This window comes from Aquabacterium soli (genome assembly GCF_003933735.1).
GTDB lineage: Bacteria > Pseudomonadota > Gammaproteobacteria > Burkholderiales > Burkholderiaceae_C > Aquabacterium > Aquabacterium soli.
The window spans coordinates 1-47,067 of the sequence record NZ_RSED01000028.1; the positions used below are offsets into that span (position 1 = coordinate 1).

Sequence of the window (47,067 nt, forward strand, 5' to 3'; positions counted from 1 at the left end):
GGAATTTGCCCTACAGAACGCCTGAAAAGCCGGGCCAATCGGGCCCAGAGAAAAGCCTGGAGAAGGCCCGCCGTTTAGCTGGTGTGACGTCGTGTCACAGCGTCACTGAGGCTTGGCTGCCTGCGTGGTGGTCACGGGGCCGATGCCCGACACCTGGATGATGGCTTCTTCGCCCTTGGCGCCGTCGTAGTGCACCTGGCCACCCTTGTGGATCACGTAGCTGCCGGCGGGGATGGGCACGGTGTTGTTGTCCGGGTCGAACTTGTCGCCGGTGCCCACCCACCAGGTGCCGGAAAGCACCACGAAGAAGCGGTCGGTGCCATGGAAATGCGGCCGGCTGAAGTTGCCGGGCAGCCATTTGATGCGCACCACATACGGCCCCGGCTTGGTCGGATCGCCGAACAGCACGGCCTGCTCGTTGGTGCCCGCGGCATTGCGCACCCACTTGATGTCTTTCGGTGCCTTGAATTCCACCGCGCGGGGGTCGAGTTCGGCCGCATGGGCCGTTCCGAGTGTGCAGGCCAGGGCCCCGAACGCGGCCACCAGGTGTCTGGACAGAATCTGCATCGTCTTGCCTCCTGCTGATGTCAGGCTTGCATTGAAGCGGATGCTGCGGGCTGTCCATGCGATTTATCCGCATGTCCATGTGTCCACGAGTCTTTGGCATATTCATATTCGGATTGCCGATTTGTGAGGCGCCATGGCCAGCTCGACGCGGTGGTGGTGCGCTCAGGCACCGAAAGAGATGAGCGACGCGACACCACCGCCAGCAAGACCGTGGTCACCCGTGACGACCTCAACCGGTATGGCGACACGTCCGTGGCCGATGTGCTCGGCCGTGTGCCCGGCGTGACGATGAGCGGTTCCCGCAGCAGGGGCACCGAGGTCCGCATGGGTGGCCTGGACGTCGCCGCCGGGAGAGTCCGTGCGGGCGCGCCGGGTGACGATCGGGTGGGACGTCCGCTACGAGGGGCAGAACCTCACGCCACGCCTGAACTGGTTCATCACGGACCGCGACACCCTGGTGTTCGAGGATCTGAGCACCCTTGAGACGCTTCGCCTCACGCGGGAACATTCACATGGCGGAAGGAGGGCGGTTTCTTAATGGATTCCCAATATCGATATGCGATAACATTCCAAGACCATGGAACGTACCACCCGGCAGCGCGAAGCCTTGCGCAACGTCATCGAAGATGCCCAGCGCCCTTTGTCTCCTCAGGAGATCCTCGACGGTGCACAGGCGGTCGTTCCGGGCATCGGCATCGCCACGGTGTACCGAAACATCAAGCTGCTGCTCGACGCCGGCGAGATCGAGGTGGTGACCCTGCCGGGCGAGAATCCTCGCTACGAGCCAGCCCACCGGGCGCACCACCACCACCACCACTTCCAGTGCGATGCTTGCCGTCGGGTGTTCGATGTCCACGAATGCCCAGGCGATCTCAAAGGCCTGGCCCCCAAAGGCTTTCGCGTCCATCGGCACGAGTTGACCCTGTACGGCCTGTGCAAGGAATGCATCGCGCTCAAGCGCAGCGCCGTGGCCAGCGCCTAGCCTCCTCCTGCAAGGATCCACAGAACACATTCGATGCTTCCTTGGTCATTATTGGTAATGACTTCTCATTATCTTGAATATCCTGCAGAATGCCGTGACCGTTCAGACGGCGTGCGCATGCACTTCCGCAGGCACACAACCAGGAGATGATCTTGAAGATGATGAAAAGAACCGTGGCGCTGGCGGCGCTGGCTGCGTTGACCGTGCAGGCTCACGCGGCCGAGGGGGCCCGCTGGGGTGAGGGCATCGGGTTCTACATTGGGGTGGACAGCCTGCCCACGGTGGCCTCGGGCACGTTCGCGGGGCTGGCCAATCCCAACGCCGGACGCCTGACCCTGCTGTTTGATCACGGCGACCACTTTCACGGCATCGGTGCCTACAGCTACAGCGGCTCGGTGTCTGCTCCCGTGATCGACCCGACAAACACGAACAACCGCATCCCCGAAACCTATGCCCGTACCGATGCCGACAACCAGGCACTGGCGCTCACCGCCGGCACCGGGGCCTTTGCAGGCAAGCTGGTCAGCGCGGTCCAGGCGGCCGGTGTGAACCACGAATACGGGCATCTTGGTGCGGCGTCCATCCAGTCATTGGCGGGCCTGGGAGAGCAGGCCGACGCGCTGTATGGGTCGAGCGGTGCGCGCTGGAGCCAGGCCTATGATGGCGTGCTGGTGGGCTTGAAGCTCGAATCGATCTCCGCCGGCCTGAAGGTGGCGGCCCAGGGCGATCTGGACTTGTTCGACACCTCCAACGTGGCGGTGCTGGGCGATGGCCATTCGCTGAGCTTCCTGCCCACCTTCTACGTCGACTCGACGGCCGCCGCCGGCACCTATACCGCACAGTTCTCACTGGTGAACCTGGGCAGCAACCAGGCGGTGCTGGATGGCGGCACGTTCTACATCGACTTCGCCGTGGCACCGGCCGTGCCCGAGCCCGGCACCTGGGCGATGATGGCCGCAGGCCTGGCCACGCTGGGCGTGGTGGCCCGGCGCCGCAAGGCGGGCTGACATCGCGAAGGCCGTCTGGCCTGCGCCATCCAACCCGTGAGGCGGGCGGCCTTCAATGCGGGTTGCTGGGCGCTATGAAGTGGATGCGTTGCACCCCCAGTTCGTCCGTCGCGGTCAACTGGGCGTGCAGCCACGTAGCCCCCCAGCCTTGCCTGCCAGGCAGGGTCCACGCCAGTCGGCCATGGCTGGCGGGGTCGATGTGGGCGCGTCGCCGCAGCGTTTCAGCCCCCCCGGCCGAGGCCAGGTCCGTGCGTTGCAGGCTCAGGTCTGCCCTGAGCCACCGCACGCCCGAGGCGGTGCGCCATGGCCAGTCGATGATCCAGGCACCACCGCTGTCCGCCATCACTCGGGCGATCAGGGGCTGGCTGGCGGGCTGTGCCGCCAGGGCGAAGCGGGCGAATGCACTGACACCTGGGTCTGCCGCATGGCGCGGTGGCTCGGGTGGCAGCACTGCTGTCTCGGAGCCGATCACCGCGCCCTGGGTGTCCAGCAGCTCGAACACCAGTGAACTGCCGCTGCGCATGCCTGACCAGGCTGCCATGCAGTCGGCTGCTTCGGTGTCGTCGGGGCACCAGCCCCAGGGCAGACCGGCCCATCCGGTGTCTTCGTCGGTCGCCAGCGTCCAGTGTTCGACAGCAGGGCCGTTGACCGTGTAGCCTGGGGCGACCAGATCGATCCCGCCACTGGGCAGTGCGCCGCCGCGAACGCGCACGCGGGCCACATGGGGTGAAATCTCCCGCGCGTCCACCTCGAACACCAGGTATCGCCGAGAGGTCGAACTGGGTGAGCCCACAAGACGGCTGTGCACGGCGGCCGCGCTGCGCTGCTCAGCCAGTGTGCCCATGGCTGAGCGGTAGACGCCCAGCGTGCCGAATGCCATTTCGGCTGGATCCCCGAACTCCAGCGCGCCGCCACCGGGCAGGCCTGCCAAGCCACCGGGTGTGCTGCACCATTGCCCCGAGAGCTGGGCTCGCACGTCACCGGCGCAGTGGGCACCGTGCACCGAGCGAAGGGTGTCCTGAGTGGCCTGCCCGGGACCCAGCACGATCGCATGCCGAACCTTGACGGAAGCCTTCGCACCATTGCCTTGAAGGCGCCAACCGGACGCATCCCTGATCATGCGCATGGACTCGGTTCGTGATCCCAACACACCCCGCGCCTGGACGCGGAAGCGCACCCAGGCGTGGTCGGCATCGGGCTGCTGGAGCAACTGCACGTCAGAGAAGCGCGCACCCACCAGGCTGTACCCGCCATCGTCTGGCGCATCCTGGCGTTGCAGCACCACGCGGGCGTACGCTGCGGCATCCAGTCCTGCGTGCAGGAAGTCTGGCGCCAGGTAGGCGGCCAGTTCGGCAGATGAAGGCAGTGCGCCGCTGTACTCGGCGCTCAGGGCGCTCAGCAATGACTGGAGTTGCACCGTGGTGGTGGCCAGTTCCTGCTGCAGATCGCTGGCGGGGCGTGCCGATGCGGGCAAGGCGCTGGCTGCAGGAGACACCGGATCGAAGAAGCGGCTGGAGGCTGGCCCGGCCCTCCATGCCACCTGCCACCCGCCCTGTGCTGGCTCGACGTGGATCAAGGACAGGGCCGCATCCAGACCGGCTTGGTCGGTGTCGAAGGCAGTGCTTCTCAGATCGACGTTGTCAGGCACTGCAGTGGCGTTCAGCACAGGCTGCACGAGGGATTGAACCCTGGCTTCGGCATCGCGCAATGCCCGCCGCGTCACACGCTGCCATGAGATCTCATGGCGGGCCAGGGCAGATTGGGGCGCGGTGCCCAGCACATCCGCGGCGATCAGCTCTGTCAAGGGCGTGAGGTGCAGGGCACGCTTGCCAGCCAGGGCCTCTTCGGCACTTTGCAGGTTGTGCAGAATCAGGGGCTCACCGGCCACGGTGGTCACCAGTTGCAGCAACAGCGGCTTTGCCGAAGATGGGCCAGGCAGATCGATTCGGAAACGCCCGTCCATGCCCGTGATGGCGCTGGCCAGGGGGCCGGTGTCGTCGTAGACCGTCACGCGGGCGCCTGCCAACGGCTGACCGATTGCGGCAAGGCCGGTGACGGCACCTGGTGCGCAGGCGCTGCAGGCCGGCGCATCTGCATCGCCCGCCTGGGCATCGATCACCCTGGTCTGGCCGCCACCGTCACCGCCGCCGCAGGCGGCCAGAAAGGCGAGGGCCGCACAGGCCGCCAGGCCGACGCGGAAACGCATGATGGGTGTCACAGGGAGACCTCCACACCCAGCTGGACGAGGCGCCCTGGTTCAGGTGCATAGCTGCGCAGGAACGACGTGCTGTTGCGCACCTGCTGGTTGGTGATGTTGCGGGCCAGCAGGAACCAGCTCAGACGCTGCCCGTCGGCCATCCGTGTGGTGTGCCGCAGCGATCCATGCAGTTGGAACCAGCCGTCCGTGGCGGTTTCCTGATCGCCGGGGCGTTGCTGGGGCATGCCTCTCAAAGCATGCAGTTCGGCCATCGTCGCCTGCCAGTTCGCTTCCAGGCGCAGCCCGAAACGCTGCGGCGGCAGGCGGGGCAGGGCTGCCCCGCTGGTCAGCCTGCCGCGGACCGCATCCGATGTGAGCGCGACCCGACCGTGCAGGGCGGGGCTTTCGCGGATGGCCCAACGCCAGGGGTGCGAGAGCTCCAGCTCGTATCCTTGCAATTCGGCTGGCGCCTGCTCGTACTGAGTCACGGGCAGGCACAGATCCAGGCGCGCGCATTCAAAGCGCACCCCGCCGCTGTCGGTGTTGTAGAAGCGACCGGTGCTGCGCTGGTAGATGTAGTTGCTGCTGGCGTAACGGTACGCGTTGACCTCCACCGTGAAGCCCCCCAGCGGTTGCGACACGCCCAGGTCCCAGCCTCGCAAGGTCTCCACGCCCATCGACTCGCGGCCCAGGTCGTAGGTGCGCGTGGCCATGTGGGGGCCGTCGGCGTACAGCTCCTGGATATCGGGTGCCCTGCTCACCATCCACCGCGTGAGGGTCACATGGCCTTCGCCGACGTCCCGGCGCACCGAAGCCGACCAACTGCCGGGGCGCAGCCGGCGCTCGGGTGGCTGCTTGATGACATCGCTGCCATCGCGAGACAGACCATATTCAGCAGGCCGGTAGCTCACGTACTCGATGCGGGCGCCGATGTCGAACTGCCATGGCCCTTGGCGCCAACCCTGCACGGTGAACAGCGCGGCCTGGCTGGCAGCGGTCCGTGGTGCGAAAGCCTCCCGGCCGAGTGCTGAGAAGGCCCGCTCCGTGACGTGCATGCCGATGGTGCCCGTGGCCTGGCCATGGCGCGGCGAAGGCAGCAGAGCCTGCATTAGCGTGTGCTCAAGCTCTACCTTGAACTCGTTGACCTTGTTGCGGAAGGTGGTGGCCGCCTGTCCGCCCTCAAGCTCGTCATGGCGGTAGTCGGTGTGCGCCGAGCGCCACTTGATTTTCTTGAGAACCTCGCTTGACAGCTCCAGCTCGCCGCGAAGGTCCAGCCGCTGCTGTTGGGCATCGATCCGCACGCGCTCATCGGCCGCGGCGGTGCTGGTGTCTGCTCCATGGCTGTGCGAGTGTCCTCCGGGCGGAATGCCGTAGTTCTGCTGCAAGGTCGACAGCGACAGGCCCAGCCAGCCCGTCTCGCCCAGCCAACTGGCCCCGACGGCACCACCGCTGCTGCGCGCATCGGTATTAAGTACGCGGCCCCAGGTGTTGCGGGTAGGAGGCAGGGCAAACTGCTGCGTGATGGCCGCTTCGTCCTGGGCCCAGCCTGGCACCTTCGTGGTGAACTGCTCACGCCCGTGCACATCGATGTGCCAAGCCACGCTGCCCGGCCATCGACCATCGATCTTGACCACGGCGCTGCGCCCTTCGGTGCCGCCGCGCAGATCACCGCGGAACTGGGTGCGCCGGGGCAGCGTCATCGGTATGCGGCCATCTTCGATCTCGACTGCGCCGCCCATGGCGCCACCGCCGAAGCGGATGGCCGACGGGCCTTTCCACACGGTGATGCTGTCTGCGAGCAGCGGTTCGGCCATCACGGCATGGTCAGCGCTGATGTTCGATGCATCGTTGGTACCGGCGCCTCCCACCAGGGTGCGCACGCGTGACCCGCCCAGGCCGCGGATCACGGGCAGCCCCACGTTCGAGCCGAAGCTCGCATTCGCCACCCCCAACTCATCCTGCAACGTGGCGCCCAGTGTGGCGGCGGCCCGGTTGCGCAACATCGGGCCCTTCAGTGTGAAGGTGGGCTCCTGCATGTCAACCACGGCCTGTTCTCTGGTCGACTGAACCGACACATCGGGCAGTGCCGTCACGCCCGAAATGGGGCTCCCGGCAGGCGCGGTCGCATCTTGCGAGCGGGCACTTTGACCCGCCATGAGCGTGATGCACAGCAGGCTGGCCCCTCGCTTCGTGAAGACATGTCGCATGTTTTGCCATAAGATGATGATGAGACATCATTATCAACTAAGATGGCGTGATGTCTTGATCGATGGCGACCCTGTGCATGGGTGCGCCACTTCAACACAGTCGACACTCGGAGCAACCCAACATGAGATCAAGCACTCTTTCCAATGTCATCGGTGGCGGCCTGCTGGCCTTGGTCACCGCCTTCAGCGCGCCCGCCTGGGCCGAGCCGCTGCACGATGGCGACATCGAGATAGGCGTTGCCCATGGCGTCCTGCAGACGCTGGGCGCAGGGCACACCCACGGCCTCGATGGCTATGGCATCTTCGAAGGCAACCTGGGAGATCTCGCTGGCGGCCTGTACAGCACCGATGACCCAGGCTATGACAGCGCCGTCGGCTCTCTGGCGGCTGGCGCCGAGATCTTCTACACCGCGCTGGGCACGCTGAGTTTCTGGAACGGCACCGCCTGGTCGGCCTCTGCCGTGCCTGCCAACGTCACGCTGCGCGTGAACGGCAATCTGGGCGAAGAGTCGTTCTGGACGGCATCCGGCATCACAGGCGACGTCTCCGGCCTGATCGGTCAGGCAGGCTCCAATGGCAAGCTCCATGAGCACCTGGACCTGACCGCCGTGGGATCGGGACGCACGGCCGTCGGTGCTTACCTGATCCAGTTGCAACTGAGCGCCAATGGCTATGCCTCGTCGAGCCCCTTCTACATTGCGCTCAACCGCGGATTGTCCGAGGCCGATTTCGAAACTGCTGTGCATGCGCTCACCATGCCGGTTCCAGAGCCCTCCACCTGGCTGATGTCGCTGGCTGGCCTGGGGGCCGTGGCCATGGTCAGGCGCCAGCGCCAGGCCAAGGCCCCGGCCAAGGCTTGAGGACCTGATGGCGATGCGCGCCCGGCTGCTGGCAGGATGTATTGGCCTGTGCTCTGCCCAGGCCCTCGCGGTGCACTTCGATGTCGAACTCCGTACCGTGCCGGGCCCCGTGGCGGGGGCGCGCATCACCACCGACTTCCATGGTGATCTGGACTTGGCGGGCCTCCTGCCCATCGATGGTGAAACCGGCAACAAGATCTATCCGGCCTATTTTGGCGACCTGGAAGGCGGCCCCTACCTGACCGATGACCCGGGGTTTCAGGCCTTTGCAGGCACCTTCACGCCAGGCGAGATCATCTCCTTCCGTGCGTTGGGCACCCTGCGCTGGTGGAACCCGGCCACCGGGCGCTGGGGGCCGGCGCCCCAGGGCGTGGAGGTGGCGTTGTTCGGCAACATCCCGCCGGAGGTCGAGTTCGGCCATGACACCGATCCCGCCACCTGGGCCGAGCAGTACGCCTTCTATGCCGGCGGCACGCGCTTCAGTGCCGCCGGCATCAGTGGCCCGCTGGCTGCTGTGATCGACGACGCCAAGGCTCAGGGCCGCTTTCATGCGCATCTGGACTGGAAGATCACGGCACCGGCCGGTGCCGTGCCCACGGTGGGCGCCTACATGGTGACCTTGCAGTTCTGGTCTTCAGCCCAGTCGATGGGGCAACTGAAGTACCAGGCCTCGGTGCCTGTGCAGGTGATTTTCGAGCGCGGGATCTCCGAGGACCAGATGCGGGCGGCCATCCAGGCCCGCATCCAGGCCACCCCGCCGGCCGCGGGCTCTCCGACGCGCGTGCCCCGCGCGCCCTGGGCTTCGCCGCTGAGGTGAGCCCACAAGGCTCAAAGACCTGAAGGTTCCGGGCGCCGATGGTGCTTTTGCGCATACATCTGCGCATCGGCCTGCTCGATGAGCGTGGCCGCGTCGGACTGCTCGTTGCCATGTGCCAGGCCAAAACTGATGCCCACCGTTGCCGACGAACCATCGGGCAGCACGAAGGGCTCTGCGATGGCCTGGGTGACCCTGCCCAGCACCTCATGCGCCTCGTCGGGCGTGGCCAGTTGGGTGAGCACGATGATGAACTCGTCGCCCCCCAGCCGCGCCACGGTGTCGTGCTCGCGCACACAACCCAGCAGCCGTTTGCCCACCTCTCGCAGCAGGAAGTCGCCGGCGTTGTGGCCATGCACGTCGTTCACCTGCTTGAAGCCGTTCAGGTCACCGAAACACACGGCGATGTGCTCGCCCGAGCGCCTGGCGCTGGCCAGCGCCAGGCCCAGGCGGTCCATCAGCAGCATGCGGTTGGGCAGGCCCGTGAGCGCGTCATGGAAGGCCAGGGTTTCCACCTCGGCCTGGTACTTCTTCATGGCAGAGATGTCCAGCATCATCCACAGTGATTCGCCCGTGGCGGTGTCGAGTGGCGCGCCGCTCATGTCCACCCAGATGCGCTGCCCACTGCGCGAGATCAGCTGGATCTGCGTGCGGTAGGTCCGGCCGGCGGCGAGCGCCTCGTAGGCCTCGGTGCCCAGCCGGTCGTAGGTGTCGTCGCGTGGGTACATCTGGCGGGTGGTCTTGCCTTCCAGTTCGCCCGGCGCGTAGCCGAGCATCTGCTCAAGGGCCTTGTTGGCCCAGGTGATGCGCCGGTTTTTCAGCTTCACCATGGCGACCATTTCGTTGTCCAGCATCAGGTGCTGCTGACGGTTGACGGCCTGCAGTGCCATGCGGGTGCGGTGCAGCTCGGTGACATCGAAGATGACGGTGCGGCTGCGCAGGAAGCTGCCATCGTCGCCATGCAGGGCCGTGGCCGAGACACTGATGCGTCGACGCTGGCCATCGTGGGCGATGAGGTCGAACTCTTCAGGCCCGAAGCAGCCTTGCTGCATGAAGAGGGGGTAGGCGTCGGAGAAACGCTGCCGGCCTTCTTCTGTGAAGAAATCCCGCGGGCCCCGCTGGCCGATGAGTTCTTCGCGCGTGGCACCGAACAGCCTGAGGGACATCTCGTTGATCTGCACGAACTGGCCGGCGGCGTCCAGCGAGTAGTAACCGCAGGGCGAATTGTCGTAGAGGTCGCTGAGCGTCTGGTTGGCCTGCGACAGACGGCGTTCGTGCTCTTCCTGGGCACGGCGCGCCGTGATGTCCTCCACGATGGCCACGATGTTCTCGGGCTGGCCGTGCTGGTCGCGCACCAGGGTGGTGGTCAGGTGGCCCCACGCGATGCTGCCGTCAGGGCGGATGTAGCGCTTTTCCAGCGTGTAGTGCTCGAACTGCCCATCCATCAGTTGGGCGAGCAGCGCCATGTCTGTCGCCAGGTCATCCGGGTGGGTGATGTCCTGGAAGGTGAGGCAGGAGAGCTCTTCGGCCGAGCGGCCGAAGATGGCGCACAGGGCCGGGTTCATGCGGACCCAGGTGCCATCGAGCGACACGATGGCGATGCCCACACCGGCCCTCTCGAACGCCGCCTGGTACAGCCGGTCGCGCGTGAGCAGATCCTGGAGCCGGAAGGGCGCCGAAGACGCTGTGTCGTACGAGGGACGCGGGGCTGGAGGCATGTCTGATTTTCCGGGATGCAGGAGCACATCCGCGCGTCATCATCGTGTGCCTGAACGGCGCCTGTTGTCCAGAAATACTCACTTTTCGGGTTTGTCGTCGGACGACCGGAGGATCTGAAGTGCCTCGGTGGCCGCCTGGATCCAGTACGACTCGTAGCGGATGCCGCAGGTCAGAACCAGACGCCTCAGGGCGACCTCCCTGGAGGGAGCCTGGCCCGCGTAGTGGCGAGCCTCGTACTTGCGGTAGGTTTCGAGCCGTTCGGTGTGCAGTTCGAGCCGGCGCTCGATCTCCTGGTCCAGCTTGGTGGGGCCCACGGCCGCCTCCGCCCAGAGCCGCACCATCAGGTCGTCGCGCAGGAAGGGCGGGTCTTCCTGCTGGGATGTCCAGCGCTTGAGCTCCTTGCGGCCCGCGGGCAGGATCTTGTAGGCGCGCTTGCGCCCACGCGTGGTTTCTTCAGGCAGGGACTCGATCCACCCGGCGGTTTCAAGCCGGGCCAGTTCGCGGTAGATCTGCTGGTGCGTGGCGCGCCAGAAATAGCCGATGGTCTTGTCGAAGCGCGCCGCCAGGTCGGAGCCCGAGCTGGGCCGCTCGACCAGCGCCGTGAGGAGGGCATGGGGCAGAGACATGCGCGCAGATTACACCATGCAGGCGCAAAGACAATGGGTTGCGCAACTGGTTGCATAGTCGGGCATCTTGCCCTAGCATCCTCGTCAGTGCCACTGGTTGCATGGTCATGCGCCGGTGTCCGCCGTCCCCCCCCATAGATCTCTCTTGCCGAGCCTGTCCATGAGCGCCTATCCCCACTTGCTTGAGCCCCTGAACCTGGGTTTCACCACCTTGCGCAACCGCGTCCTGATGGGCTCGATGCACGTCGGCCTGGAAGAGGCCAAGGACGGCTTCGAGCGCATGGCGGCTTTCTACGCCGAACGCGCCCGGGGCGGCGTGGGGCTGATGGTGACCGGGGGCATCGCGCCCAACGACGATGGCCGGCCCTATCCGGGCGGCGCCCGCCTGGCCACGGAAGAAGAGGCCGCCAAGCACCGGATCGTGACCGATGCGGTGCATGCCGCAGGCGGCAAGATCGCGATGCAGATCCTGCACTTCGGGCGCTATGCCTACCACCCCGGCCTGGTGGCGCCCAGCCCGGTCAAGGCGCCGATCTCGCCCGCGACCCCGCGTGAGCTGTCCACCGCCGAGGTGTGGCAGACGGTGGAGGACTACGCCCATTGCGCGGCCATGGCCCAGAAGGCGGGTTACGACGGTGTCGAGGTGATGGGATCCGAGGGCTACCTGATCAACGAGTTCACGGCCAGTCGCACCAACCACCGCACCGATGAATGGGGCGGCTCGTACGAGAACCGCATGCGCTTCCCGGTGGAGATCGTCAAGCGCGTGCGCGAGCGGGTGGGCACGGACTTCATCATCATCTACCGCCTGTCCATGCTGGACCTGGTCGATGGCGGCTCGTCGTTCGACGAGGTGGTGCAACTGGCCCAGGCCATCGAGGCAGCGGGGGCCACCATCATCAACACCGGCATCGGCTGGCACGAGGCGCGCATCCCCACCATTGCCACCAGCGTGCCACGCGGGGCCTACACCTGGGTGACGCGCAAGATGAAGGGCAAGGTCGGCATCCCGCTGATCACCACCAACCGCATCAACACGCCCGAGGTGGCCGAGCAGGTGCTGGCCCAGGGCGATGCCGACATGGTGTCGATGGCGCGCCCCTTCCTGGCCGACCCGGATTTCGTCAACAAGGCCGCCGCTGGCCAGGCCGACGCCATCAACACCTGCATCGGCTGCAACCAGGCCTGCCTGGACCACACCTTCAGCGGCAAGATCACCTCCTGCCTGGTCAACCCGCGGGCCTGCCACGAAACCATCCTGAAGATCGAGCCCACCACCGCGAAAAAGCGCGTGGCCGTGGTGGGGGCCGGCCCCGCCGGCCTGGCCGCCTCGACCACCGCAGCACGGCGTGGCCATGACGTGACCCTGTTCGAGGCCGATGCCGATGTGGGCGGCCAGTTCAACATCGCCAAGCAGATCCCCGGCAAGGAAGAGTTCTACGAAACCCTGCGCTACTTCCGCAACGAGATCAAGGCCTCGGGCGTGCAGGCCCGCTTCAACACCCGCGTCACCGCCGACGCTCTGATCCAGGAAGGCTTCGACGAGGTCATCCTGGCCACGGGCGTGGCCCCACGCACCCCGGCCATCGACGGCATCGACCACCCCAAGGTGCTGAGCTACCTGGACGTGCTGCGCGACAAGAAGCCCGTGGGCAAGACCGTGGCCGTGATCGGCGCCGGCGGCATCGGCTTCGACGTGGCCGAGTACCTCACGCACGAAGGAGAGAGCCCCTCGCTCGACCTGGCCAAGTTCAATGAAGAGTGGGGCATCGACCCGACCTACGCCGACCGGGGCGGCATCAAGCAGCCNCGAGTACCTCACGCACGAAGGAGAGAGCCCCTCGCTCGACCTGGCCAAGTTCAATGAAGAGTGGGGCATCGACCCGACCTACGCCGACCGGGGCGGCATCAAGCAGCCCCACCTGCCCAAGCCTCCGCGCCAGGTGTTCCTGCTGCAGCGCAAGACCAGCAAGGTGGGCGACGGCCTGGGCAAGACCACCGGCTGGATCCACCGCACCTCGCTGAAGAACCGCAACGTCGAGATGATCGCGGGCGCCTCGTACACCAAGGTGGACGATGCCGGCCTGCACATCGAGGTGGGCGGCAAGGACCTGGTGCTGCCCGTGGACAACGTGGTCATCTGTGCCGGGCAGGATCCTTTCCGCGCGCTGCAGGCCGCGCTGGAAGCCGCGGGCCAGAAGGTAACGCTGATCGGCGGTGCCGATGTGGCCGCCGAGCTGGATGCCAAGCGCGCCATCAAGCAGGGCACGGAAGTGGCCTGCGCCATTTGACCTCCGCCCATTGATCGACTGACAGGAGACCCCATGCAATTCGAGACCATCCGCACGCAGCTCGACGGCCACGTGGCCACGCTCACCCTCAACCGGCCAGAGAAGGCCAACGCCATGAACTGGCAGATGTGGCAGGACATCCGCAGTGCCATGCAGTGGGCCGATGCCACACCCGAGGTGCGGGCCGTGGTGCTGCGCGGGGAGGGCAAGCATTTCACGTCCGGCATCGACCTGAACATGATGCTGGGCCTGCAGGAGCGCATCAAGGACGACTGCAGCGGCCGCAGCCGCGAGAAGCTGCGCGCCCTGATCCTGGAACTGCAGGACACGCTCACCAGCCTCGAGAAGTGCCGCAAGCCCGTGCTGGCCGCCATCCATGGCGGTTGCGTCGGCGGCGGTATCGACCTGATCACCTGCACCGACATGCGCTACGCCTCGGCAGACGCCTACTTCACCGTCAAGGAGATCGACATCGGCATGGTGGCCGATGTGGGCACCTTGCAGCGCCTGCCCAAGCTGGTGGGCAACCAGGGCTTGGTGCGCGAACTGGCCTTCACGGGCCGCAAGGTCGATGCGCAGGAGGCCCAGGCCATCGGCCTGGTCAACAAGGTGTTCGACTCCAAGGAAGCCCTGTTCAGCGGCGTGCACGAAATGGCCGAGCTGGTGGCGGCCAAGTCGCCGCTCAGCGTGCGGGGCATCAAGGAGATGCTGAACTACAGCCGCGACCACACGGTGGCCGATGGCTTGAACTACATTGCCACCTGGAACGCCGCGATGCTGATGTCGCACGACCTGAACACGGCGATGATGGCCAGCATGGCCAAGCAGACGCCGGTGTTCAAGGACTGACCTTTCCAGGAGGACCGCATGACCGCTCCCAGCTTCGACATCGTCGTCTTCGGCGCCACCAGCTTTGTCGGGCAGATCTTGACGAAGTACCTGGCCGAGTACCTGGCGGACCAGCGCGAGCCGGTGCGCTGGGCCATCGCCGGCCGCTCGGCGGCCAAGCTCGACGAAGTCAAGCGGTCTCTGGGGGCGGTGGGCCAGTCGCTGCCGGTGATCGTGGCCGATGCCTCTGATGAGGCCCAGTTGCGCGCCATGTGCGCCCAGACGCGCGTGGTGGTGTCCACCGTGGGGCCCTATGCGCTGTATGGCGAGCCTCTGGTCAAGGTCTGCGCGGAAACCGGGGTGGACTATTGCGACCTCACCGGCGAAGCCCAGTGGATACGCCGGATGATCGCCAAGTACGAAGAGGCGGCGAAACAGTCGGGCGCGCGCATCGTGCACTGTTGCGGCTTCGACTCCGTGCCATCGGACATGGGGGTGTACTTCCTGCAGCAGCAGTTCCGCCAGCAGTGGCAGGTGCCTGCCACCGAGGTCAAGATGCGCGTGCGCAGCATGAAGGGCGGGGCCTCGGGCGGCACCGTGGCCAGCATGGTCAACCTGGTCAGCGAAGCCACCAAGGACCCGGCCTTGCGCAAGGAGCTGCGCAATCCCTACTCGCTGTGCCCTGAGGCGCATGGCTTCACCTCTCGCCAGAAGCCTGTCAGCAGCGCGCTGTACGACCAGGACTTCGACGCCTGGGTGGCGCCCTTCGTGATGGCCGCCATCAATGAGCGCGTGGTGTTCCGCTCCAACGCGCTCTCAGGCATGGCGTATGGCGCCGACTTCACCTACAACGAAGGCATGCTGACGGGCACCGGTGCCAAGGGACGGCTGGGCGCGCTGGCCGTGGTGGGCGGACTGGGTGGTTTCATGCTGGGCGTGGTGTTCAAGCCCACGCGGGCCCTGCTGGAGCGATTCGTGCTGCCCAAGCCCGGTGAGGGGCCCAGCCCGCAGCAGCAGTTGACAGGCCGCTACGACATCCGGTTCTTTGGGCGATCGGCCCAAGGGCAGACCCTGCGGGTGAAGGTCACGGGGGACCGTGACCCGGGCTATGGCTCGACCAGCAAGATGCTGGGCCAGGCAGCCTTGAGTTTGGCGCTGGACCACGTTCAAGACGGTGCCAAGGTGGGCCGGGGTGGCGGCTTCTGGACGCCCGCAACCATGTTCGATGAGCGGTACATCGGGCGCTTGACCAAGCATGCGGGCCTGGCATTCCAGGTCTGCTGATCAATCACGCGACATGAGCGCCACGATGGACAGCCTGCCCGGAAGAGGTGCCCTCCAGCCTTCGATCAAGCTGACCAGCGCACCCCCGCCAGCAGAGGCGGCTCACATCGAAGGCATTGCCCATTACAGGGCTGATCAGTTCGAACAGGCACTGGCCAGCTTCAACCGCGCGATCTCACTTCAGCCGACGTTCGCAGGCGCGTACAACAGCCGCGGCTTCGTTCTGCAAGACCTGGGTCGCCTTGAAGAGGCCTTGGCTGACTTTGCCCGGGCGGTAGAGCTGGGGCCGGAGCTGGCCATGTTCCGTCTGAACCTGGGCATGTTGCAACTCAAGCTGGGCCAGTTCGAGGCCGGCTGGGCCAACTACGAGGCCAGGTGGACTGGGGCGGCGGAGTACCAGGCCGGACAACTCAAGAAGCCCGGGTGCCCGCTGCCCGTGTGGGAGGGCGCGTCTGTCACTGCACCAGCCCAGGACAAACAGCGCTCCATCCTGGTCATCACGGAACAGGGTTTCGGCGACACGTTCCAGTTCACGCGCTACCTGCCCATGTTGGCCAGGCGCTTCAGGAAGGTGGGCTTTGCCTGCTCGGACCCGACCCGGCGCCTGGTCGATTGGTCGTTCGGTGACGATGTGGTGAGCTTCACCCGCCTGCCGGCGCCTGCGGGGTGGGATGTCCAGTGCGCCCTGATGTCCTTGCCCAAGGCGTTCGGCTGCCGGCTCGACAACGTTCCCAGCGACGTCCCCTACCTGCGAGCCCCCTCGGTGGCCCGCCTGTACTGGAAGGAGCGTCTGGAGGCGGCCGCGCCCAACAGGCTGCGTGTCGGCCTCGCGTGGGCTGGGCGGCCCCAGCATCACCGTGATGCACGGCGCAGCCTGAAGTTGGGCCAGCTGTTGCCGCTGCTGGCGGACAGGCGGGTGGCCTGGGTCAGCCTTCAGAAGTGGGCGCCGGAAGATGTGCGCCCCGATGTGCCCAAGGGCGTGGCCTGGCTGGACTGGACGGATGAGCTCGGCGATTTCGCGGACTCCGCCGCGTTGGTGTCCGAGCTGGACCTGATCATCTCCGTGGACTCGGCGCTGGTCCACCTGGCGGGCGGCCTGGGCAAGCCGGTCTGGATGCTGGACCGTTTCGACAACGAGTGGCGATGGCTTTCTGGGCGGGAAGACAGCCCCTGGTATCCGCAGATGCGCATCCTCAGACAATCCACGTTTGGCGATTGGGCGCCCGTGATCGATCTGGCGGCGCGGGCATTGGAAGGGCTTGCGAATCCCCGCGCGAACGCCTTGCCTGCCTCGGAACCAGAAGCCCTCAGCGCCAACAGCCAGAAGGTGCCGCATGCCCAGGCTCAGTCGCAGTCCTTGAGCATCGACCAGGCCATGCAGCGAGCTGCTCAACTGCAAAGCGCGGGGCGCCTGCAGGACGCCGAACGGGTCATCCGGACCATCCTGCAGGCCAAGCCTGAACATGCCCATGCCTTGCATCTGTTGGGCCTGTTGGCCTACCAGGCCGGGCAACCCGCAAAGGCGGTCGATGTGATTCAACGGGCCATCGCCGCGGCGCCCGACGAGGCGGTCTTTCACAGCAACATCGCAGAGATGAGCCGCCAGCTCGGACGTCTGCCGGAAGCGATCCGGCATGGCGAGCGTGCGGTGGCGTTGTCGCCTTCGATGGCCTCTGCCCACTCCAACCTGGGCATCGCCTACTTTGACGCTGGTGATGATGGCAGGGCCCTGGCCTGCCATGAGCGCGCACTGGCCATCGAGCCGCGCACGCCGGGCTCCTTGAACAACCTCGGCAGCATTGCGCGGCGGGCCAAGGACCGTGAGGCGGCCGCAGCCTGGTACCGCCAGGCGCTTGACCACAACCCCGACTACCTTGAGGCGGCCTCCAACCTGGGCGCCGTCCTGGTCGAGCTTCATCGGCCCGATGAGGCCGCGCCGTTGTTGGAGCAGGTGCTGCAGCGGCGGCCCCAATATCCTGAGGCGCTGTGCAACCTGGGCATGGCACGGCTCAAGCAGCAGCGCTTCGCCGAAGCTGAAGGGATTTTGCGCCGGGCCCTTCAACTGAGTCCGGGCTACCCTGACGCGATGGTGGGGTTGGCCCGCAGCTTGATGGAGACCAAGGCTTTTCCGGAAGCCTTCGCGCTGATCCGGGAGCTGCTTCGGCACCTGCCTGAACATGCGGATGCCTGGGCCGTGCTTGGGTCTTTGCACCAGGATGCCGGGGAGTTGGCCGAAGCGCCGGCCGCATTCGAGAGGGCGCTGGCGTTGGAACCGGATTCGCCGGATGCGCTCATTGGTCTGGGCAGACTTCGGCTGGTGCAAGGTCAGTTCGACGTGGCCCGGCACCTGCTCACCAAGGCGAGCGCCATCGATCCGGACAATGCCGCCGCCAGGTTGCACCTGGACCAGGTCCGCAAGGTCGAGCCAGGGGATGCCGATCTGCCGGAGTCTTGAAGACAATGCAAGCGGGCCACCGGTCGCCTGGCAAGTCAACTGATAATCTCGCGATGACGAAGTGCGTGCGAGTAGAGGCCACCGGCCAAGAGGGTGTTCGAGAGATCACGGCAACAGGATGGGACGGACGTGTCTGGCGGATGAGCCGGGAGGCGTTCCTCAAGTGGCGCAAGGCGGGAAGTGACAAGCTCGGCACGGCCTGCGTCTACATGCTGCTGGCCGACGATTTCCTGAAGGCCACGCCGAACCAACGGTTCTTGTTTGTAGGGCACATGGGGGCCACGCCGAACGTTGCCGATACGTCGGACAAGGACAAGGACAAGCCATTTTGGTCTGTGGCGCTGGTGTTCACCTCGGCCGGCACGTGGATGAACCGAGAGCACGCCCAGTTGATCGAGCAGGTGTTCATCGAATGGGCACGTGAGGCTGGCCGGTACGATGTGGCCAACCAGGCCCTGCGCGAGCCTTATGCTGCGGGCCCTGGTGAACTGGTGGCAGCGTATCTGGCGCCGGTCAGGGCCGTGCTGGAGTTCGCCGGCATCGATGTGTTCCAGTTCAACCCTGAGGGCCTGTTCATGCTGTCTCGTGCTGCCAAGTTCAGCAAGCTCGACAAGGCGAAGGCCAGGGTCGTGTCCGCCAGTTCGAAGACCATCGAGATTTACAAGGACAGCCGGATCGGCGTGAACAGGCTTCCGGAGACGATAGAGAAGGTGCAGGCGCTGGTGGATGCTGGCGTGGCCACCTTCGATGGCGAGACGGGCGTGGTCACGTTCAAGCAGCCCACCCGGCTGAGCGCCTCAGGCATGTTCGACACCATGTTGGGTACCTTGCCCAAGGACTGGACGAACCGCTCGCGCCGCTCGATCCGGGATGTGTTTGCCGAGTTGAAGGGGCCGCCTGCAGCCATGGGCCAGCAGGGCGGTGCGCTTCGGGACGAGATGGAAGCCGCCCCAGCCGAGGTTGAAGCGCTGGGTTGAAGGCGCCTACATCGAGCCGGGAGCCATGCCCGTGCGCGAGGCCACCGTGCCGCTTTCCATGCGGATGTCCTCGCCATGGGCTGGTTCAGTGTCTTGATCTAGATCGCCGGTGGCGACACTGACGAGACGACCCTGGGCATTGAACTTCATGCCCAGGCTTTCCACCCAGATGTAGCCACCTTTCTCATAGGGCGCGGTTGCCGCGCCTGCCCGCTGGGCCGCGGCGATGACTTCATGCTGCGATGCTTCCTCGTCTGCCGCGACGGGCAGCACCGACAGCGCTTGATTCAACAATGAAGTCGTGTCGTCTGCCGATTGCTGCCAATGCCGCAGTGCCACATCCTGGTAGAACGCATGCGTCGCCCACGTGACGTTGCTTGCGATCAGGGTGAGGGTGAGGCCCGTGATGGCCATGGTGGATTTGGTCAGCATCCTGTTCTGCCAGAAGATGTGGTGCGGGGGCGAAACTTGGGCAGATTCTGGCATAAAACTGTATTTATATACAGTGATTTTGAGCGCCTTTTGAGCGCCTTTTAGTGCGCTCTGGTTGTGATATCAAGGGGCGCCAGAAACACAAAAGCCGCGGTGTACGCGGCTTGTGCTGTCCTTGATTGAAAGGGAAATTCTGGTCGGGGTGAGAGGATTCGAACCTCCGGCCTCTACGTCCCGAACGGGTTGGCTGCCAAAAATGGGGCTTCTACGTGTTCCACAGTCAGTATAGCGCCTAAGTGAATCAATGACTTAGCGCTGTTGGCCTGCGGTCTTCGCTCGGTTTCGCGTGCCTTCACGAAGGTACCGTAGCCACTGTTTACCCACTGGGATATGCATCGACGCTGAGCTGTTGACGGGTCGCGGATCGCTGCGCTGAAGGAAGGGTTGAGGCCAGCAGTCGCAGCCGCTGCGGCGGCCATCGCGAACGCCAACCAGGCACGTCGCCTGATGCGCATGTCGCGCTTGTGTGGCTGCCGGCTCCGTGGGGCTTGGCCGCAGGATTGCCCCTGTCGGCGAGGTGCTACCTGCGACTACAGACGGGCCTACAGCGCTCCCCGTTCAGGGCTGTTCGTAGGTCCAGCCGCGCGCCCTGGCGCGCTCCGCCAAGGCCTGTGCCTTGGCCTTTACCTTGCTGGCCGAGCCAAGCGTCGTGTAGTCGATGACAGCGTGCGCGGGAAAGGGCTCGGGGTCCGGGCGCCAGCTCAGACCGACGCCACCGACCTCGTCCTCGCTTACCGACACGGTGCCGACCGCCTTGAATCCCAGGGTCGTCGTGTAGTGGTGAAAGCTGGCTTCCGGCTTCATCAGGGCATCGTCGTACACCGAAAGCAGGCCCGAATCCTTAGGCGTTGGATTGAAGGCTTGGCTGCTCACCCGGCCTTCCTGCACCCACGACGGATTCACTTGTCGGTGCAAAAGGTGCTGTTCGTTCGTCATGCTGTGCCGTTTTGCGCTTTGCTGTATCGCCGAACTAGGCCAACCAGAGCCTCCCACCGGTCAGCCGCATCGAGATGCAAGGTAGCTTCTTCGATGACCTCCCCATCGGACGTGCGCGATACCAGCACTTCGGCAACGTGGGTGTTCAAGTCAAGCTCAGCCGTCAACGATGCCTCTGCAGTGCTCCACTCGAACTGCACGCCGCCTTCCGGGGTGGGGTAGGCGTAAGGCAGCGCAACCTCGTCAGGCCATGCCTCTGCCCAAGCCTTAGACAGCCAGACAAGGCCAGACGGCACCGGACGCAAGCTTTGCCCTTCCATCCAGCCATCGCGGAGCAGTGCGAGGCTCTCCAGCCGTGCGGGAACGTCGAGGGGGTCCAGCGGCTCAATGCGCGTCACCTGCTCGATGCGCTTCCGATTGTCAGATTGGTCTCGGACCATGGCGCCTTCGACCATCACCAAGGACTCGCCGTAGGCACCGAGAGCGCTATGCGCTGCGTCCCGCAGCTCGTCACTGAAATGGCCAATCACCTTCTCACCGCTGATGAGCTTGAGCGTGAAGGTCTTGTTCTCCAGGTTCAGTTCAGACATGGACCCGCGAACTGATTCTTCCGTTCGATACACTGCGGCGGACTTCAGTACCAGGGTCTTGCGCACCCGGTTGTCGTAGACGACGACATCGTTCGCAGCGGTCGCCCGCGTGAACTCGACCCGTTCGTCTTCCCGCAGGAAGCGGCCGAACTGGTCAAAGTAAGCTAGTAGCGGCTTCGGCAGCAGGTCATCGACGGACTGGCCTTTTGAGGCTGCGTCGATAGTGTCCAGGACGCGGTCTCTGGCCTTGTCGAACCACTCGGAGAATGCATCATGGATCAAGCTGCCCTGAGGCAGCGGTCGCTCCAGTACCGGAACGGCACTGCCGGCCTCCACCTGCGTCAGGTGAAGGGCGAAATTCTGCGTGAACCCTCTGGGCGTCCGCTTGCGGCGGGGAAACTGCTCTAGATACAGCCACCGCGCGACTTCCACGATAAGACCCTCGAACGCCGCCCAGTCCTTCAGGACCTCCACGGGTATCGAGTGTGCGTCGAATCGTTTGCCGACCAGGCGAGGTTTTAGGAATTCGGTGTTCACAGGCGCATCAGCCAGAAGACTCCAGCCAATATGCACAGGCCGTGCGGGTTTGGGTGTTCCTCCGACAGTATAGTGGTTATGCAAATCAATGACTTGGCGCTCTTGGCCTGCCGTCTTCACCCGGATTCGCGCGCCTTCACAAAGGTGCCGTGGCGACTGTTTACCCACTGAATCCGCGCCGACGTTGCGCTCTCGGTGGATCGCGGATTGCTGCGCTGAAGGACGGGCCGAGGCCAGCCGTTCATACGTCTGTCAACTCGAGGGGCAGCCAGACACGTCGCCAGGAGCGCATGTCGCACCACTTGCCGATAGCTCTGCGGCGCATGCCGCAGGATTGCCCTGGGTAGTAATGCGCGCGATGGCAGGCTCGAAAAAAGGACTCTGAACGGGCCGAGATTCGCAACGTCTGGGACCTTCTTGAAATCATGATGCTCCAAGCGAGCCTATACGGTGGATCAGCAACTCGTCGCCAACCCAGATGGACCACCACGCTCCTTTCACCCCGCTTGCCAAAGAGGATGTCGCCAACCTCTTCGGTGTGACCACCCGCACCATCGAAAACTGGATTGAGGACGAAGGCATGCCGGCGCCGGCGTGCATTGGCAACAGGGTCTTCTGGCATCCCGATGTGTTTTACGCTTGGCTCGACAAGCGCCTGCGCATCCCGAAAGCTGACACGCGCAGCGCGCCCCCTGTCGACATCAAGCTCAAGCAGCGACCCGCAGCCGGTGCTGTGCACGGTCGGTTGCGTCACCAGAACGCCAAGCGACTTGCTGAAATCGAGGCGGGCACTGCCTCTTGAGTGCATGCAGGGCTGCAGCCCGCTCTGCGTTGCCTGTTCTCGCAGCAGGTGGCATCGGCCGCGTATTTGGCTGAGCGCGCTCACCGGCGCGCTGATCTCGGCGCAGGCGATCAGGTTCTGAATGGACCTCGACGCCGGCCGCTGGATGGATGGCCAGGCCTCAACCGCCGGGAAAGCGCGCGACGACTCGGGCAGTCGGAGTCCTCTGGCGGCATCTTCGGCCGTCCGAAATCAAGAGGCTGACACCAGCCCCTGCGGATTGTGCGGCGTTGGTCTGCCTTGTACTCCCTTACACTGGCTTCTCCCCCTGTACCCCTCTTTTTGCCATGAACACCGCGACCGACAGCGTCATGACCGTGAAGGAAGTCGCCGACTACCTGCGCGTGAACCAGCGCACCGTCTACCGGCTGGCCGTGGACCGCAAGCTGCCTGGGTTCAAGGTGGGAACGACCTGGCGCTTCAAGCGTGCGGACATCGACCGTTGGATCGACGCTCAGGCAGCTTCTAGCCAGCCTGAGCCTGGTGCAGGGATCAGCTAGGGGGCTGAGAAACAGGAGGGAGAGTTCATGAAGCTGGTGCAAAACAGCGGCTCAGACCGCGTGATCGACCTGCTGCTGCCGCACTTGGTGTCAGGCAGCAGGCTGGGCTGTGTCACGCCCTCGTTTTCGCTGCATGCCTTCGCAGAGCTTCGCGAAGCCTTGAATGGGCTGGGACAGGTGCAACTTGTCCTGCCTGCTGACAACGAGCAGTTGGAGCTGCTTGGCGGGGAGGGTGACCGCGCGCATCGGAACCGCCTGCAAGCTCGATGGCTGGCGAACCAGTGCGCCCAATGGCTAACGCAGAAGGCAGAGGTGCGCCGCGCGCATGGCCGAGTGCCGCAAGGCGCCGCAGTGCTGACCGGCGCCGGCGATGAGCCCGCGCAGGTAGTCCTGGGCTCGTTTGCACTCAGCTCCGAAGGCTTAGGCTTGGCTCCAGGCAACCCCTTGAACCTGATCCAGGCCTCGGAATCGCCGGAGGAGGCTCGCACACTGGCGCGCTGGTTCGACCAGCAATGGAGTGCGCTGCGGCACCAGCCTGACGGGGCGCAGAGCCTGGTCGACGCTCTCAAGGGCATGGCGGCGCACCGAGCACCCTTCGAGGTGTACGCGCTGATCCTGCATCACCTGCTCGGCAATCGCGACGAGGCGCTGGACGAGGACCGGATCGTCAAGGCGGCCACTGGCATCCGCAACACCGTCATCTGGAAGAAGCTCTTCAAGTTCCAGCGCGACGGCGTCGTGGGCGCCATTGACAAGCTGGCCCGCTTCGGCGGCTGCATCATTGCCGACTCAGTGGGGCTGGGTAAGACCTTCGAGGCGCTGGCCATCATCAAGTACCACGAGCTGCGGAATGACCGGGTTCTGGTGCTGGCGCCCAAGCGTCTGCGCGACAACTGGACGCTCTACAAGGCCAACGACCGCCGCAACATCCTGGCTGCCGACCGGCTCAACTACGACGTCCTGAACCACACCGACCTCTCTCGTGATGGGGGGCAGTCCGGCGACATCGACCTGGCACATGTGAACTGGGGCAACTACGACTTGGTCGTCATCGACGAGTCGCACAACTTCCGCAACAAGAAGTCCCCCAAGCAAGGTTCCGAGACTCGCTACCACCGGCTGATGCGCAAGATCATCCGCGAGGGGGTCAAGACCCGGGTGCTGATGCTGTCGGCCACGCCGGTCAACAACCGCCTGTCCGACCTGCGCAACCAGATCGCCTTCGCCACCGAGGGGGACGACACCGCCCTGCAAGACCACGGCATTGCGAGCATCGAGCAGACGACCCGCAAGGCCCAGATTCAGTTCAACCGCTGGTTGGAGTTGCCCGAGGAAGAGCGTGTCCCCGGCCGCCTGGTCGAGATGCTGGGCTTCGACTACTTCACCCTGCTGGACCATCTGACCATTGCGCGGTCTCGCCGGCACATCGAACGCTACTACGGCACTGAGGAGACGGGGCGCTTCCCGGAGCGTCGCGCGCCTATCAACATCAAGGCCGATGTCGATACCGCAGGTCAGTTCCGGGCCATCCGCGACATCAACCTCGAGATTCGACGGCTCAACCTGGCCTCCTATGCGCCGATGCGCTACGTCCTGCCCCACAAGGCAGCGGCGTATGACGCCAAGTACAGCACCGAAATCCGCGGTGGCGAGAGCATCTTCCGCCAGGCAGACCGTGAGGAGAGTCTGATCCACCTGCTGCGCGTCAATGTGCTGAAGCGCATGGAGAGCGCGGTCTCCTCGTTCGCGCTGACCATCCAGCGTCAACTCAAGGATGTAGAGACCACGCTGGCCCGGATCGAGGAGCATGCTTCGGATGCCGGCGAGGTCGAAGAGCTGGATATTGCCGACGTCGACATCGACGATCCGGTCTTCGAGCAGTTGCTGGTAGGCCGTAAGGTCAAGGTGCTGCTCAGCGATGTGGACCTGCACCGCTGGAAGCAGGACCTCGTCGAGGATCGCAACCGGCTGGACAACCTGCTCCAGGCTGCCCAACAGGTGGACGCGGCCCGCGATGCCAAGCTGGCCAAGCTGCGCGAAGTGATTGAGCGCAAATGCCGCGAGCCCATCAACGTGGTGGGGGGCAAAGCGAACCGCAAGATCATCGTCTTCACCGCGTTCTCCGACACGGCGCAGTACCTCTACGCCCAGTTGGCGCCGTGGGCGAAGGAGAAGCTGGGGCTCGATGCTGGGCTGGTGACCGGATCAGCGGGCATCCAGTCGACGCTGCCCGGCTTGCGCAAGAGCATGAGCAGCATCCTTTCCGCCTTCGCCCCGCGCTCCAAGGAGCGCCCGGCCGAGCTGGCTGAAGAGGGCGAAATCGACCTGCTGATTGCCACCGATTGCATCTCCGAAGGCCAGAACTTGCAGGACTGCGACTGGCTCATCAACTACGACATTCACTGGAACCCGGTGCGCATCATTCAGCGCTTCGGGCGCGTGGACCGCATCGGCTCGCCGAACCAGAGCGTCCAGCTCGTCAACTTCTGGCCCAACATGGAGCTGGAGGAGTACATCGGCCTGGAGCAGCGTGTCAGCGGCCGCATGGTGCTGCTGGACGTGTCGGCTACCGGCGAAGAGAACCTGATCGAGCAGCAGTCAGGCAATCCGATGAACGACCTGGAGTACCGGCGCAAGCAGTTGCTGAAGCTGCAGGACACGGTCATCGACATCGAAGACCTCTCCAGCGGCGTCTCCATCACTGACCTGACGCTGACCGACTTTCGCATCGACCTGGCCGAGTTCCTGAAGGAGCACCCTGGCGTGCTGGAAGAGGCGCCGCTTGGCACCTATGCCGTCACGTCCACCATCGACGCCGACATTTCGCCTGGCGTCGTCTTCTGTCTGCGGGCCGAGGGCGCGGCTGCGACCAAGGGCGCGGCGTCGGACTACCCGCTGGCACCGGTCTACCTGGTGCATGTGGGCGACGATGGCGCCGTCTTGCTGCCTTACCCACAGGCCAAGCGCATCATGGACCGGCTCAAGCGCGCGGCGCTCGGACGTGAGTTGCCGGACGAGGGCGCGTGCGCCCGCTTCGACCGGCAGACCCGCCAAGGCGAGGACATGCGCCATGCGCAGAAGCTATTGGCGGCGGCCATAGCCTCGGTTGTTGGCAAGGCTGAAGAGCGTGCTGTGGCCAGCCTGTTCGCGTCGGGCGGCACGCACGCCATGAAGGGCGAGTTCGCTGGTGCGAGCGACTTCGAGGTGCTGGCGTTCATGGTTCTGCTTCCAGAACAGAAGAGCTGGAATCTACATAGGAGGGGAGATTGAGCAAGGTAGAACAGAACACCTTGGCGCCCATAGCGCAAGAGGTCTTGGACAAGCTCCAAGAGGTGGCGATGGCTGCACGCGCGTGGCTGCAAGACCCGAGAGGGCCAAGTGCAAACACGTTGGTGCCGGGCTCTGTTTCCGAAGCTGCGCTGCGGAACCTTGGGCAAGTCAATCAGCAGAATCGGGCTGCATATGAACGGCTGAGCAAGGAACCGATTGTTTCTCGGGTCGTTGTTGAGGACGAAGGCGGGACGCTGCACACGCGCTTCTTCTGCCGAGCTGACCAAGGGATGGCTGAGCGGGGAGTCGTCAGCTACTTGACTAAGTGGGGGCGTCTTGCATCCATCCCGGTCGGCGACGAGTTCGTTGCGCCCGACGGGCAGACGTGGATCGTTGTCTCGAAGGCCGGCCTGCGCCCAACTGAGGCTAACGGTGCATGGGACGCGTTTTCCATCGTTCAACGCGAAGAACTGCCCAGTGTCACCATCGAGTCAATGCGGGCGCTCTTGCATGCGGAGCAGGCAACGCACAGTGGGCAAGACCTTCTCGACCAGATTCTCTCTGCAGAGGCCAGGAAGGCGACGATGGTTGAAGGCATTCGCCGGAGCGTCGTTACGCGAATGGGGCTGCGCGACCAACCGATTCTTGACAAGTTCCAGGACGAAATCTTTCGGCTTCCACTGTCGCATAAAGTGGTACTGCTGGGGCCACCCGGAACTGGCAAAACCACGACCTTGATCCGTCGTTTGGGACAGAAGTTGGGTGTCCATTATCTCGATGACGACGAGCAGCGTGTGGTGCAGGAAGTGGCTTTGGCCCAAGGTCTGTCACATGAGCGCAGTTGGCTCATGTTCACGCCTACCGAGCTTCTCAAGCAGTACCTGAAAGAAGCCTTCAATCGTGAGCTCGTGCCGGCGTCGGAACAGAACCTCCGCACATGGGACGATCATCGGCGCGATCTGTGCCGTCAAACTTTTGGCATTCTGAGAACTGCGACGGGAGGTGGCACTTTCGTTCAAAAGCCTGGCCTGGTTAGCTTGCAGGACGGAACAGTCGCCAATCAAGAGGAGTGGTTCACCGACTTCGATGGTTGGCAGCGGGGAGCATATCTGCAAGAACTGATAGGGGCGGCCGAGGCGCTGCGTCCATCCAGCATTCAGCAAGCCAGGGAGTTGGGAGAGAGCTTGGCAAACGTGCTCAGCGACCACCAGCACTGGCCCGCTACCTTGAGCAGCTTCGCTGCTGAGCTACCTAGGATTCAGGCTTTCGTTGCTAGGTTCAAGGATGAGATTGAACAGCGACTCCGCTCTGCCTTGGTTGCACAACTGCAGACAAACCGAGACTTCGTCACCGAGTTCGCCGCATTCCTTGAGACTTTGCAACAGGTCGAAGTGGATGAAGCTGACGATGTTGAATCGGATGATGAGGAAGATGTTCAATCCATCAAGGTAGGTGTTCAGGCCGCTACAAACGAGTATTACCAGGCTCTTCGAGCGTTGTCGCGGAGCGCCGCCACGAAAAGGGCGCTGAGCAAGGTCAGCCGTATCGGCAGGATCGTCGAATGGCTGGGTGATCGAGTATTGCCGCAGAGCGACCTCATCGACATTGGAAACAAGTTGGTACTGCAGGCGGCCGCGCGTCGTTTTGTAACGCCTGTTCGCCGCTACATCGACGGGGTGGGAAAGCGCTATCGCACTTTCCGGCGTGAGCGACAAGGTGCGGGCGCTTGGTACCAACCGAGTGGCTTCGATCAGCGGGACGTGCACCCGCTGGAGCTGGATGTCATCTTGCTCGCCACGCTGAAAGCCGGCAGTGAGTTGCTTGACCGACAGGCCATCCTGCGATCCCTCGAGAGCCCGCAGTGGGCACCTCTAAAGGCTGTGATGGGTTGCTACCGGCATCAGGTGTTGGTGGACGAAGCCACCGACTTCTCCCCGCTTCAGCTCGCTTGCATGAATGCGCTGGCGCACCCGCGAACCCGCTCGGTGTTTGCCTGCGGCGACTTCAATCAGCGACTTACAACATGGGGCACTCGTACGCCAGAAGCGCTTGCGTGGAGCTTGCCAGGTTTGGAGGTCCGTGAGGTTACGGTGGCCTACCGGCAGTCCAGACAGCTCAACGACCTCGCTCGCGACATCATACGTACTGTGGGTGGGACAGCGCAAAGCGTCAGCTTGCCTGCCGAGGTCGATAACGACATGGTATCTCCGGTGCTGCTGGAGAACAGCTCGCAGCTCAGCACTATGGAGTGGCTTGCGGCTCGCATTGCGGACATCGAGCGGTTTGTAGGACAGCTCCCGTCTATCGCGATTTTCGTCAACAGCGAGGTTGACGTCGAAACCACTGCGAAGGCGCTTGAGGCATTGCTCGGTGAACACAACATTCCCGTAACGGCCTGCACGGAAGGAAAAATCGTCGGCCAAGAAAGTAGCGTGCGTGTATTCGACATCCAGCACATCAAGGGGCTGGAGTTTGAGGCGGTCTTCTTCTTGGGGGTTGATCGTTTGGCAGAGCTACATCCAGAGTTGTTCGACAAGTTCATCTACGTCGGTACGACTCGCGCTGCCGCATACCTTGGGCTGACTTGCGAAGCTTGCCTGCCTGCGCAGTTGGTGCCTGTGCGTCATCACTTCACATCTGACTGGACGCAGGCGACGCGCCCAGCTGGTTCCGCGTAATGTTGCTCGATGCGCTGATCCATTCCCTTGCACTTCCGGCAAGTTGCCGGGTGGACCAGCGCGTGCCCAAGAAGATGCTGGCAGAGCACGGCGGTGCCACTGCCACCGACCGCCGCCTGCTCACGGACGGCATCGAAGAGGCTCACTGGCTGGCCGCCATCAAGCCCGCGACGGCTGCCATTCCGCTCTGGCGGGACGAGGTGCGGGAGTATCTGGAGCTTGCCGTGCTCAGCATGGCGGTGCGCGCCACCCACGCCCAACCGGCGCAGCTGCAGCGCCTGGTCGAGCTCGTGCATCGGGCCGTGCCTTACCCGGTGCTGCTGATCGTCAGGACGCCGGACACGGTAGTCATGAGCCTCTCGCACAAGCGCACGGCACAGAACGAGGCGGGGCGAGTGGTCTTGGACGGTGATGTTGTGAGCTTTCAGCTCAGCGACGAGGTGCCGGACGGGCTGTTGGATGCCTTGGCGCTTGGGCAGCAGCCTCAGCAAGACCTGAAGGCGCTCTACCAAGGCTGGATGGACACCCTGTTGGCCGCCCAGGTAGCCCGAGTGACAGGGCACTTCCGTACGGACCCCACACCCGACCAGGCCGCCATGCGGCGGATCGCCTTGATCGAACACCAGCGACTGGAGGCGGAGGCCGCCCGCTTGCGGGCCCTGGCTGGCAAAGAAAGCCAGATCGCCAAGCGCGTGGACCAGAACCTGGCCCTGCAGCGGCTGCACGTCGAGCTGGCTGCGGTGCGTGCCCGGCTCCTATGACACAACAAGAACAGACACATTCATGACGAAATCGAACATGCAAAAGATAGCCGCCGGCGCGCCCGAGGCCCAGTCCGCCGACCTGGTGGCCGGCACCATCGCCCAGCTCAAGGACTTGTTCCCCGAACTTGTCACCGAAGGCCCCAAGGGCAGCGCCATCAACCTGGACGTCCTCAAGGCCCTGGTGGGCGATGCCACGGTCACCGATGTCGACGAGAAGTACGGCCTGAACTGGCACGGCAAGCGCCGGGCGCGCCAACTGGCCCTGACGCCCAGCACCGGTACGCTGCGTCCCTGCCCCGAGGAGAGCGTGGACTGGGACAGCACGCAGAACCTGATGATCGAGGGCGACAACCTCGAAGTGCTGAAGCTGTTGCAGAAGAGCTACGCCGGCAAGGTCAAGCTCATCTACATCGACCCGCCGTACAACACGGGCAACGACTTCGTTTACCCAGATTCCTTCCAGAACAGTATCCAAAACTATCTCGAGCTGACCGGCCAAACGGAGGAGGGCCAGAAGACCAGCAGCAACACGGAGGCCAGCGGTCGATTCCATACCGATTGGCTGAACATGCTCTACCCACGCCTCAAGTTGGCAAGGAACCTCTTGCAGGACGATGGCGTGCTATGCGTTTCGATTGACGATGTTGAGCAGGCCAATCTACGCAAGGTATGCGACGACCTCTTCGGTGAGGAGAACCATGTCGCAACCATCGTGTGGCAGAAGCGGTACGTTTCTAACGCGACGGCGAAGTGGTTGTCGGACATGCACGACTTCATCGTCGTGTACGCGAAGAACAAGGAGACGCTGAAGGTCAACTCGCTTGAGCGAACTGAGGAGCAGCTCGCTGCGTACAAGAACCCGGACAAAGATGCCCGAGGTGTCTGGCGTGCTCAGGACCTGTCAGCCAGCAAGCCGTATTCGGCTGGCATGTTCACCATCACTGGCCCGACGGGGAATTCCTTTGACCCGCCACCGAATCGCTACTGGCGCTGCAACAAAGAGCAGTTCGACAAGTGGGTGGCTGACGGGCGTATTTGGTGGGGCGTCAACAAGGATGCTCGACCGATGCTGAAGGCTTTTTTGGCTGAGAGTGAGCGAGGCGTCACCCCGAACACATGGTGGGACTACGGCTTTGCAGGACATAACAAGGAGGCGACCCTAGAACTGAAGGAGTTGTTCGACGGCGATGCACCGTTCGATACCCCGAAGCCCGTTCGCCTTATGCGCAGATTAATCGAGTTGTTCTGCGGGAGCGATGACCTCGTCCTCGACTTCTTTTGCGGATCGGCATCCTTCGGTCACGCTGCGATGGAGTGCAATGCGGCTGGCGATGACTCTGCGCTCCGATTCATCTTGGTTCAACTTCCGGAGCCTGTGACGCGCGTCGGCTACCAAACCATCGCTGACATTTCCAAAGAACGCCTGCGGCGTGCAAGATCGAAGGTGAAGGCAGACTACCCGGCCGCGCAGGTCGATGCCGGTTTTCGCGTTTTCAAGCTCGACGAGTCAAACATCCGTGCATGGATGCCGAAGGCGACAGAGCTGGGGCAGTCCCTCCTCGACCATCAAGAGCATCTGCAGCCAGATCGCACTGAGCAAGACCTCCTGTACGAACTTTTACTCAAGCTCGGCCTTGACCTCTGCGTCCCCATCCAGCAGCAGATGATCGCTGGCAAGTCCGTCTATGCGGTGGGCGCTGGCGTGCTGCTGGCCTGCCTGGCCGAAAGCATCACTACCGCCGAGGTGGAAACGCTGGCCGAAGGCATCGTTCAGTGGTACCAGCAACTCGCGCCGGCCGGCGACACCACCTGCGTGTTCCGCGACAGCGCTTTCGGCGACGACGTGGCCAAGACCAACATGGCAGCCATCCTACAGCAGCACGGCATCCAGAACGTGCGGAGCCTCTGACCATGGATCAGTCCACGTTGATTGCCCTGGTGGACCGACTGCGGGCCGAGCCGCGAGAGGGTGGCACCTTCGAGTTCAAGTTCAACTGGGACGTGCCGGCAGACATCGGCCAGTACCTCTCGGCCCTCGGCAACTCGGCCGTGCTGGCACGCCATGACCAAGCCTGGCTGGTTTGGGGCGTGGACAACGTGACGCATGAGGTCAAGGGAACGACGTTCGATCCCTTCGCGGCCAAGGGTGAAGGAAACCAGCCGCTGGTCATGTGGTTGACGCAGAAGACACTGCCGCGCCCGGATTTTGAGTTCCACGAAGTGCAGCATCCGAGTGGCCGCGTGGTGGTGATGGCGATCCAGGCGCCGCGCTCTGCGCCGCTGGCATTTGAGGGGGTGCGCTACATCCGTGTGGACAGCCACAAGACCAAGCTGAGCGAGCACCCGGACAAGGAGCTCCGCATCTGGGGCCTGCTCGGGCAGCAGACGGACTGGACAGGAGAACTGGTTCCTGATGCGACGCTCGATGACCTTGATCCGACCGCAGTCGATGCTGCCCGGGGGCGTTTTGTCGAGTACCTGCTCAAGGCCGAACCCGATTCGTCCAAGCATGAGCGCATCAAGGCAGAGGCGCAGGGCTGGGATGTACCGACGCTGTTGAACAAGGCGCGTGTGACCAAGGCGGGGCGCGTCACGCGCGCAGCGCTGCTGCTTCTGGGCAGGGATGAGTCGGCGCATTTCCTGTCGCCTGCTGATGCGAAGCTGAGCTGGGTGCTGCGTGATGCCCAGAACCGGACGGAGTCCTCGCAGCATTTCGGTATGCCGCTGTTGCTTTCTACGGACCGCCTTTTCGGTCACATTCGCAACGTGACTGTGGAACACATGCCGGATGGCACCCTGTTCCCGACGGCTATCCAGCGTTACGACAGTTGGGTGATCCGTGAGGCCTTGCACAACTGCATTGCTCATCAGGACTACCGGCTTGGCGGGAAGGTCAACGTGGTGGAGCACCCGGATCGACTGGTGTTCTCGAACCTGGGGCAATTCATTCCTCCGAGCGTTGAGTGGATGATCGAGCACCAGTCTCCGCCTGAGCACTACCGGAACCAGTGGCTCATCGACGCCATGATCCGCCTGCGCATGATCGACCAAGTGGGTAGCGGAATTCGCCGCATGTTCCAGACCCAGCGGGACCGCTTCTTCCCTCTGCCGGACTATGTGCTGGACACGACTGAGCGTGGTTACCCCCGGGTGGAGGTGACGATCCCTGGCCAGGTGCTGGATGTCAAGTACAGCCAGTTGCTGATGAAGCGGACGGACCTTCCGCTTCGGGATGTGCTTCTCTTGGACCGCGTGCAGAAGAAGAAGGCATTGCAGGCCGCCGAGGTGCAGGAGCTCCGGACGATGAAGCTGATCGAGGGGCGCTCGCCAAACCTGTACGTGTCGGCGAAGGTCGCTGACTGGACCAACCAGAAGGCCGCCTACATCCGCAATCGCGGGCTGGACGAGGGGTACTACCGAACGCTGGTGACGGACTACCTGGCGAAGTACGGAAGTGCCACCCGCAAGGAGCTGGATGACCTGTTGTTGAGCAAGCTGCCGGACGTGCTGGATTCAACCCAGAAGGCCAGCAAGGTGCGGAACCTTCTTCAGGCAATGCGCCGCAGCGGACTGATTCACAGGGTGGGCCCCAAGGCCACAGCGACTTGGTTGCCAGGGCCGGCTGAGGGCAGCACGGAGGAAAGCTAACCAGGTGTCATGGCGGCTGATTAGCTAACGAACTTCTGCTAAGTGGTTGATTTTATTGATTTCTTTTCGTTTTCGGAGCGGTCGCTAGATTTGATGCGGGCCCAAGATTGGCAGTGCTGCCCCTTCACAAGCCCTTTTGGAGCATCTCTACGCTCGACAAGCTGCGCCGTGCAAAAAAGCCGTCTAGCAAAGAGGGCGGCGCTAAGTTGTTGATTTATATGTTTTCTTCGCCTCGATTGAGGCAAAGCTTAGAAATGACCAAGACATGAAGCTGCATTTCGAGCCCGATCTGGATTACCAGAAGCAGGCCATCGAGTCGGTCTGCGACTTGTTCCGAGGTCAGGAGGTCTGCCGGACGGAGTTCACTGTCACGATGCGCCTGCCTGAACAACAGCTCACCTTGGGTGTAGCCGAAACCGACCTGGGCGTGGGCAACCGCCTGACCCTGCTCGATGACCAGTTGCTGAAGAATCTGCAGGACGTCCAAATGCGCAACGGCCTGGCGCCAGCCGGCACGCTGGCCTCTGGCGATTTCACTGTCGAGATGGAGACTGGCACAGGGAAGACCTATGTCTACCTCCGCACGATCTTCGAGCTGAACAAGCGCTACGGTTTCACCAAGTTCGTCATCGTCGTGCCCTCGGTCGCCATCAAGGAGGGGGTCTACAAGTCGCTGCAGATCACCGAGGAGCACTTCAAGGCCCTATACGCCGGCGTGCCCGTGGACTTCTTCCTGTACGACTCGGCCAAGCTAGGGCAGGTGCGGAACTTCGCCACCAGCTCGGCCATCCAGGTGATGGTAGTGACGGTCGGAGCCATCAACAAGAAGGACGTCAACAACCTCTACAAGGACAGCGAGAAGACCGGTGGGGAGAAACCCATCGACTTGATCCGGGCCACGCACCCCATCGTCATCGTCGACGAACCGCAGAGCGTAGACGGCGGCCTGAGCGGTGCGGGCAAGACCGCGCTGGATGCGATGAACCCACTGTGCACCTTGCGTTACTCGGCCACTCATGCCGACAAGCACCACATGGTGTTCCGGCTGGACGCAGTTGATGCCTACGAGCGCAAGTTGGTCAAGCAGATCGAGGTGGCAGCTGCTACCGTGGAGGACGCCTTTAACAAGCCCTACGTGCGGCTGGTAGGCGTCACCAACAAGCGCGGCCGCATCAGCGCGCAGCTGGAACTGCATGTGCAAGAGGCGGCGGGGCCGAAGCTGCGGGAGGAGTCCGTCAGCGACGGCGACGACCTGCAGCAGGTCACCGGGCGCGCGATCTATGCCGACTACCGCGTCGGTGAAATCAACACGGCCAAGGGCTTCGAGTTCGTCGAGTTGCGCTACCCCGGTGGTGAGGTGTCCCTGACCATCGGCCAGGCGCACGGCGGCGTGGACGAGTTGGCCGTGCAGCGCGAGATGATTCGCCGCACGATCCGCGAACACCTGGAGAAGGAAAAGCTGTTGCGACCCAAGGGCATCAAGGTGCTGTCGCTGTTCTTCATCGAGTCGGTGGATCGCTACCGCAAACTCGATGCACAAGGCCAGGCGGTGAAGGGCGACTACGCGCGCATCTGCGAGGAAGAGTACCGCCGCGCGGCCAAGCTGCCTAGCTACCAGAGCCTGTTCGCTGAGGTGGACCTGACGACGGCAGCCGAGGAGGTGCACAACGGCTATTTCTCCATCGACAAGAAGGGCGGCTGGACGGAGACCGCGGACAACAACGCCGCTGGCCGCGAGAACGCCGAGCGGGCTTACAACCTCATCATGAAGGAGAAGGAGCGGCTTTTGGACTTCGCCACGCCGTTGAAGTTCATCTTCTCCCACTCGGCCCTCAAGGAAGGCTGGGACAACCCCAACGTGTTCCAAATTTGCGCCCTGCGCGAGATGGGCTCCGAGCGTGAACGGCGCCAGACCATTGGCCGCGGCTTACGCCTGTGCGTGAACCAGGCCGGGGAGCGAGTGCGCGGCTTCGACGTCAACCGCCTGACCGTCATAGCGACCGAGTCGTACGAGGCCTTCGCGGAGAACCTGCAGAAGGAAATCGAGGCCGACACGGGCATCCGCTTCGGCATCGTCGAGCCACATCAGTTCGCCGGCATTCCGGTGGTCGGCGCTGACGGGCAGGTGATGGCCCTCGGGGTAGAACAGTCCAAGCTGTTGTGGGAACACTTGAAGGCTGCTGGCCACATCGACGCCAAGGGCAAGGTGCAGGACTCGCTGAGGCAAGCTCTGAAGGACGGCACGCTCGCATTGCCCGATGCGTTCGCCGCACAGCGAACACAGGTGCTGGAGCTGCTGCGAAAGGTGAGCGGTCGCCTGGAGGTGAAGAACGCGGACGAGCGCAAGACGGTGGCGCTGCGCAAGGGCGCAGATGGCAAGGCGATCACGCTGGGCGAGGAGTTCAAGGCCTTGTGGGACCGCATCAAGCACAAGACCACCTACCGGGTTCAGTTCGACAACGCGAAGCTGCTTCAAGACTGCACGAAGGCGTTGCGTGATGCGCCGCCAATGCCCAAGGCGCGCCTGCAATGGCGGAAGGCCGACATTGCCATCGGCAAGGCGGGGGTCGAGACCAAGGAGCAAAAGGACGGCGCTTACACCGTCGGGCTGGACGAGTCGGACATCGAGCTGCCAGACCTGTTGACGGACCTGCAGGACCGCACCCAACTGACGCGCCGCAGCCTGGTCACCATCCTGACCGAGTCGGGGCGCTTGGATGACTTCCGCCGCAATCCGCAGCAGTTCATCGAGCAGACGGCCGAGCAGATCAACCGCTGCAAGCGCCTCGCGCTGGTCGACGGCATCAAGTACCAGAAGCTGGGTGACCAGCAGGTCTACGCCCAGGAGCTGTTCGAGCAGCAGGAGCTGACCGGTTACTTGAAGAGCATGCTTGAAGAAACGGCCAAGTCCATCCACGAGCATGTGGTCTACGACTCTGCCACCGAGCGTGACTTTGCCCAGGCGCTGGAGTTCAACCAGGACGTAGTGCTGTACGCCAAGCTGCCCAACTGGTTTAAGGTGCCCACCCCGCTAGGCAACTACAACCCAGACTGGGCCGTGCTGCTGCAGAAGGACGGCGTGCAACGCCTGTACTTCGTGGTGGAGACCAAGAGCAGCCTGTTTGCCGACGATCTGCGTGACAAGGAGTGGGCCAAGATCGAGTGCGGGCGCGCGCACTTCGCTGCGCTGGCGACTGGTGAGAACCCGGCGCGCTACTTGGTGGCGAGGTCCTTCGATGATGTGCTGCAGACGGTCAACTGACCGTCTGCCCTGGTTTGGTCGGTGGGGAATGGGGCGGCGTCTCGAGAGAGCGAGACGCCGTCAAGCAGCAAAGTCAGCTGTGTGGGGAGGACTGAACGCTCACAATTCTGTACGGCGCTGAGCCCAATATCTGGTTCCGGCGGAGAAGACGCTCTGCGCGCGAGCTTTTCCGGCGAAGCTGCCAGAACCGTTCAAGGCACATTGACCGACTGTCCCCGCTCAGCCGCCCTCATAAGTAGTTGCCATAGGCTCCGTGAAGCCATGCCGTCACCTCCGCTTAGTACCCTGACTCCTTTTGTTGCTCGCTTCGACCGGGCTACCGTGCTTGCTCCCGGGTTATTCGTCAGCCTTGATAAGCGAAAGCGCCGGGGGCCCGGGGAGGGCTCGGCGCTCCAGGTGACCTTTGTTTACCAGAAGCTGAAGCGAACAGTGAGCTTTAGCGGCCCAGAACAGCTCGGTGTCAGCGATCTGCGTGTTCTGCAAGGGCTTATGTCCATGGCTACTGCCGCCGGCATGGGGCGCCTTGCTGCTGGATCTGCAGACTTGGCAGTGCTGAAAGGTGGATGGCAGGAGCTGGTGCGAGCATGCGGTGTCCGCTCTAAGGCCGGTGAAACTGTTGAACCACGGTCCACCAGCGGCCGCCGCAGCGAACAGTTGCAGAAGTCATTGCAGCGACTGGCCAGTGTGCGTGTCACTGCCAGCGACCGAGCTGATGGAGGCGAACCGTTGGTAAGCGCTGACCGATCCTGCGATACCAGGCAGGGATTTCGAGTCAGCTTTTGCGCTGAATTGATGGGTGCGCTGGGTGCGGGTTCCAACGGCAAGCAGTATCTGAAGGTCGACATGGTAGAGGCGAGGGAGCTGCGGGCAGACGTTGCTCGCCTGCTCCACTTCCGGCTTTCCAACGTTAACGAAGGTACCTCGCGCGAGTTCACACAAGGCGACATGGAGCACATGATCTGGGGAGCCGACGAAGCGGATACCGATGCGATTCGCAAACATCGGCGCCGGCTGCTCGCGCAAGCAGTGGCTGCTGTCGGTGCGCTAGAAGGCTGGAAAGTTCAAGCTGTCCAGGGCGCGAGAGGGACATGGGTCTGGCGAGTGTCTCGAGCAAAGCCGCGGGGCGCTTCAGAGAAGCGCAAGACTTGAGTGCTGCAGCGTGAGACCTGCGGGCCACCAAGTCGCGAGCCGTAGGCTCGCGATGGACTTCTGCGCTTCAGCTTGCTTCCGCACCCGAGGGTGTAAACGGGTGGGCTCCTTGCGGTAAGTCTTCTATAGATGGGGGGAAGGCAATAGGTTCTAGGATTAGGGCGCCCCGTCGTTGAAAAACTCAACCTCCACAGCCACTTTGCCGGCAAACTTGATTGTAAAAGTGCTCTCTCCGATGGTAAAAGTGCTTGCAAAGGATGTGATAGTGCTTATCGTTGATCGTAAAAGTGCTTTTCCGTGCTGTTTGCACTCGTCCCGCTGATATAGCGGCAGCACCCCATCTGCTGCAGCACCGTGTACGAATGACCTTCGGAATGGAGGTGCCGCTGAGCCCAAGGTCAGCTTGGTAGTGCTGACCGTAGATTCGAACGTCTCGTGTTGATACCCACTGTGACCTGCCCCCTGCACTGAGCCCAGGCATGAAAAAGCCCGCGCGTGGCGGGCTTGGAGAGATTGGCCTAGGCCTGCCCTTGCTGCTTGTTTTCCACGGGCCGGCCAGCGAGAAGAGCAAGACGCCGAGCGTGCAGCTCCCTGGCAGCCAGCTCTGCCGGGGGCGACGCCGAACTGCGAGCACATTGTTCTTTCATTGCGCTGCGTGCGTCAGATGCGTAGCCGAAGTGACTTGGGGTCGTGTCCATCGCGTTTCCTCTTGAGAGCCAGGCACAGCGCCTGCACACCGTATAGAACCAACACGAGGTCCATCCATCACCGCGCGACGAGCGCGTCGAATCTCCCTCGATCAGTAGAGGCCACGTCCGTGCCGTCCTCCTTTTCTCTGTCGCGGCAATAGCGGGCTGTGGCAAAGCCGAATCTACTGCGCTTCTAACCTACTACGTCAAAGCCAGGTGTCGGCGCGCGGTGGAGCGTTGAGCGGCACAAATCGACTTGCAGCCGGTCACCGTCTCCGAAGTGGCGGCCCAGCTCGAGGAGGATCGGAAAAAGCAAGCTGAGCAGAAGCAGCTCCAGGCGGGTGGCAAACGGCAAATTCTTGGTTATACGGATTCGAACAAAGCGTCGCGAACGTACGACACAGTTAGTTTGGCGAAGCTGCGGCGTCAGCGTTGAACGACCAGTAAGGCTGAATCGCGAAGGCATGGCATGTAATCTTCACATAGCCTGCAATGGATCTGAATTCCGTGTCTGGTGCTGGAATCAATGAAAGTCTCTCGAAGATGTTTCGAGGTCTCCGAGCAAGTGAGTCAAGTCCTCAAGATGGCCTGCGATCAGGTTCTTGACGTCCCCTTCGCGCTGCCAAGTGCCATAAACAGCCATCAGTCGCGCATGCAGCACTTCCTTGCGCTGGCGTTCACGCAGCCGGCGCCAAACAATGGCCTGGACAACCCCTGTCTCGTCTTCCAAAGAGATGAAGATGGTGCCGTTGGCGGTGTCGGGCTGCTGCCGGATGGTGACGATTCCAGCGTATCGAACAATGCGACCGCTCGGGGCGTCCTCCAAGTCTCGGGCACTCAAGAGCTTGCGCTGGGCCAGCTGCGGGCGAAGCAAGGCCATCGGGTGGCTTCGCAAGGTCAGCCCGATGGTCGAGTAGTCGTGCACCACCTCTTCGCCTTCCATGGCCGCAGGTAGTTCGAGGAAGTCTTCATCGACCGCAGCGTCTTTCAGCAACTGAGGCGGCCTGGCCAAGGCAGAGGCTTCCCAGACCTGCTGGCGACGGTGGCCGCTCAAGCTCAGCAGAGCGTCGGCGCCGGCCAGCAGGCGCATGTCGCCACGGTCAAGATCCGCCCGGCGCGCCAGGTCTTCCGCGCAATCGAAGGGCATGCTGCTTCTCGCTTGAATGATTCGAACCACGGACGCTTCTTTCAGCCCGCAGACAAGCCGCAGCCCGAGGCGCACGGCTGGCGGTTCGGATACGCCTTCAAGGGTGCTGTCCCAGCTGCTGTAGAGCACATCAGGAGGTCGCACCTCGATGTCATGGCGCCGGGCATCCTGCACAAGCTGGCTGGGAGAGTAAAAGCCGAGAGGCTGGCTGTTCAGCATAGCCGTCAAGAACTCGGCCGGATGGTGGCACTTCAGCCAACAGGAGGCGTAGACCAGCAGAGCGAAAGAGGCCGCATGGCTTTCAGGGAAGCCGTATTCGCTGAAGCCGTGGATCTGCTTGTAGATGCCCTCAGCGAACTCGTCCGTGTAGCCGCGCTCGATCATGCCCTTGACGAGCCGGTCGTAATACTTGTGCAGGCCACCCTTGCGCTTCCAGGCCGCCATGGCGCGCCGCAGCCCATCGGCCTCACCCGGCGTGAACCCGGCCGCGATGATTGCGATCTGCATCACTTGCTCCTGGAAGATCGGCACACCCATCGTGCGGCCCAAGGCCTCTTTCAGAGCCTCTGAAGGGTAGGACACCGGCGTCTTACCCTGCCTTCGCTCAAGGTATGGGTGGACAGAGCCGCCCTGAATCGGGCCGGGGCGCACGATGGCGACCTGGATGACCAGGTCATAGAAGGTGCGGGGCCGGTGCCTCGGAAGCATCGACATCTGCGCGCGTGACTCGATCTGGAAGACGCCGACCGTGTCGGCCTTGCAGATCATGTCGTAGGTCTTGGGGTCCTCTGCCGGAATGTCCTGCATTTCGAAGACATGGCCCTTGCGCTCGCCCACCAGTTCCAGGCATCGCCGGATGGCAGACAGCATGCCAAGGGCCAGCACGTCTACTTTCAGCAGCCCAAGAGCGTCGATGTCGTCCTTGTCCCACTGGATGATGGTGCGGTCCTCCATCGCAGCGTTCTCGATGGGCACCATGTGGCTCAGCGGCCCCTTAGTGAGGACAAAACCGCCAGGATGCTGGGACAGGTGGCGGGGGAATCCCAGCAACTGCTCGGTGAGCTGCAGCAATTGCTGGGCTGCCAGCGTATTGATGTCCAACCCCGCCTCGGCGAGGCGAACCGCGGCCATCGACCTGTCCCACCACATCATGTTCTTGGCCATGGCGTCTATGATGTCCGCATCGAAGCCAAGGGCCTTGCCCACATCCCTGATGGCCGAGCGCGGCCGATAGGAGATGACGACTGCCGTCAGCGCTGCGCGTTCACGGCCGTACTTGTTGTACAGGTACTGGATGACTTCTTCGCGGCGCTGGTGCTCGAAGTCGATGTCGATGTCTGGCGGCTCGCCACGCTCCTTGGAGATGAAGCGCTCGAAAAGCACGCTCATGCGAGCAGGGTCCACCTCCGTGACCCCGATGCAGTAGCACACCACCGAGTTGGCGGCGCTGCCCCGTCCCTGGCAGAGGATGTGCTGTGACCTGGCGAACTGAACGATGTCGGCCACCGTGAGGAAGTAGTGCTCGTACTTCATTTCGGCGATGAGTTCCAGCTCATGCTCGATCTGAGCCTGTACCTTGGCCGGCATGCCGCCTGGCCAACGTCGCCCGGCCCCTTCGTAGGTGAGCTGTCGAAGGTAGGCACTTGGCGTCTTGTTCGCTGGGACCACCTCGGCCGGGTACTGATAGGCCAGCTCATCCAGGCTGAAATGGCATCGCTCGCTGACCCGCAAGGTCTCAGCCATGAGTTCGGCCGGATACCGTTGAGACAGGCGCAGCTTGGTGCGCAAATGCCGCTCGGCGTTAGGCTGCAAATCCAACCCGCATTCGGTCAGAGGCCGGCCCACGCGCACGGCGGTCAAGACGTCCTGCAATGGCTTGCGTGAACGCACATGCATGTGAGCGTCACCGCTGGCCACCAGGGGAATGGCGGTGAGTTCGCTGGCTTGCCGCAGCTTATGAAGCCACATCTCATCGTCGATGTGCCTGTGCAGCTCCACGGCCAGCCAGCAACGGCCAATGAAATTGGTCAACAGCCAGCGCGAGAGCACGAGAAGCTGCTCGCGCGTTGAGGTCCGATCCGGTGATGCCAGCACAACGCAGTCGGCCAGGTCAGCTGGGTCGATGTCTTCCAGGAGCAGCCGGTACGTGCCTTTGGCAGATGCGCGGCGCAGCCTGGTGATGAACTGGCACAGGTTGGCGTACCCGTCGGCATTGCAGGCCAGGACAACCAGGGTGAACGGCGTGGCGCACTGAACGAAGAACTGGCTGCCAATGAGCAGTTTGAGCTTGTGCTCCTTGGCTGCGACATGGGCGCGCACCACACCTGCCAACGAGCACTCATCGGTGATCGCCAGGGCTGCGTATCGAAGCGACTTGGCCCGCTCGACGAGTTCTTCAGGCCAGCTCGCGCCCTTGAGGAAAGAGAAGTTCGACACGCACCTGAGCTCTGCGTATGGCGGAATGATGGACTGCGCAGCGGTCATGCGAAGGTCCCGTGCAGGTACCAGGCCGTTTCTTCCTGAGCCAGCCGCTCAGAGAAAACCCACAGCGTGCCGCAGTGCTCGCTGAGCGCCAGCCAGTAGTCGCGCACCACGGTGCAGGCGTGCTCATCGTCGCCAGTGCCAACCCTGTGCCACCAGCCACCTTCCACACGGTGGGGCCCGGTCAGCAGCTGAAGCGGGCCCTGATACATCGGTCGGTGGTTGCGCACTGCCAGCCGTAGCGGCTTATCGAACACAAAGGTCGGTTGGGGCAAGGCGCCGCTGGCGGGTGACCGTTTCACCATACGTTCCGGTGCGGGCTGCCACTGCTGCATCCATTCGATGCGGTGGTCGTCACAGAGATGGGGCCTCAAAACCTTGTGTGCGCCCAAGCGAGCCGCTATTCGTTCAAGCACGAGGCCCAGAGATTCACCGGCTTGGCCTTGGTCAGGCAGCAACGATGCACTGCGCTCTTCAAGTGCATGGACTTCCAGCGCTTCGACCTCCAGGTCTCCGGCCGGAGCAAGCAACTCAACCTTCGCCAGGTTCTCTGCAAGCAGCCTGCACAAGTGCTCGACCTCGCGCATCGCCTCGGCAGTGCGGATCACGATCTCCCCGCCTTCGCCCGCGGCCTTCGAGCGCATGGTGTCGTGACACCACCGCAGTGCGAATGCAGTGGTGCCAGCATGGCGGGCTGCCAGCCAACCGCACATTTGAACCACCAGGCGGCGTGCACCGAAGAGAAGGGCCGGGGCCGTATCGACGCGATGGGGCAACTCCAGCCTGGCTTTGAAGGCCTCAGGCAGTTCCACCCACTTGTGCACTTCAGGGCGCAAGCCATAGGCTTGGTCCAAGGCGATCAACAAGTCCTTGCCAAAACGCCGGCTGATGCCACCTCTTGGAAGGGCACGGATGTCGCCCAGCGTCCTGCAGCCTAGCTGCGTGAGGGTGGTGGCATGCGGCTGCGTGGCATCGAGCACACCGAAGGCCAGGCCATCGAGCACCTCAGCCAGAGGGCGGCGCACGCCGTTCTCTTTGCCAGCCCTGGCCAGCGCCACAGCGGCCATGGCAGTGGGAGCCCAGGCTACCTGGACAACCCCGAGGTCAGGCGCTTCCTGCACCACGCGGTCGCGCAGCGCTCGCCTTCCCTTGAACAGGCGCACGCTCGCTTCGACCTCCATGACAACAGCTTCGGCGGAGACAGCGACCCGGGGCGTGAATTGAAGCGCCCAGATCGAGAGTCCGTGAAGCTGTTCATCAAGCCGTTGCGCGCTGTCGCGAGGTAACTGCAGGGCGGCCCACAACATCGGGTGCCTCACGGTTGATCAGGACACTTGGCTTCATGAGCCGTGGCGTCAAGACAGGACTTAGGCCCCCTGGGATGGAGGGCAGCAAGACCTGACCTTCATGCGCCGGCCCTCGGCGCTTGAAAACCTCGACTTGCAACTCCCAATCCAGCCCCACCGTCGCGGAGAGGCGCAGTGGCGCAGCCGACGCTTCACGCCGCGCTGCGCTCGCGCGAAACAGGATTGCCAGGCCTTCAAAGCCTTGTGCACACACCTGCAAGCGCCTGATCTGTTCCTGGCGCGCCTGAGGTAGCCAAGCCAAAACAGCGCCCACTGCGTTGGACTTGATCAACTGCTCTGTTACCCAAAGCCGCTCCGCTGGTGCATCGGCCTGGATCCAAATGAACTGGCGCTCACTCAGCCCCTCGTGCAGCAAGCCTGGAAGATGAGGCGCGCGAGGGGTGCCCACGGCGACCACCTGTGCGCCTTTGCTTGTCATGACCTTCAAGGCGTGTCCAAGCAGTCTCCATTCGAGCACGGCGGGCTGAGCCGTGAGCACCTCGGTCACGGACCTGGTCGGCCATCCGCCCCCTGGAAGCTCTTGATCCAACGAATCCCACCCGGTAGGCTGGACTGGGTCGAGCCTGCTTCCAAGCTCCGAGCCCCGCCACATCGCCCGTTCGACGGATGCAGGCAATCGCCCCAGCGTATGCTGGAGGCCGATTTGCAAGGCGGGGGCGGTGGCGGTCTGCATGATTTTTTGCTGTATGCATATACAGTATCAGATCCGGTGGCCGGATGTCGAGCCCGTTACTTGTTTCCCGTGATGCAAAAGCGCGCAGCGCCCGAACATGTGCAATCTGCATAGGCTTACCCCCAAGGACGATTTGGTGGCGTATCTGCGGGCGCAGATGGCGCGTGTTCGCCTCATGTCCTGGCCAGAGAAGCTGAACATCGGGCCTTTCGATACCGGCGTCTTCATCGTCTCTGACGGAAAAGGTGGCCTTGAGGTGCGACAAGGCCAATGGGGAATGATCAGGCCTGGCCAAAAGGAGCGCATCGAGTACAAGGAGCGGCCACCGGCCAAGCCAGGCGGCAAGCCTCGGCGTGAGCCCATGCTCAAGAACAATGCTCGCATCGAGTCGGTTGCCAAATTGCCGGCGTTCAAGGACGCGTGGAAGCAGGGGCGGCGGTGCCTGATCCCCGCGGAATGGCTTCAGGAGCCCAACTGGGAGTCGGGCAAATGTGTGTGGTGGCAGCTCAAGCGCGCCGACGGGCTGCCATGGATGGTGGCTGGCATTTGGTCGGAATGGACAGACCCCAGCACGGGCGAGATCGTGCCGAACTATGCGATGCTGACTTTCAACGTCAATGAGCATCCGTTGCTCAATCGCCTTCATAAGCCAGAGCGCGACGGAGAGACAGGCCAGCCCTTACCGCTCGACATGCAGGATAAGAGGGGCGAAGCCCACATTGAACCTCATTCATGGACGCAATGGCTTGAGGGCGACATGGAGCAAGCGAAAGCCTTGCTGCTTGCGCCACCCGCAGCTTTCTACGACGACGTAGATACCCGGCGAATGGACGATATCCTTAATGGGAAGATGTCTGCAGATGCCGCCTCCAATTCGTCTTTGCTTTGAAGTCAAGCCCTGGGGGCGACTGCGGCGATGTCGCCCGCCTTGCTCAGCCAGCTGCTCCTGTGCCTCGTGCGTTCGGGGGCTTCCAACCTTGCCGTGGGCCTAGCGGCCGAAGAGCTCAGGCAGCTGAATCTCCCTGAACTGCGCGCGCGGGCAGCAACCGAATTGAAGTCCCACGGCTTCATACAGTGAAGCCCGCACTCGGCGGGCTTCGTAAGTTCGGTCAGTCCTGATTCGGTTTGCGTGGCGACACTGGCCGGCCGGCTGTCATCGCGATCCTCCGTATTGCCGACAGTCGCTCGGCCGCCTGGTCTGGGGTCTTCGGCCCAACGCTCCTGGCTGCCTGCTGCTGCATCGCTTCACGAGAGCCGCAGGCATACCCGTACTTGGTTGTATTGAACATCTGTGTCCTCTTTGGAGACAGGCAAGGCGCCTGCACCCTGTATAGGCCAGCGACCCGCTTCTAAGGTGACTGGCATCGAGAGTTTGGGCACTCGAGCGTTGTTGCAGCCGCGGCCATTAGAGGCGTTTTCAAAGCCGACAACGTCGCCACCGCGCAGTCGCAGAATGTGTTCGTCTTCTGGTGGCACAAGATGGACGCACTGGCCGATTTTCTGGCGGTCGCTAGGTAGGACTACATCCCCGCTGCTACAGCGTAGGCACGCAGCTCGCGCAGCTCATCGCGCGTGAGCTCTGTCCCGAACTCTACAGCCTGCATGAACGCGATAAGCAAGAGCCTGCGCTCAGGCTCATCAACCATCTCGTAGATGTCGTCAAGGGCGTCCTCCGCAGCCTCGTAGGTCAGCTCCGCCAGCGGGCAACTCAACCTGCCCACCAGGACCGTCAGCCGCCGCTCGTCGATGTACCAAACCGCATCGCGCTCGGCGCCCGCCGGTGGAGGCGCCTTGAACGCTGGGCCCATGCTTCGCGTGTAGTACACCCGCAGCGCCCCGAGTAGCACTTCCGGCAGAGCCAGGTCGAGCAGTGACTGTGTTGGCTGTACTCCTGCTGCGAGGAACAAGTCGCGCAGTTTGTGGGTGGAGAAGGTGAGCATGGCCAAGAAGATACCGCAGCGTATAGGCAAGAACTTGCGCGGTGCCAAGTCGCTGCAAAGCCTGCCGCGGATGGGTACGATGACGCATGTCCAGCTCATCAAACCCACCGCTTTTCGATCAAGACGGCGACCCCATTGACCCCGCGTTGCACCGTCTCGTCGCGACACATCCAGTGCTGTTTCGCGGCCGCCTGCCGGCAGTCGCTAGTTACGTGCCCGCTGGCTGGTACCCGCTTGTCGATGAGCTATGTCGAAGCATCGAGGCCGAGCTCGGCCCGCAGGGCTGCGAGAAGATCGAGGTGCGGCAAATCAAAGAGAAGTTCGCGGGTCTCCGGTTCTACTTGGTCGAGCGCTCGCTGGCCGATGTCAAGTCGCTGCCGGTGGAAGATGCTATGGACCGCGTGCATGCACTCATCCGTACCGCTTGCGAACAATCAGAGCGGACGTGCCAAAAGTGCGGAGCGCCCTGCGTAGTGCACGACGTCGGCGGGTACCTGGCTGCGTTGTGCGACACCCATCTTCGAGGGTGATGCGTAACAAGCACCTGTCGAAGCAACTGCGCGCTGCCCTGCGGGCGTCGAGCTGGCGGGCGGACATGATCGCCTTTCGAGCATCCGTGTCGCGAGCCACAATGGCGCGCGTCTTGGCCGGTGATGTTGATGTCAGTATTGGCGAGTACGAACGTGTAGCTGAACAGCTTGAAGTGAGTATCGCGTTTGTGCCGTACAAAGCGGCCGGCCAGCCGCCCGCCCCTGAGGGCGTCTTAGACACTGTTGTGAATCGCGCCAAGGCGAAATTGTTTACATGAACGCGATCCTTTTCACCGACATCGACGATGTGCTCGTCCTCCGCCGAACTGTCGACTTTGACAAGCACCGGCCGCAGATGGACGACGACATGTGCAGCAGGCTGGTGCATCCGCCCGCGATCCAGGTGCTTTCGGAACTCATCGAACAAGGCGCGCGAGTGGTCATCACGAGCAACTGGACACGCTTCATGAATCAGGAGGGCTTCGAACGCCTTCTCGCAGTCGGAAATTTCCCCAGGGAAATTTCGCCTCTTCATCCAGCCTGGGCGGCTCCGCCGCAGCCTGGCGGTACTCGCCTCGAAGCGGTCGATGCGTGGCTGCGCGAGCATCACCACGGCGAGCCCTACGCGATCCTCGACGATACAGACAGCGGCTCTGGTTTGCATCGCTCGGCGCACGACATTGACGGCCGGGTTGTACTCTGCGAACCAGGCATCGGCCTACACCCGGGCCACCTGCGGCTGAAACGCCCCCCTGATTC

The 47,067-nt window shown here is 63.3% G+C and carries 34 protein-coding genes and 2 pseudogenes; 24 read left to right on the forward strand and 12 right to left on the reverse strand.

Going from position 1 to position 47,067, the window contains the following annotated elements:
• Window positions 1-102: 102 nt before the first annotated feature.
• Complete coding sequence (locus EIP75_RS21970) at window positions 103-567, reverse strand: cupin domain-containing protein (RefSeq protein WP_125245345.1); 465 nt, start codon at window positions 565-567, stop codon at window positions 103-105.
• Between the two features lie 156 nt (window positions 568-723).
• Between EIP75_RS21970 and EIP75_RS24755 the strand changes: the two genes are divergently transcribed.
• From EIP75_RS24755 to EIP75_RS21985, 3 genes are all read left to right on the forward strand, one after another.
• The gene (locus EIP75_RS24755) at window positions 724-1,050 is read left to right on the forward strand and encodes a TonB-dependent receptor plug domain-containing protein (protein WP_274379823.1); all 327 of its coding nucleotides are present in this window, start codon (window positions 724-726) and stop codon (window positions 1,048-1,050) included.
• Window positions 1,051-1,144: 94 nt separating this feature from the next.
• Window positions 1,145-1,549 carry a Fur family transcriptional regulator gene (locus EIP75_RS21980; protein WP_125245346.1) on the forward strand — a complete coding sequence of 135 codons (405 nt, stop codon included), beginning with the start codon at window positions 1,145-1,147 and terminating at the stop codon, window positions 1,547-1,549.
• A gap of 158 nt (window positions 1,550-1,707) precedes the next feature.
• Entirely contained in the window at window positions 1,708-2,556 is an 849-nt protein-coding gene (locus EIP75_RS21985; RefSeq protein ID WP_233584993.1) for an all3515 family Zur-repressed PEP-CTERM protein, read from the forward strand.
• Between the two features lie 52 nt (window positions 2,557-2,608).
• Here the strand turns inward: EIP75_RS21985 and EIP75_RS21990 are convergent, their stop codons facing one another.
• Both EIP75_RS21990 and EIP75_RS21995 read right to left on the reverse strand, forming a co-directional pair.
• Entirely contained in the window at window positions 2,609-4,762 is a 2,154-nt protein-coding gene (locus EIP75_RS21990; protein ID WP_125245347.1) for a carboxypeptidase regulatory-like domain-containing protein, read from the reverse strand.
• Window positions 4,763-4,770: 8 nt separating this feature from the next.
• Entirely contained in the window at window positions 4,771-6,846 is a 2,076-nt protein-coding gene (locus EIP75_RS21995) for a TonB-dependent receptor domain-containing protein (RefSeq protein ID WP_158622953.1), read from the reverse strand.
• A gap of 236 nt (window positions 6,847-7,082) precedes the next feature.
• On the opposite strand from EIP75_RS21995, the gene EIP75_RS22000 reads away from it, so the two are divergent.
• Entirely contained in the window at window positions 7,083-7,820 is a 738-nt protein-coding gene (locus EIP75_RS22000) for a PEP-CTERM sorting domain-containing protein (RefSeq protein WP_158622954.1), read from the forward strand.
• Between the two features lie 7 nt (window positions 7,821-7,827).
• Window positions 7,828-8,637, forward strand: coding sequence for a PEP-CTERM sorting domain-containing protein (locus EIP75_RS22005; RefSeq protein WP_125245350.1), 810 nt, complete (start codon window positions 7,828-7,830; stop codon window positions 8,635-8,637).
• 11 nt (window positions 8,638-8,648) lie between these two features.
• Here EIP75_RS22005 and EIP75_RS22010 read toward each other — a convergent pair whose 3' ends face one another.
• A complete protein-coding gene (locus tag EIP75_RS22010; RefSeq protein WP_125245351.1) occupies window positions 8,649-10,352 on the reverse strand; it encodes a PAS domain S-box protein in 1,704 nt (567 codons plus the stop codon).
• Window positions 10,353-10,430: 78 nt separating this feature from the next.
• Window positions 10,431-10,979 carry a PadR family transcriptional regulator gene (locus EIP75_RS22015; protein WP_125245352.1) on the reverse strand — a complete coding sequence of 183 codons (549 nt, stop codon included), beginning with the start codon at window positions 10,977-10,979 and terminating at the stop codon, window positions 10,431-10,433.
• Window positions 10,980-11,139: 160 nt separating this feature from the next.
• Between EIP75_RS22015 and EIP75_RS22020 the strand changes: the two are divergent.
• From EIP75_RS22020 to EIP75_RS22045, 5 genes and pseudogenes are all read left to right on the forward strand, one after another.
• Window positions 11,140-13,270 (forward strand): annotated as a pseudogene (locus EIP75_RS22020) (2,4-dienoyl-CoA reductase FMN-binding domain-containing protein).
• Window positions 13,271-13,303: 33 nt separating this feature from the next.
• Window positions 13,304-14,119 carry a crotonase/enoyl-CoA hydratase family protein gene (locus tag EIP75_RS22030; protein ID WP_125245355.1) on the forward strand — a complete coding sequence of 272 codons (816 nt, stop codon included), beginning with the start codon at window positions 13,304-13,306 and terminating at the stop codon, window positions 14,117-14,119.
• Window positions 14,120-14,137: 18 nt separating this feature from the next.
• Window positions 14,138-15,382, forward strand: coding sequence for a saccharopine dehydrogenase family protein (locus EIP75_RS22035; protein ID WP_125245356.1), 1,245 nt, complete (start codon window positions 14,138-14,140; stop codon window positions 15,380-15,382).
• A gap of 13 nt (window positions 15,383-15,395) precedes the next feature.
• Window positions 15,396-17,837: a tetratricopeptide repeat protein gene (locus EIP75_RS22040; RefSeq protein ID WP_158622955.1), complete on the forward strand. Its 2,442-nt coding sequence runs from the start codon at window positions 15,396-15,398 to the stop codon at window positions 17,835-17,837.
• A complete protein-coding gene (locus EIP75_RS22045; RefSeq protein WP_125245358.1) occupies window positions 17,834-18,814 on the forward strand; it encodes a GIY-YIG nuclease family protein in 981 nt (326 codons plus the stop codon). Before EIP75_RS22040 ends, EIP75_RS22045 begins: the two co-directional genes overlap by 4 nt.
• A gap of 6 nt (window positions 18,815-18,820) precedes the next feature.
• On the opposite strand, the gene EIP75_RS22050 is transcribed toward EIP75_RS22045, so the two are convergent.
• From EIP75_RS22050 to EIP75_RS22060, 3 genes are all read right to left on the reverse strand, one after another.
• Window positions 18,821-19,246: a hypothetical protein gene (locus EIP75_RS22050; protein ID WP_125245359.1), complete on the reverse strand. Its 426-nt coding sequence runs from the start codon at window positions 19,244-19,246 to the stop codon at window positions 18,821-18,823.
• Between the two features lie 618 nt (window positions 19,247-19,864).
• A complete protein-coding gene (locus EIP75_RS22055) occupies window positions 19,865-20,242 on the reverse strand; it encodes a hypothetical protein (protein ID WP_125245360.1) in 378 nt (125 codons plus the stop codon).
• Window positions 20,239-21,369: a hypothetical protein gene (locus tag EIP75_RS22060; RefSeq protein WP_125245361.1), complete on the reverse strand. Its 1,131-nt coding sequence runs from the start codon at window positions 21,367-21,369 to the stop codon at window positions 20,239-20,241. Before EIP75_RS22060 ends, EIP75_RS22055 begins: the two co-directional genes overlap by 4 nt.
• 478 nt (window positions 21,370-21,847) lie before the next feature.
• On the opposite strand from EIP75_RS22060, the gene EIP75_RS22065 reads away from it, so the two are divergent.
• The 9 genes from EIP75_RS22065 to repC all read left to right on the forward strand — a co-directional run bounded on the left by EIP75_RS22065 (window position 21,848) and on the right by repC (window position 37,481).
• On the forward strand, window positions 21,848-22,171 hold the full coding sequence (locus EIP75_RS22065; RefSeq protein WP_125245362.1) for a helix-turn-helix transcriptional regulator: 324 nt from the start codon (window positions 21,848-21,850) through the stop codon (window positions 22,169-22,171).
• Between the two features lie 326 nt (window positions 22,172-22,497).
• Complete coding sequence (gene mads1 / locus EIP75_RS22070) at window positions 22,498-22,710, forward strand: methylation-associated defense system helix-turn-helix domain-containing protein MAD1 (RefSeq protein ID WP_125245363.1); 213 nt, start codon at window positions 22,498-22,500, stop codon at window positions 22,708-22,710.
• 27 nt (window positions 22,711-22,737) lie between these two features.
• A complete protein-coding gene (locus EIP75_RS22075) occupies window positions 22,738-25,980 on the forward strand; it encodes a helicase-related protein (RefSeq protein WP_125245364.1) in 3,243 nt (1,080 codons plus the stop codon).
• Window positions 25,977-28,658: an ATP-binding domain-containing protein gene (locus EIP75_RS22080; protein ID WP_125245365.1), complete on the forward strand. Its 2,682-nt coding sequence runs from the start codon at window positions 25,977-25,979 to the stop codon at window positions 28,656-28,658. The genes EIP75_RS22075 and EIP75_RS22080 overlap by 4 nt, the downstream gene beginning before the upstream one ends.
• Entirely contained in the window at window positions 28,658-29,419 is a 762-nt protein-coding gene (locus EIP75_RS22085) for a DUF4391 domain-containing protein (RefSeq protein ID WP_125245366.1), read from the forward strand. Before EIP75_RS22080 ends, EIP75_RS22085 begins: the two co-directional genes overlap by 1 nt.
• 22 nt (window positions 29,420-29,441) lie before the next feature.
• Window positions 29,442-31,331, forward strand: a complete 1,890-nt coding sequence (locus EIP75_RS22090) for a site-specific DNA-methyltransferase (RefSeq protein ID WP_420797181.1) — start codon at window positions 29,442-29,444, stop codon at window positions 31,329-31,331.
• Window positions 31,332-31,333: 2 nt separating this feature from the next.
• Window positions 31,334-33,070: an RNA-binding domain-containing protein gene (locus EIP75_RS22095; protein WP_125245367.1), complete on the forward strand. Its 1,737-nt coding sequence runs from the start codon at window positions 31,334-31,336 to the stop codon at window positions 33,068-33,070.
• Between the two features lie 265 nt (window positions 33,071-33,335).
• Window positions 33,336-36,332, forward strand: coding sequence for a type III restriction-modification system endonuclease (locus tag EIP75_RS22100; RefSeq protein ID WP_125245368.1), 2,997 nt, complete (start codon window positions 33,336-33,338; stop codon window positions 36,330-36,332).
• 261 nt (window positions 36,333-36,593) lie between these two features.
• A complete protein-coding gene (gene repC, locus EIP75_RS22105) occupies window positions 36,594-37,481 on the forward strand; it encodes a replication protein C, IncQ-type (protein ID WP_125245369.1) in 888 nt (295 codons plus the stop codon).
• Window positions 37,482-38,693: 1,212 nt separating this feature from the next.
• On the opposite strand, the gene EIP75_RS22110 is transcribed toward repC, so the two are convergent.
• Genes EIP75_RS22110 through imuA form a run of 3 tightly spaced genes read right to left on the reverse strand, consistent with a single transcriptional unit; the run spans window position 38,694 to window position 43,838 of the window.
• Window positions 38,694-41,801, reverse strand: a complete 3,108-nt coding sequence (locus EIP75_RS22110) for an error-prone DNA polymerase (RefSeq protein WP_125245370.1) — start codon at window positions 41,799-41,801, stop codon at window positions 38,694-38,696.
• Window positions 41,798-43,105, reverse strand: coding sequence for a Y-family DNA polymerase (locus EIP75_RS22115; protein WP_125245371.1), 1,308 nt, complete (start codon window positions 43,103-43,105; stop codon window positions 41,798-41,800). Before EIP75_RS22115 ends, EIP75_RS22110 begins: the two co-directional genes overlap by 4 nt.
• On the reverse strand, window positions 43,056-43,838 hold the full coding sequence (imuA, locus tag EIP75_RS22120) for a translesion DNA synthesis-associated protein ImuA (protein ID WP_233584994.1): 783 nt from the start codon (window positions 43,836-43,838) through the stop codon (window positions 43,056-43,058). The genes EIP75_RS22115 and imuA overlap by 50 nt, the downstream gene beginning before the upstream one ends.
• A 97-nt stretch (window positions 43,839-43,935) precedes the next feature.
• Here imuA and EIP75_RS22125 point away from each other — a divergent pair, with 97 nt between their 5' ends.
• Window positions 43,936-44,727, forward strand: coding sequence for an SOS response-associated peptidase family protein (locus tag EIP75_RS22125; RefSeq protein ID WP_125245372.1), 792 nt, complete (start codon window positions 43,936-43,938; stop codon window positions 44,725-44,727).
• A 479-nt stretch (window positions 44,728-45,206) separates the two neighbouring features.
• Window positions 45,207-45,356, forward strand: a pseudogene (locus tag EIP75_RS25070) (XamI family restriction endonuclease); the annotation flags it as partial.
• Window positions 45,357-45,358: 2 nt separating this feature from the next.
• Here EIP75_RS25070 and EIP75_RS22130 read toward each other — a convergent pair.
• The gene (locus EIP75_RS22130) at window positions 45,359-45,778 is read right to left on the reverse strand and encodes a hypothetical protein (RefSeq protein ID WP_125245373.1); all 420 of its coding nucleotides are present in this window, start codon (window positions 45,776-45,778) and stop codon (window positions 45,359-45,361) included.
• 86 nt (window positions 45,779-45,864) lie between these two features.
• On the opposite strand from EIP75_RS22130, the gene EIP75_RS22135 reads away from it, so the two are divergent.
• The 3 genes from EIP75_RS22135 to EIP75_RS22145 form a co-directional block, all read left to right on the forward strand.
• Window positions 45,865-46,308 carry a hypothetical protein gene (locus EIP75_RS22135; RefSeq protein WP_125245374.1) on the forward strand — a complete coding sequence of 148 codons (444 nt, stop codon included), beginning with the start codon at window positions 45,865-45,867 and terminating at the stop codon, window positions 46,306-46,308.
• Window positions 46,308-46,586 (forward strand): helix-turn-helix domain-containing protein, encoded by a 279-nt coding sequence (locus EIP75_RS22140; protein ID WP_125245375.1) that lies wholly within the window; start codon window positions 46,308-46,310, stop codon window positions 46,584-46,586. The genes EIP75_RS22135 and EIP75_RS22140 overlap by 1 nt, the downstream gene beginning before the upstream one ends.
• Window positions 46,583-47,067, forward strand: a 485-nt coding sequence (locus EIP75_RS22145; protein ID WP_148100977.1) for an HAD domain-containing protein, incomplete at its 3' end; no start/stop codon positions are given. The genes EIP75_RS22140 and EIP75_RS22145, both read left to right, overlap by 4 nt.

Coding starts and splice junctions, on each gene's coding strand:
- EIP75_RS21970 (WP_125245345.1), bottom strand. CDS start 567: ATGCAGATTCTGTCCAGACACCTGGTGGCCGCGTTCGGGGCCCTGGCC.
- EIP75_RS21980 (WP_125245346.1), top strand. CDS start 1,145: ATGGAACGTACCACCCGGCAGCGCGAAGCCTTGCGCAACGTCATCGAA.
- EIP75_RS21985 (WP_233584993.1), top strand. CDS start 1,708: ATGATGAAAAGAACCGTGGCGCTGGCGGCGCTGGCTGCGTTGACCGTG.
- EIP75_RS21990 (WP_125245347.1), bottom strand. CDS start 4,762: ATGCGTTTCCGCGTCGGCCTGGCGGCCTGTGCGGCCCTCGCCTTTCTG.
- EIP75_RS22000 (WP_158622954.1), top strand. CDS start 7,083: ATGAGATCAAGCACTCTTTCCAATGTCATCGGTGGCGGCCTGCTGGCC.
- EIP75_RS22005 (WP_125245350.1), top strand. CDS start 7,828: ATGGCGATGCGCGCCCGGCTGCTGGCAGGATGTATTGGCCTGTGCTCT.
- EIP75_RS22010 (WP_125245351.1), bottom strand. CDS start 10,352: ATGCCTCCAGCCCCGCGTCCCTCGTACGACACAGCGTCTTCGGCGCCC.
- EIP75_RS22015 (WP_125245352.1), bottom strand. CDS start 10,979: ATGTCTCTGCCCCATGCCCTCCTCACGGCGCTGGTCGAGCGGCCCAGC.
- EIP75_RS22030 (WP_125245355.1), top strand. CDS start 13,304: ATGCAATTCGAGACCATCCGCACGCAGCTCGACGGCCACGTGGCCACG.
- EIP75_RS22035 (WP_125245356.1), top strand. CDS start 14,138: ATGACCGCTCCCAGCTTCGACATCGTCGTCTTCGGCGCCACCAGCTTT.
- EIP75_RS22040 (WP_158622955.1), top strand. CDS start 15,396: ATGAGCGCCACGATGGACAGCCTGCCCGGAAGAGGTGCCCTCCAGCCT.
- EIP75_RS22050 (WP_125245359.1), bottom strand. CDS start 19,246: ATGCTGACCAAATCCACCATGGCCATCACGGGCCTCACCCTCACCCTG.
- EIP75_RS22055 (WP_125245360.1), bottom strand. CDS start 20,242: ATGACGAACGAACAGCACCTTTTGCACCGACAAGTGAATCCGTCGTGG.
- EIP75_RS22065 (WP_125245362.1), top strand. CDS start 21,848: ATGGACCACCACGCTCCTTTCACCCCGCTTGCCAAAGAGGATGTCGCC.
- mads1 (WP_125245363.1), top strand. CDS start 22,498: ATGAACACCGCGACCGACAGCGTCATGACCGTGAAGGAAGTCGCCGAC.
- EIP75_RS22075 (WP_125245364.1), top strand. CDS start 22,738: ATGAAGCTGGTGCAAAACAGCGGCTCAGACCGCGTGATCGACCTGCTG.
- EIP75_RS22085 (WP_125245366.1), top strand. CDS start 28,658: ATGTTGCTCGATGCGCTGATCCATTCCCTTGCACTTCCGGCAAGTTGC.
- EIP75_RS22090 (WP_420797181.1), top strand. CDS start 29,442: ATGACGAAATCGAACATGCAAAAGATAGCCGCCGGCGCGCCCGAGGCC.
- EIP75_RS22095 (WP_125245367.1), top strand. CDS start 31,334: ATGGATCAGTCCACGTTGATTGCCCTGGTGGACCGACTGCGGGCCGAG.
- EIP75_RS22100 (WP_125245368.1), top strand. CDS start 33,336: ATGAAGCTGCATTTCGAGCCCGATCTGGATTACCAGAAGCAGGCCATC.
- repC (WP_125245369.1), top strand. CDS start 36,594: ATGCCGTCACCTCCGCTTAGTACCCTGACTCCTTTTGTTGCTCGCTTC.
- EIP75_RS22110 (WP_125245370.1), bottom strand. CDS start 41,801: ATGACCGCTGCGCAGTCCATCATTCCGCCATACGCAGAGCTCAGGTGC.
- EIP75_RS22115 (WP_125245371.1), bottom strand. CDS start 43,105: ATGTTGTGGGCCGCCCTGCAGTTACCTCGCGACAGCGCGCAACGGCTT.
- imuA (WP_233584994.1), bottom strand. CDS start 43,838: ATGCAGACCGCCACCGCCCCCGCCTTGCAAATCGGCCTCCAGCATACG.
- EIP75_RS22125 (WP_125245372.1), top strand. CDS start 43,936: ATGTGCAATCTGCATAGGCTTACCCCCAAGGACGATTTGGTGGCGTAT.
- EIP75_RS22130 (WP_125245373.1), bottom strand. CDS start 45,778: ATGCTCACCTTCTCCACCCACAAACTGCGCGACTTGTTCCTCGCAGCA.
- EIP75_RS22135 (WP_125245374.1), top strand. CDS start 45,865: ATGTCCAGCTCATCAAACCCACCGCTTTTCGATCAAGACGGCGACCCC.
- EIP75_RS22140 (WP_125245375.1), top strand. CDS start 46,308: ATGCGTAACAAGCACCTGTCGAAGCAACTGCGCGCTGCCCTGCGGGCG.